Below are 56,427 nucleotides of genomic sequence, written 5' to 3' on the forward strand. Positions count from 1 at the left end.
CCCGCCGGCCTCGGCAGGCTTGCCGTCGGTCAGCAGGAACGTGAGCCCGCGCACGGCGGTGAGCCCGGCCAGCGTGGTCATGAACGACGGCAGCGTCAGGTACGCCGACATCCCGCCCATGAACGCGCCGAACGCCGCCCCGGCGACCACGCTGAGCAGGATCGCCGGCAGGACCGGCACGCCCGAGGTCATGAGCAGCGCGACCGTCATCCCGCCGAAGGCCGCCACGCTGCCCACGGACAGGTCGATGCCCGCCGTCAGCACCACCATGGTCATGCCGATGGCGACGATCCCGGTCAGCGACGACTGCTGCAGCAGGTTGGCGATGTTGCGGCCGGTGAGGAACTGCGGCGCCAGCAGCGAGGCGACCACGCACAGCCCGAGGAAGACCAGCAGCAGATTGGACTTGACGATCAGGTCGGCGCCGCGGCGCGAGCGCGTGCCGCGTTCCCCCGTGGCCGTGGTCACCGAGGATCCGATGGATGCGGTCATGGTGTCGCTCCTGTGATGACGGTGTGCGCGATGACGTTCTCGGCGCTGACCCGGGGATCGAAGCGCGCGACGTTGCGGCCCTCGTACAGGACCTGGATCCGGTCGGCGTTGGCGGTCAGCTCGTTGAGCTCGCTGCTGGCGAGCAGGACGGCCACGCCCTGGTCGGCCAGGTGGCGCACCTGGCGGTAGAGGTCGGCCTTGGCGCCCACGTCGAGCCCGCGCGTGGGCTCGTCAAGCAGCAGGACCCTGATCCCGCCGCGGGTGATCCACTTGGCCAGCACCACCTTCTGCTGGTTGCCGCCGGAGAGCTGGCCGACGAGCTGCCCCGGCCCCGCTGACCTGACGCCGAGGTCGGCCAGGGCGGGCGCGGTCAGGCGCCGCCCGAGCCGGCCGGGCAGCAGCCACGGCGCCTTGCCGAGCGCGCCGACGGCGGCGTTGCGGCTCACCGACAGGCCCAGCATCAGCCCCTGCTCCTTGCGGCTCTCCGGCACCAGCGCGAGCCCGGCCCGCACGGCCGCGGCCGGGCTGCCCACCTTGAGCGGACGGCCGTCCAGGCGGGCCGAGACCTGGGCCTTGACGTCGCCGAACAGCGCCCGCAGGAGCGTCGTGCGGCCGGCGCCGCCGAGCCCGGCGAGCCCGACGACCTCGCCCGGCCGCACCTCGATGCCGCGCACGTCGAGCAGGCCCGGTACGTGCACGCGTTCGACGCTCAGCAGCGGCTCGCCCTCGGGAGCGGGCCTGTCGGTGGCGCCCACGAGCTCCCCGGCCTCGCCGATCATGGCCGCGACGATCTCGTCCGCGCCGGTGACGGCCAGGTCGTAGACGCCGACCGCGCGGCCGTCACGCAGCACGGTCGCGCGGTCGCCGATCTCCATCACCTCGTCCATCCGGTGCGAGATGAAGATCACCGACCGTCCCTCCGCGACGAGGGACCTGATGACCTCGAACACGGCGAGCAACTCGCTCTCGCCGAGCGTGGCGGACGGCTCGTCCATGACGATCACCCGCGCGTCCGCGGTCAGGGCCTTGGCGATGGCCGTGAGCTGCTGGGACGCGATCGGCAGGTCCCTGACCCGCGCGGTCACCGGGAAGCGGGCGCCGACCCGGTCCAGCGCCCGGCGGGCCAGCCGCGCACGTTCCGCCCTGCGGACGAACGGGCCCCGCCTGGGCGTGCGGCCCAGCAGCAGGTTCTGCGCCACGGTGAGGTCCGGCAGCAGGTCCAGCTCCTGGTAGATCACCGCGACGCCGGCGGCCAGTCCCGCGTGCGGGGTGGCGGGCGTGTACGGCTCCCCGTCCAGCAGGATCGACCCCTCGTCCGGCCGGTACGAGCCCGACAGGATCTTCATCAGCGTGCTCTTGCCCGCCCCGTTCTCGCCCAGCAGGCAGTGCACCTCGCCGGGACGCACGCCCAGCTCGACGCCGTCCAGGGCGACGGTGCCGGGGAAACGTTTGACGATCCCGGTCATGCGCAGGCGTTCCGTGCTCATGCGGCCTCCAGGAGATGGCGGGCGTTGTGGTCGTCGGTGATCAGCACGTCGCACAGGCCACTGGAGACGACGGCCCGGCACACGGCGCGCTTGGCCGCGCCGCTGACCAGCGCGACGGAGGTGGTGGCCGAGCGCAGCACGTCCAGGGAGAGCCCGAGCGTGCGCCCGTCCAGGGCGGGATCGACGATCCTGCCCTCGGCGTCGATGAAGCGCCCCAGCACGTCGCCGACCGCGCCCGCCCCGGCCAGCCTGGCCAGGTGGGCGGCGTCGATCTGGCCCGAGTCCACCAGCACCGAGTCGCTGTCCATGCCGCCTGGGCTGAACAGGAACAGGTCGGCCCGGGCGGCCAGGGCCAGCACGTCGGCGATGGCCCGGTCGCTCTCCAGCACCGCGCGGGTGCTCTCCTGCTCCAGGATCGCCGGGGCGGCCAGCAGCGTCGCGGTGCCGCCGCCGTGGTGGGCCATCAGGCTGGCCATGCTGTGCGCGCTGGTGGGGTGGCGCGACCGGCTGAGCGCGCCGTTGATCTGCACCACGTTGACGCCGGTGGCCCAGCCGGGGGTCAGCCCGCCGGCCAGCCGGTCGAGTGTGCGGCCCCAGGAGACGCCGATCAGGCTCGGCGCGGGCCGCATCTCCATCAGGTGCTCGGCGCCCGCCGCGGCCACGCGGTCGCGCATCTGCTCGGCGTCGTCGCCGCCGACCGCGGCGACCACGACGGCGTCCCGCAGGCCGAAGCGCTCCCTGAGTGAACGTTCCAGCGTGCGGACGCGGGAGCGCGGGTGCAGCACCTCGATGCGGACGATGCCGACCTCGCGTGCCTCGGCCAGCATGCGTCCCACCTTCCAGCGGGTGAGGTGCAGCGCGGTGGCGATCTGCTCCTGGGTCTCGCCGGCCTCGTAGTAGCGGACGGCCACCTGGTAGAGCTGGTCGTCGTCGCTCATCCGGTCACCCTCCTGCGATCGTCGCGGCTCATGCGCCCGGCCTCCTCCCACTGAGGCGGTGGGAGATGCCGGTCGTGGCGGCGGTGGCGGCGCGGTAGTCGGCGTAGCCGTGCCGGTAGGCCGCCACGTTCCCGGCGACCGGCTCGACCGTGCGCACCTTGGGCGCGTAATGCGCCGCCGCCTCCGCCAGCGAGCCGTGCCGGCCCGAGCCGGCCGCGGCCAGCACCGAGCAGGCCCGCAGCGTGAGGTTGTCGCCGCTGACCAGGTGGACCGGCCTCCCGAGCACGTCGGCGGTGGTCTGCAGCCACAGCTCGTTGTGCTGGATGCCGCCCGACAGGAAGATCTCGTCCACCGCGATCCCGCCGTCGGTGAAGGAGTCGACGACCTGGCGGGTGCCGTACGCGACGCCTTCCACCGCCGCCCGGTAGACCTGCTCGGGCGTGCTGGCCAGGGTCAGGCCGAGCACCGCGCCGCGCAGGTGCGGGTCGCGCAGCGGCGTGCGGTTGCCCATGAAGTAGTCCAGGACGATCAGCCCGTGCTCCACCGGCGGCAGCTCCGCCGCCGCCTTGATCAGCCCGCCGATCTCCGCGCGCGGCCGGCCGATGAGCCCCTCGCCCGTCCACGCCAGGACGGAGCCCGCGCTCACCTGGCCGCCCTCGACGAGCCAGCGGCCCGTGCGCAGCGCGTCCGGGTACGGCCCCCACACGGTGGCGGGGAAGACCGGCTCGGCGACCTCCGTGACGAAGGCGTTGGACGTGCCGCACACGATCGACACCTGCCCTTCGTGCCCGCCGCCGACGGCCAGCAGCGACAGGTGCGCGTCGATCCCGCCGGACACGACGGTGGCCGGCCCCGTGATGCCGAGCTCCGCGCGGGCCCGCGCGCCCAACGGCCCCACAGGGTCGCCTACGGGCACGATCTCGTCGGGCAGCTTGGCGGCCAGGTCGCCGATGCCGAGCGCCTCGTACAGATCGTGCGGATGACCGGCGCCGCGCGGGTCGTAGTTGCTCTTGCAGACCGCGTTCATCCGCGAGCCCGCCCACCGCCCGGTGAGCCGCCAGACCATGTAGTCCACCGCCTCGACGATGTGGGCGGCGGCACGGTAGGTGGCGGGCTCGTGCCGTGCCAGCCACATGGCCTTGGGCACCAGCCACTCGACCGCGTCGCGGCCGCCGGAGTAGCGCAGGACCGGATGGTCGGTGCCGGCGGTGAGCTCGGACTCCTCACCGGCCCTGCCGTCCATCCAGAGCAGGGCCGGCCGCAGCGGGCGGCCGTCCCGGTCGAGCACGGCCACCGTCGAGGCCGTGGTCGCCACCGCGACCCCGTCGATCTCCGGGCCGCCGGCCTCGGCGAGCGCCTGCCTGACGGCGTGCGCGCCCGCCCGCCACCAGTCGTCCGGATCCTGCTCGGCCCAGCCGGGCCGGGGGAACCGGGTCGGGTACGAATCCGCGCCCGACCCCATGAGCGTGCCGTCGACGCCGTAGACCGCCGCGCGGGCGCCTTCGGTCCCCAGGTCGAGGGCGAGAAAGGCAGCCATCGTCACTCCTCGTTCGGCAGGAAGAGGACCTTGGAGCTGAAGATCGAGCGGTCGCCGAGGCTCGCGATCGTCTCGGGCAGCGCGTCCAGCCCCAGTTCGTGCGTGATCATGAACTTCCAGGCCAGGTCGCCCGAGGCCAGCGACCGCGCCGCCACCCGCCACTCGTCGCCGGGGAAGGGCGCGGAGAAGGAGTTCCAGGCCCCGTGCAGGGTGACCTCGCGGCGCAGGAACGAGCTGAACGTGGCCTTGGGCAGCACCACGGGCTCGTGCGGGATGCCGATGAACACGGCCTCGCCGTGCCTGGCGGCCAGCGCCACGGCCTGGTCGACGGTGGCGGGCACGCCCGCGGACTCGATGACCACGTCGTAGCCGTCACCGGCCGTCTCCGCCGCGGCCTGGGCGCTGGTCGCGGTGTGCGTGGCGCCCGCCTCCGTGGCCATGGCCGCCTTCTGCTCGTTCAGCTCGACGACCAGCACCTCAGCGGCCCCGGCGAGCCTGGCCCACTGCACGGCGAACAGCCCGATGGGGCCCGCGCCCACCACCGCGACCCGCTTGCCGCCGCGCATCTTCGTCCGCCACAGGGCGTGCAGCGCGATCGCGGCCGGGTCCAGCATGGCCGCCGCGCGCGGGTCGAGGTCCGCGGGCAGCACCATCAGGTTCTCGTCCGGGACGGTGACGTACTGCGCGTACGCCCCGTCCCGGCGGCTGCCGAAGTAGCCGTAGTTCTTGCACAGGCTGAAGTGGCCCTGGCTGCAGGGTTCGCAGGCGTGACAGGGGATCAGCGGGGGCACCGTGACCAGGTCGCCCTCGCGGACGCGGCCGGTGGCGGCCAGGTCCGCGCCGAGCCGTACGACGTGGCCGGAGAACTCGTGGCCGCAGATGATCGGGAAGTGGTACGCCCCCGCGTGCAGCATGCGGGGGACGTCCGAGCCGCAGACCCCGCAGGCCGCGACGCGGACGAGCGCCTCGCCGGGCCCCGGCTCCGGCACGGGCACCTGCTCGACCCTGATGTCGCCGGGGGCGTGGAGCACCGCGGCCTGCATGGTTTCCGACATCCTTGCGCCTTTCTTACTGGGTTGCCTGGCCTGGGTTGCCGGGCTTTGGTGGGTTGCCGGGCTTTACTTGGTCGCCTGGGCGAACTCGCCGGAGCCCGCGTACTCGGCCGCGTTGTCCGTGTCGATCAGCGCCGTGCCGGCATCGATGTTCGGCTCGGCCTGCTCGCCCTTCTGGACCTTGAGCACCGTCTCGACGGCCTTGGAGCCGAGGGAGATGGGGTCGTTGAGCGCGGTGGCCACGTACTGGCCCTGGGGGATCTGCTTGACCGCCTCCATGAGGCCGTCGACCCCGGCGACCAGGACCTTGTCCTTGCCGTTCTCCTTCAGCACCTGGAGCGCGCCGAGCGCCATGTCGTCGTTGTGCGCGTACACGGCGGCGACGTCGGGGTGGACCTGGAGCAGGTCCTGCATCGCGGTGACGGCCTTGGAGCGCACGTAGTCCGAGTACGGTCCCTCGACGATCTTGATCTTGGGGTTGCCCGCCACGGCCTCGTGGAAGCCGGCGCTGCGGTCCCGCGCGACCGCGCCGCCCGCGTCACCGCGGATCTCGATCACGGTGCCGCCCTTGTCGCCGAGCTGCTCGCTCAGCCGCTTGCCGACGAGCGCGCCCATCGCCTTGTTGTCCCGCCCGACGTGCGCGACCGCGCCTTCGGGCACCGGCCGATCCACGGTCACGACCGGGATGCCGGCCGCCTTGGCCGCGGCGATGCCGGGCTGGACGCCCTTGGGGTCGACCGGGTTGATCAGCAGGACGTCCACCTGGCGGGTGATGAGGTCCTGGATGTCGTTGTTCTGCTTGGTGACGTCGCCGCCCGAGTCGGCGAAATAGAGCGTTCCACCGGCCTTCTTGGCGGCGGCCTCGGCGCCCTCGCGCAGCTGTACGTAGAAGGGGGACTGCTGGGTCGCCTGGCTGAAGCCGATGGCGACGGGGCCGTCGTCCTTCTGCCCGGAGGCTCCGGTGGAGCTATCGGTTGAGCCACCGGGGGAGGTGGACACCGAGCACGCGGTCAAGGCGGTGACCAGGAGCAGGGCAGGGATTGAGAACGACCGGAATGCACTCATAGGGGCCTCCGTATGTGACGTAGGTAACGCACCGTAAGTCGGCTTTTAAACTGATCGCAACACTTGAGCCACATTTTGCTCATATGAGCACGGGTGCGAAGGTCGCTCTGGCCGGCGGTAAAAGCGGAGGCCCCGGAGGTCACCGGCGGCGTACGTTACTTCCGTACGCCTATTGGACGATCTTTGGAGATGAGTGATGTTCGCGGTGTCCCTGGGTGACGACGGCGCTGAGCTGCGCCCGCTCGAACCGTGGCAGGCCGGGGAGTTCCTGGCCCACATCGAGCGCGGGCGCGAGTTCATCGGCCGGCACGTCGGGCTGCCCGACCGGATCCAGGACCTGGAGTCGGCGCGGGACTTCCTGCGGGATTACGCGCTCAAGGCCGTGGACGACACCGCCCGCATCTACGGCATCTGGGCCGACGCCAAACTCGTCGGCGGAGTCATCTTCCGCACCATGGACGTCCCGCGGGGCAACGCGGAGGCGGGCTGCTGGCTGGAGCCGTCGGCGGCGGGCAAGGGGCTGGTGACCAGGGCCGTACGCGTGATCATCGACTGGGCCGTCGAGGAGCGCGGCATCCACCGCGTGGAGTGGATGGTCTCGGCGGCCAACGGGCCCAGCATCGCCGTGGCCCGGCGGCTCGGCATGACCAGGGACGGGGTGCTGCGCGAGAGCTATCCGCACCGGGGCGTACGGGCGGACGTGGAGATCTGGTCGGTCCTCGCGCCCGAGTGGCGGGCCCGCCGCTGACCCGCCGGACGGATTCGTGGGACAGGATTTCATCTCGGCGAAACCTACGGTGAGGTGACGCTGGGTAGAGTCCCCGCATCCTGGACAACGTTGACCCCTTCATCGGCACAGCGGCCACCGACTTGCCACGCGCCCGCGGTCTGGCCGCCACCTGGTGGTGGCCGAAACCGCAGGTGGGAAACACCCACCCCGGCGCCACGTCGCCGCTCGGCATGGTGTCGGCCTGCGCCTACTCGGGGGCCTACCCCACCGGCTACGGCCGCTACGCCAAGAACACCGAGGGCGTGCCCGAGGAGATGTACGAGCGGCTGCAGGCGTCCGGCTTCACCCACTTCCAGCAGTCCGGCACCGGCGCGATCCGCAAGTACTACAACTACGTCCGGGTCACCCCGATGGTGCAGGCACTCGACGTGCTCGGCCAGGCGTGGCCGCTGCGCGACGAGGTGGCCGAGGCGGGCTACTACGCGGCCACCCTGGACACCGGGATCCGCTGCGAGCTGACCGTCGGCGCCAAGGTGGCCGTCCATCGCTACACCTTCCCCGAGCACGGCAGCGCCCGCGTCGTCGTCGACCTGTCCTGCGGCGGCCTCGACATCGAACTCGGCCGCACCGTGCCGCTGCGGGCGCAGGTCGAGAGCGTGGGGCACGGCCGGGCCCAGGCCACGGTGGTGATGGAGGGCGTCCCGCTGTCGGTCTGCGTCGACGTCGACAGCCCGGGCTGGCGGCAGATGCTCTGGTACGACCGGCGCCTCATCGACGGCGGCACCCGCCTCGACTTCGACAGCATCCGGCACACCACCCTGCGGCCCTTCGGCCTGCTCTTCATGGGCCCGGCCACGGCGGGACAGACCATCGAGGTGCGGCTCGGATTCTCGCTGCGCGGGTGCGACCAGGCCCGGCGGAACCTGGAACGCGAGTGCGGGGCCGCCCAGCCCGCCTTCGACGCCGTACGCGGGCGTACCAGGGCACGCTGGGCCGACCACCTCGGCCGGGTCCAGGTCGAAGGCGGTACCCCGGCCCGGCGTACCGTGATGGCGACCGCGCTCTACCACGCGCTCGTCAAGCCGTGCATCGCCGACGACGAGAGCCCGTTCTGGCCGGCCTCGGGGCCGTTCGCGTTCGACGTCTGCACCATGTGGGACATCTACAAGACGCAGCTCCCCCTGCTCGCCGCCATCGTCCCCGGCCGGGCCGCCGACCTGCTCGAATCGCTGATCAGGGTGTGCGAGGAGGAGGGCAACTTCCCCATCGGCTACCGCATGGCCCGCGGCGCCGACCGGTTCTTCCGGCAGGCCAGCGCGCTCGTGCACACCGCGCTGGCCGACGCCCACGCGCTCGGCCGGGAGAGCTTCGACTGGAACTGGGCGCTCGTGCACATGGTCGGCGACCTGCGCCGGATGTACGGCGAGGACTTCTTCGAGCACGGGCTGGTGCACCCGATCACGCACACCCTCGACCTAGCCTACGCCTACCACTGCACGGCGCAGGTCGCCAGAGCGCTCAACGACCGCGGCCTGGCCGACGATCTGGAAGACCGCGCCCGCCGGTGGTCCAACGCCTTCGACCCCGGCACCGGGCTGCTGCGCGACTCGGAGTTCTACGAGGGCGGCAAGTGGAACTACTCCTTCCGGCTGCTGCACGACATGGCGGCGCGGATCGCCCTGGCCGGCGGCGACGAGGCGTTCGCCGGCAAGCTCGACCGCTTCTTCGGGTTCGGCGCCCCGCCGGTGCGGCAGCCGGGCCGGCGCCCCCTTCCCGCGGAGATGCTGGCCGGCTACGCGCTCAACCGGTTCGAGGGGCTGAACAACGAGCCCGACATGGAGGCGCCGTGGGCCTACCACTACGCGGGCCGGCCCGAGCGCACGGCCCAGGTGGTGCAGGCGGCGCTGACCTGGCAGTTCGGCACCGGGCCCGGCGGGCTGCCGGGCAACGACGACTCGGGCGGCCTGAGCTCCTGGTACGTCTGGGCGTCACTGGGGCTCTTCCCCGTCGCCGGGCAGAACCTGTTCCTCGTCAACGCGCCCGCGTTCGACCGGGCCGTGCTCAGGGCCGGTGACAACGAGTTCGTCATCGAGACCAGCGGGCACCGCGAGACGCCGATCGGCGCCGACGGCCTCGACCGCGACCCGCCGGCGCAGTACGTCCAGGCGGCGACGCTCAACGGCGAGCCCCTGCACGCGACCCACCTGAGCGCCACCACGCTGCATCGCGGCGGCCGGCTGCACCTGCGGCTGGGGCCGGAGCCGTCGGCGTGGGGGCGCGACGTCCGCCCGCCCTCCCTCTCCCATCCGCCCGCGACACCGGAGGAAACGCGATGACCCACCCCCCTCGCCGTCTCGTCATCGTGGTCAGGGCCGATCCGGTCATCTGCGGCCACTCCGGCGAGGCGCGCAATCTCGCCGAGGTGGCCCTTACCCGCGGGTTCACCGACGTACGACTGCTGACCTGGCCGATTCCCGCGCTCCAGGCGGCCGGGTTACCGCTCAAGCCGCTGGACCGGCTGCTGCCGTACAGCGCCGGGATCACCGTCGAGCGGCCGGACGCGGTCGGCGACTACCGGGTTCCCGACGGACGCCACCAGGCCGGGCTCACCGGCCGGCTCGTCGAGCTGCTCGCCGAGCCGGTGCCCACGGTCTGCCTGTCCATGTACCTCGCGCCGCACACCGCGGTCGTCGTGGACGCGGTGGCGGCGGCACGCGCGGCCGGGTTCGCGCCCGACGTGCGGACCGTGGCCAAGGCGGTCGGCTCCGACGTGACGAACGTGATCCGGTCATGCCTGCGGGAGGGCCGGTTCGGGGCGGCGACCGTGCTGTTCACCACGTTCCTGGCCAACGACGAGGTCGTCGCCGTCTCCGAATACACCCGGCAGGAGATCATCGCCTCCGCCGAGCAGGTGGACGCCCGATGCGGCACCACGTTCGCCGAGCAGTGCCGGCGCCGCGTCAGCGTCAGCTACCCGCCGATCGACTCCTCCGCCTTCCTCGGCCTGGACGACCCCGCGCGGCTGGACGGCGCGCTCGAACGACGCGGCCTCTCACGTGACGGATACGTGCTCTTCCTGTCCCGGGTGACCCGGGCCAAGGGTGTCCACGACCTGATCGCCGCCTTCACGAGGACGCGCTGCCGGTCGCGGGTCAAGCTCGTCGTCGCCGGCACCGGGCCCGATCTGGAGCAGGTACGCGCGATGGCCGCGGGCGACGAGCGGGTGGTCTTCATGACCGACGTCGACGACCAGGAGAAGGCGCTGCTCATGCGCGGCTGCGCGGCCTACGTCCTGCCGACCAAGCCCGTGCCCGAGTTCGTGGAGACGTTCGGGATCGCGCTGGCCGAGAAGATGCTGGCCGGCGGCGGGCCGATCATCACCACCATGACGGGCGGAACCCTAGAGGCGGTCGGCGACACCGCCGTCATCGTCGCGCCCGAGGACGTCACCGGCCTGGCCGCGGCCCTCGACCGGGTGGTCCTGGACATGTCCCCGGCCGAGCGGGACGACCTCGAACGGCGCGCCCGTGCCCGCGCGATGCGCTTCGACCGGGCGGCGGTCTTCGACGACCTGTTCCCGCGGCCGCAACCCGCCGTCGAAGTCGCCTGAGCCGCGTCCGTCGAGCCGGTGGCCGGACGGTCGCCGTCGCCCGTCTGGTCATGCGCCGGGCGGCTCGGTGTGGTGGGGGAGGCGCAGTGCGGCTTCGGCTCGGGAGAGCGCGCCGACGGCGTGCGGGAAGTCGGTGAGACGGGCGGCCAGCGACTCCAGCATCGACCGCAGCAGGGCGGGGGAGACGCCACGCGCCTCGTGCGTGTCGGCCATCCAGCGCACGAAGGACGAGAGGATCTCGGGGTCCTCGACGTACAGGGCGGCCCGCAGGAAGTCGACGATGTGGGCGACCTCCTCGGCGGTCTGCTCGAACCACCGCCCGCCCTGCCCGGGCGTCGGCCGGTGCTCCGCCGGCTGCTCAGCTCGTGGTTCGGTCTGCTGCGCGGCTTGCTGTTCCGTTCGCGGTCCTGCCTGCTGCGCGGCCTGCTGTTCCGTTCGCGGTTCGGTCTGCTGCTCGTTCCTGGACGCGGTCTCGGGGAGTCGCCGGGTCAGGTCGTCCAGGACGGCTCGCACCAGGTCGGGGGCGGATCGGGTCACGTGGCTGTACTCGCGGCCGTCCAGGTGCGGCAGGTCGTCCTGGACGGTACGGCCGCGGAGGGGCAGCGGCCCTGCGGCCAGGAGGTCGGCCGCGGCCCGCGCGTCGGGCGCCCAGGCGTCGGCCCCGAGCAGGCGGGCGTAGCAGCCGTCCGCCCCGAACGCGGGACCCCCGGCCAGCACCGGCATGCCCGCCGCCCGGCACGCGGTGATCGCCATGTGCGCGGCGGGCAGCCGGACGGCCAGCGAGCTGGACAGGGCCACCACGTCGGGGTTCGTCCGGTGCAGGTGCGCGACCAACTGCGGTGTGGACACCTGCGCGCCCAGGTAGTCCACGTCCCATCCCCGGGTCCGCAGCACCTCGGTCAGCAGCCGGGCGGGGAACGCGTGCCACTCACCGTCGATGCACGCCACCGCCACCCGCCCCAACCCCGCCGCCTGGTCGGCGATGCGTTCGGTGGTGCGGTCGGCGAGGGCGGTGAGCACGCGTTCGTTGACGGCGGTCGTGGTGTGCTCCTGGGCCACCGTGATCCGGTTGGCCGCCCATTCGTGGCCGACGCGCGACTGCACCGCCGCGACGATGTCCAGCAGCAACGTCTCCATGGGGACGCCGGCGTCGAGGGCGGCCATCGCCACACCGGTGGCGGCGTACTCGTCGCCGGCCGTCGCCGCCGCCCACAACGCCTCGGCCCGCTCCTCGATGTCGTCCTTCACCACGTTCCTCCGGTCGGCGTCCCCTGCGCTGACGTGTTCTGCGTTGACCTCTTCTGGGGCGGCCCGTTGCCTGGGGCGTCGCGGGGAGCGGTGATGGCGACGACGGCCATGTCGTCGTGCTCGCCACCGCCGACCCACTGCGAGGCCAGCATCTGGACGCGTTCCGCCAGCGCCTCCGGCGGCATGCCCGCGCACATGCGCAACCGCTCGCACAGTCGTTCCTCGCCGAAGAACTCCTGGCCGAGCGGGCCGCCCCTGGCCTCGATGATGCCGTCGCTGTAGAGCAGGCACGTCTCTCCCGGCTCCAGCACGACGGGCGTGGTGACGCAGGAGACCTCCTCGATCGCGCCGATCAGCGTGCCCTCGGCGGGGACCGTCTCGACGCGGCCGTCGTTCCTGATGATCAGTGGTGGCGGGTGTCCGGCGCTGGTCACCCGCAGCGCGACCCGCCGACCGTGCCGCTCGAACGAGACCAGTACGAGGGTGACGTAACGGGTCGGATCACCATCGTTGACCAGCACGCTGTTCAGCCGTTCCAGCACGGACCGGTGATCGTCGGCCAGGGGCAGCAGCGCGCGCAGGGTGTTGCGGATGCGGCCGGTGAGCACGGCGGCCTCCAGCCCCTTGCCGGCCACGTCCCCGAGGACCACCAGCGACTCGCCTCCCGTGCCGGTGACGGCGTGCACGTCGTAGAAGTCGCCCCCGACCCGCTCGGCCGGTCCCGCCGGCCGGTAGAGCGCCGCCAGCTCCACCCCCTGCAGCCGTGGCGTCGGCGGTGGCAGCAACTCGGCCATGAGGACCTCGGTGATGGTCACCTGCTCGGTGTAGAGGCGGGCGGCCGAGATCGCCGACCCGGCCAGTGCGGTGAACAGCCGCACGAACGCCTGCTCACCGGCCGCGAACCCGGCCGGGCGTCCGTGGCGCAGCAGCACCAGCGCGCCCACGGGCAGCCCGTGGCCGGGCAGCGTGGTCACCGCCACGGACCCCTCGCCGGGCAGGGCGGTCACCGCTTCGGCCCCCTGCTCGCCGGGCCGGTGGGGGAGCAGCCAGGCGGGCAGCTCGGCCGGGTCGATCCAGTGGACGGACTCCGGCGGAAGGGACTGCAGGGCCTCCGCGAGCCCCGGCGCCGTCCGCGGGTCGGCGCTCACGCTCTCGCGCCGCACGCCGCGGTCCGGCTCGTACCAGGTGAGCAGCTGTTTACGGCCGGACAGCGGCAGCACGACCAACGCGGCGTCGGCCAGGTACCGGACGGCCAGCCGGGCGACGGAGTCCAGGCAACGATCGAGGTTCAGCGACGGCAGCAGCTCGTTCGCGGCCTCCACCATGCACGCGCCCCACTCCCGCTCGGCCGGTCGCGCCGCGACCTCCGGCCGCTGCTCGGTGACGTCCACGAGCCACCAGACGACGTGGTCGCCGTCGGAGTGGACGGGGTGGGCCTGGAAGGTGCGCCCGCCGATCTCGCCCTCGACCGCGCGCGGCCCGTCGTGGGGCCCGTCGTGGGACCCGCCGTGGGCGCGGGTGAGCCAGTCGGGTGCGGTCCGTGGCATCCGCTCACCGTCCGTCGTGCCGGTGAGCAGCAGCCGGGCAGCCTCGTTCGCCTGCGCGACGACACCCGTGGCGTCGATCGTCAGCATGGGGTACGGCGAGTCCTCCCACATCATCCGGCCCCTGCTCTGCCCCCGACAAACCTGGGTAGTCGCCACATTACAGGCGGTTAGCCATTGCTTGTCTCTCCGTTGTGCATCTTCGCCGTCCCTTTCCCGGCTGCGGGTACCCGCCGTGCTCGTGGCGGCCGGGCCGCCTGTGCGCATACTTCCGGCATACCGCCGCCGGATACGGTCTCCCAGCAGGTGATCGGCACAGGGCGCGCCGATCTCGGGAGGATGGGATGGCGGCTCTTCTCTGAGGGGGAGGGGAGCCGCCATCACAGCCCGAGTCGCCGCAACCGGGCAGAGCGCCGTGATCGGGCAGGGCGCCGCAACCCAGGGCGCCGCTGCCCGGCAGAGCGTCGTTTACCGGACGCTGCGGTACTCGGCGGTCGCCGTGTCACCGCCGGTGCGACGGAGGCCGGCCTTCTCCAGTACGCGGACCGAGGCGGGGTTGGTCAGCTCGACCGTGGCCCGCACGACGGAGACCTCCGGCGCGGTCAGGGCGAACTCGACCAGCGCCTGGGTGGCCTCCGACGCGTAGCCGAGGCCGCGCCGCGAGGGCACGACCCCGTACCCGAGCTCCACGACACCGTCGCTCGGCGGCCAGAACAGGCCGATGGAGCCGATCACCAGCCCGCTCTCGCGTTCGACGATCTGACGGTGGCCGTACGCGCCGACCAGATCGGACTGCCCGTGGATGACGCCCGCGATCACACGGTCGCCCTCGGCGGGGAAGTCGTCCGCCCAAATGGCGGAGCGGCTGCCGTCCAGGACGGCGGTGAGGTCACCGGCGGGCCATGGACGCAGCACGAGGCGGTCGGTGGTCAGATCCGCACCGGTTATGAAAAAAGTGGACACGTGACACTCCTGGTCGTTGTCGAATGACGACCGGGACGCTGCCGGCGAGCCGCTTCTCAGACTCGCGCGACCCGGTCAAGGGCATGCCGACGAAGCTCTCGGCGAGCCATATTCATCAACCTCCCCTGCCGACGCGGTCACGTGCCGGGGCAGCCTATCGCACGGGCGGCGTCCGCCCGGATTCTGGAGGGCCGGCTCACGGAGGGCCGGCTCACGGAGGGCCGGATTCTGGAGGGCCGGATTCTGGAGGGGCGGTGCGGTTCAGTTCGGCGAGGGTGATGAGGCCGTCGTCGAGCGCGCGGCCGACCAGCTCACTCTTGGTACGGGCACTCCGCCCCACATCGGCGTACTTCACCCGGACGCGGGTGATGTAGGTGTCCACGGTCTTGACAGTGATGTTGAGCTTGGCGGCGACGAGCTCCTTGGACGAGGACACGAACCACGCCCGCAGCACCTCGGTCTCCCGCTGCGACAGGCGCGGCCGGTCGGGGGAGTCGTCGGTGATGAGCGCCCCTGACAGCGACGGCGCCGTGTACGACTCGCTCCGCGCGGCGGCCCGGATCGCGGGCACCAGGTGCTCGGGGCCCTCGCGCTTGGTCAGGTAGGCGAGCGCGCCCAGGTCGATGCACTTGATCGCGGTCGCGTCGTCGGTGTGCTGGGAGTAGACGATCACCCGCCGGCCGCTGTCGACCAGCCTGCGCAGCTCGCCGAAGTCGGGCCGGTGCGGCACCAGCTCCAGATCGAAGATCACCACGTCGGCGTCGGCCCCCGGGCCGGTCCAGACGTCGGCCAGGCGGTCGCGCGCGTCGACGAGCTCGATCGGCGGCACCGCCTGCGCACACCAGAACCGGACCCCGGCGGCGATGGCCGCGTGATCGTCGACGATGACCGCGGTGATCGTCCCGTCGTTCACAGGGGTCGGAGACTGTGCCGCGCGACCGGTCCCCCCGTCGGTTCCATGCTCGGTTGCCATCGGACCTCCAGCCATACGATGTCGTCGTTGTGCAACGCCTCGACGAGGACGCCTGGAGTCGCCGGGCCGGGCAGCTCCACCTCGCCGCTGTCCGCGACGACGCTGACCGACACCAGCTCCGGGCCGGCCACCACGGTGACCCGCGCGTGGGAGACGGCGGTGGCGAGCACGGTGAGCACCGCCTCGGTCAGATCGCGACGGACGGCCACGGGCAGCGGCGGGCACTGCCCGCGTGCTTCCAGCTCCACCACCACGCCCTTGCGGTCGGCCACGTCGGCGCAGTGGCGCAGCTCGTGCATGAGGGGTTCGGCGACGGCGTCGGTCTCGGCGAACAGCCGCCGCATCCTGGCCGCCTCGATCGCGCAGCGCCGCTGGACCGCCGCGTCCTCGGGGCGGAGCGAGCCGTCGGCCAGCCCTTCCAGCAGCGGGATCGCGGACGTGGACAGTTCGGCGAGCCGCTGCCGCCTGCGCCGGTGGGATTCGGCCGCGACGGCCTCGGCGACGCGTACCCGCTCGGCCTCCTGCTGGGAGGCCGCGGCCGCCGCGCTGAGGCCGTGCAGGGCGGCGGCCGACACGGCGACGCACAGCGGAAAGCCGATCACGGTCACCGAGCCGGTCGCGAACCGGGCCAGCGCACCCCGGCTGGGGCCGTCGAGCAGGAGCAGGTGCAGCAGCGCGAGGAACTCGTGGGCGGCCAGGAAGGCCCCGGCGATCCGCAGCGGACGGTCGAGCAGCACGACCAGGCCCACCCAGTTGGCGGCGCCGAAGATCCAGTCCACGCCCGTCGCGGTGCGATCGTCCGGCTGCGTCGCGTACGACAGCGCCGACGCGGCGAGCACCAGGGCGACGGCGGCCCGGCGCGTCCGGCCCCACGGGCGCCGCCGGACCAGGAGCAGGATCTCGCCCGCGAGCGGCACGCCCAGCATCGCGAGCGCGGCCCACTGGGTGAACGCGGGCTCGTAGGAGTCCAGGTGGCGCAGCAGGTTGGACAGACCGAGTCCGAACACGATCGCCACGGCCACGGTCGCGGTGGCGATCCGCAGGCCGTGGCCGAGCTGGTTCCTGGTCTGCTCCTCGGTGGCGTCAGTCATGCCGCGCCTGCCATTCCAGCCGGACCAGGGTGCCTTCGCCGGGAGCGGAGACGATGTCCGCCGAGCCGCCGACGCGGGTCATCCGGCCGCGTACGGACTCCCTGACGCCGTGCCGGGTGAGCGGCACGTCCCGCACGCGGAACCCCTTTCCCTCGTCGGCGATGTCGAGCCGCAGCCGCTCGCCGTCGCCGCTCAGCCGTACGGTCGCCCGGCTCGTGCCCGAGTGGCGGCGGACGTTGGCGAGGGCCTCCCGCGCCGCGCCGGCGACGGCCGCGGCGACGCCGGGCGGGAGCGGCAGCCGCGCGGGCGCCTCGAACTCCACGCTCAGCCGCACCACCTCCAGGTCAGCGCGTAGCATCCCGACCAGATCCATGAGCTCGCCGGCGACCGCCTCCCCGGAGGCCGGGCCGGAGCCTCTGGAGGTCGGGCCGGAGTGCCCGGGGGTGAGCGTCTCGCCGGGAGGCGGGTCGGCGGGGCCGGGGTGCGTGGGGGCCCAGGCGCTGCCCGTACGCAGGCTGTCCAGGTCACGGCGGGCCTGCGGGGCGAGCCAGCCGGCGTCCGAGCGCACCTGCCCGATGCCGACCATCAGCAGGGTCGTCGCCGCCGTGTCGTGCAGGGAGTTGGCGAGCTCGCGTTCCTCGGCGCGGACGGCCGCGGCGACCAGCGACCGAGCGCGGGCCCGCGCGGCCTCGTCCGCCATCCGGTCGGCCCGTGCGGCGGCGCGCCGGACCAGCGTCCAGACCGCCCTGGACAGCCCTGCCGCGGGCACCGCCCACATCGTCCCCGTGACCAGGGTCGGGTCGGGATCCTCCGTCGCCGCCGAGGCGGCGGCCAGGACGGCCACCGCTCCGCCGCCGGCCACGAGCGCCGCCACGCCGCCCACCAGCGGCGTGGTGTGCCACTGGCACGTCACGCAGAAGAAGGTGACCAGCAGCCGCAGCCAGCCGGTGTTGGTGTCCGCGACGGCGTCCGTCCAGAAGACTCCGCCGAACAGCCCGAGCTGCACCAGGACGTCGAGCGCCACCGGCAGGCTGCCCCGCCCCGCGCGCAGCCACCACGCGTAGCCGCACGTCCAGACGAACGCGACGGCGACCATGACCCCGGTGGCCGCGAAGTGCTCGGGCGGCGCACGAAACAGGGCGATCCCGCAGATCGGGACGAGCGTCGCCAGCCGCACGGCGGCCGCGTACCGGCGGCCGAAGCGCGTCAGCAGCCGCGCCGCCTCCTCCGCCACCTCGTCCTCCGCCCGATCGCCGTCCCCCGCAGGAACGCAGCCTAGCCAAATCAAGATCTCCCGAAGCCGGACGAACGCCACATTCGTCGCAGAGGCCTTCCCGAGTGACCAGGTCACGATTCGGTGGAATCGATCCCGATCATCACGCTTAACTGCTTGCCTTTGCCGGTGAGCGAACCCGAGCTGTGGCTGTCGGTGCTGGGCCCTGTACGCGCCCGCCGGAACGGGGCCGAGGTCGATCTCGGCTCGCCCCAGCAGCGGCTGGTCCTGGCGGCGCTGCTGCTGGCCCGTGGCCGGGTGGTCGGCCACGACCTGCTGCTCGACGCCGTCTGGGGCGACCGGCGTCCGCGCACCGCCCTCAGCACCCTGCGTACCTACGTCTCCCGCCTGCGCGCCGCACTCGGCGCCGACGCGATCGTCTCCGCCGGGCACGGGTACGCCCTCGACTCCGCCACGTCCGACCTGGCAGCGATGGAGCGGCTGGCGCAGGAGGGCAGGTACGGCGAGGCCCTCGCGCTCTGGCAGGGCGAGCCGCTGGCCGGCCTGGAGGGCGCCTACGCCCAGGCGCAGCGGGCCCACCTGGCCGAGCGGCGGCTCACCCTGCTGGAGCGCAGGATCTGCGAGGACGTCGAGCAGGGCAGGCACGCCGAGGCCGTGGCCGAGCTGACCCCGCTCTGCGCCGAACACCCCACCAGGGAACGGCTGGCCGGCCTGCTGATGCTGGCGTTGTACCGCTCGGGCAGGCAGGCGGAGGCGATCGGGGTGTTCACCGACACCCGCGAGCTGCTGGCCGGGGAGCTCGGCCTCGACCCGTCCGCCGACCTGGTACGGCTGCACCAGCGGATCATCACCGCGGATCCGGAGCTCGGGGCCGGGCCCCAGGACGACAGGGCGCCCGCCACGCCGGTGCCGCGCCAGTTGCCCGCCGACACCGCGGACTTCACCGGCAGGCAGGCGCACATCGAGCAGGTGACCAGGACCCTGCTCGCGGCCGACGGGTCCGCGCTCGTCGTCGCGGCCGTGGCGGGCGCGGGCGGCATGGGCAAGACCGCCCTGGCCGTGCACGTCGCGCACGGGCTGGCCGACGCCTACCCCGACGGCCGGCTCTTCATGGACCTCCAGGGCGCCGGGCCGCGTCCGCTGGCGCCCGAGGCCGTGCTGGGGGCATTCCTGCGCGCGCTGGGCGTGGACTCCGCGTCGCTGCCCGACGACCCCGGCGAGCGGGCCGCGCTCTACCGCTCGACCCTCGCCGAGCGGCGGGTGCTGGTGGTGCTGGACAACGCGGCGAGCACGGCCCAGGTGCGCCCGCTGCTTCCCGGCGCGGCGGGCTGCGCGGTGCTGGTGACCAGCAGGGCCAGGCTGACCGGTCTGTCCGGCGCCCACCACGTCGATCTGGAGGTCATGCCTCCAGACGAGGCGATGGAGCTGCTGGTCAAGGTGGTCGGCGAGCCCAGGGTGGCGGCGGAGCGCGAGGCCGCGTACGACCTCATGCGGGCCTGCGGGCACCTGCCGCTGGCGATCAGGATCGTGGCCTCCCGGCTCGCGGCGCGGCCCGGATGGAGCCTGGCCAGGATGCGCGACAGGATGGCCGACGAACGCCGCCGGCTGGCCGAGCTGCGGGTGGACGACCTGGCCGTGGAGGCCACGTTCGCGCTCGGCTACGACCAGCTCGACGAGGCGCACGCGTCCGCGTTCCGGCTGCTGGCCGCGCCGAACGGGCCCGACCTGCCGGTGGCGGTGGCCGCGGCCGTGCTCGACATGGACGAGGCGGAGGCCGAGGAGCTCTGCGAGGCCCTGGTGAACGTGAGCCTGCTGGAGTCGCCCGCCCCCGGCCGCTATCGTCACCACGACCTGCTCAAGATCTTCGCCCGCTGCCGGCTGGACGAGGAGTCGCGGCGGGTGGCGATGGACCGGATGCTCGGCTACTTCCTCACCAACATGGCGGAGATCTTCGGGATGATGTACCCCGGCGCGCCGCTGCTCGACACGGTCAGGGTGACCGGCAAGGGCCCGGCGTTCGCGGACCTGGAGGCGGGTCTCGAATGGGGGACGGCCGAGGAGTACGGCATGCTCTGCTGCCTCAACCAGATCGCCGAGACGCCGGGATCGGCCCTGTACGACGCCGTCTCGCTGATCGACATGATGACCGACGTCTTCGACTTCGAGTCCGACACGACCGTCTACGAGCGGGTCGTGGGCCGGACCATCGAGGCGGCGTCCGCCCGTGGTGACCTGGCCGCCGAGGTGTACGCCCGGCGCAAGCGCGGCGAGATCCTGCACGCCCGCAGGGCGATCGAGGCGGCGGTCGAGGAGGGCATGGCCGTACGCGTGGCCGGCCGGGCCGGCGGGCTGGCCCTGCACCACGCCTACGCGGTCAACCTGCTGGCCATGATCGCGCACGAGCGGCGGGAGTACGACGAGGCGGCCGCGATGTACCACGAGTCGATCGAGGTCTGGCGCTCGCTCGGCCACCGCTCGGAAGAGGCCGTCGTGCTCGGCAACCTGGCGCTCGTGCTCAGTGAGGCAGGCTCACACGAGGAGGCGGTCGAGGTCGCGGAGACGGCTGTCGGCATCTCGCGTGACCTGGGGGAGGGCCGGCCGCATCCGCAGATCGTCTACCAGTACGGCGTGGCACTCGGCGCGGCCGGCCGCCACGACGACGCGCTCGACCGCTTCGAGGAGTGCCTGGCGGAGTTCCGCCGGCTCAAGCAGCACACCTGGGTGGGGCTGGCGCTGCGCCGGATCGCGGAGATCCACCTCCGCGCGGGCCTGCCTGACAGCGCTGTCGAACGCGCGGAGGAGGCCCTGGCCATGCTGTCGGAGGTGGCTCAGGTGTGGGCCAGGGGTCGGGTGCTCGCCCTGCTCGGCCGGGCGCTGATCGAGCTGGGCCGGGCCGCGAGGGGCCGGGCCTGCCTGTCGGAGGCGCTGGAGATCCTGGAGCGGCAGCGCCTCCCCGACGCGCACGACGTACGCGCCCTGCTGGCCGAACTCCCGCCCTCGGGCGCCTGATCCTCAGAGATCTTCAGGGATCTTCAGGCGCCCGATCCTCGGGCGGCTGATCCTAGGATTCGGCCGCCCGGCTGCCGCTCAGGTGGCTACTCTTCCTTCTCGGCCAGCGCGCCGCAGGTGAAGCCCTTCTCCCGCTCCGGGTCGAGCTGGATGTCGGACAGGTTGGTCGTCTCGATGGGACGGCGCATGGTCTCCAGCTTGTCGCAGTCGAAGAAGACGTACGTGCCCTCGCTCTCGCCCAGCAGCATCATCCAGCGGCCGTCGTAGAGCGGCTTGTCGTCCTCCGCGTTCTTGATCACCGTCCACTGGTCCTGGAAGCCGACGTAGCTGAGCAGTTCGGGAGCCTGGCCGGTCTCCTGCACCTCGACCGCGCCCTGCACCATCGCGAGGATCAGCAGGAAGCCCAGCCCGAGACCGGTCAGGGCGCCGACGAGCACCTTCGTGGCGGCCCGCCCGACCGGCTTCCTGCGCATCAGCCGGAACGGCACCACGAACGTGACCACGCCGAGCCCGACCGCGATGATCACCATGACGGCGAGGTCGAGGTTGCCGAAGAGGTTGAACAGACCCCAGTAGGTCGCGCCGCACCACAAGGCGGCGATCAGCGCGGCGATCCACGGCCGCCGCCGGATCCCGGTGATCATCTTGCTGAACAGGCCCAGGGTCACCTTGTCGATGAGCCAGCAGAGCCCGACGACGAGGCCGATCGTGGGCAGCAGGATCAACAGCATCAGGATCAGGGTGCCCATCAGCCGGCCCAGGAGCACGGACTGGTCGATGCCCGCCTGCTGAGGGGTGATGCCGAAGATGCCGTACATCTGCTCGACCCCGAGGTAGAGCACCGCGTAGAGCGTCACGCCGATGGGGACGATGACCGAGCTGATGCTCTCCAGCACTCCGAGAACGCTGCTGCTGCCCTCTTCCCCGGCGGAGGTGTCGGGCGCGGGAGGCTGGGGTATATCGGTGCGGTCATGGACCGCGACCTGGTGATGGGACATGGCGCTCGAAGATAGACCTTTCACATATACGACTTGTTGACGAAAGGTAAACGGGTGGACACCTTAGCGCCCACCCGTTGGTTCGCTGTGCGCCGGGGCCCTACGCGCCGGCGCGGTGCACGGCGATCTCGGTCAGGGTTGGGCTGTAGACCTCCGACGGCAGCAGGCCGGTGAGCGCCACCCGCAGCTTCGCGGTGGTGACGTCACCGAAACCGGTCACCGACCGGTCGTGGCCGACGCCGTCCGAGCCGCTCGCGAAGGTGACCCAGGCGCCGCTCGCGGCGTCCCAGCGTTGCAGGTCGAAGGTGCGCACGCGCGGGTTGGTGCCCGAGTCGGTGTACTCGTCGAGATACACCTCGTCGAACGTCGTGTCCGCGCCGAAGTCGACGTCCAGCGTGATCGGGTACGCCGCGTCGTCGGCTGCCGCCCAGCGGGTCGCCGGGTCGCCGTCGGTCAGGTTCGCGGCCACTAGGGTGCCGTTCGCGCCGGGATGGGTCGAGCTCGCGGTGACCGGCTTGCCGAGGGCCAGGTTGGCGCGGCCGCCCTGCTCGTCCTCGATGGGGTGCTCGTCCACCGGGTTGCGCACCTTCTTGCCGATCCGGCTCTCCGCCATGCCGATGTCGGGCGCGTCCCCGTAGTAGATGTGGGTGCCGAGGAAGTCCTCGGTGCCGAGGTGGGGGTTGTAGCGGCCGGCGTCGATGAGCGGCGAGTCCTTGCGCAGCTTGAAGTGGGCCGCCGCCGTGCGGATGCGGTCGACGCCCGCCCCGGTCACGTACTTCGCCGGGTCGCCGGCGAACTTCGGATCGGTGCGCACGCCCGCCTGGTCGGCCGGCTCCTGGGTGGAGTGGGTGCCGCCGGCCTCGTAGAAGGCGTTGTTGGAGAACACCGCCTGGCGCAGGGCGCCGGTGCGGCGGTACCACGGCGTGGCCTCCGCCTTGGAGGTGTTGTAGAAGATGTTGTTCAGGAAGTAGACCTTGCTCAGGAACGTCTCGTCGTGGACGTAGTCGAGGTCGGCGCCGTCGTAGACGAAGGTGTTGTTCGTGAAGTACGTCGGCGAGTAGTTCGTCGAGAGCATGTTCTTCACGAGCACGCCGTTGTCGTTGACGCTCAGGTTGTAGCGGGCGACCGAGTTGGAGCTGTTGCCCATGTAGGCCATCCAGCCCGCCGCGTTGTCGTGCGAGTAGTTGAACTGGTAGGTGACGTTGAAGTTGGTGTACTCCAGGTCCCACGGGGTGCCGTCGTACTCGTTGTCGGGGCCGCCGTACACCTCGTTGAACTGCATCACCGAGTCGGCGCCTGCCCACAGGTAGAGCCCGCACGAGACCGCGTCGTAGCGCTTCAGGAACCCGTTGACCTCGTTGTACTCGGCCGTCATGTTCTTGCTGTTGGCGAACTGGAACGCGCCCTGGCCGATGCTCTCGGCGTAGTTGTGGCTGATGGAGACGTCCCGGCTGTAGAGGTCGCGGGTGCGCACCCAGAGCTGCTCCCAGCCCTCGTGGAACTTGCCGGCCTCGTCGTACTCGCCGGCGTCCCTGCCGTCGGCGGCGAACCAGTTGAACGCGAACTGCACGGCGTGCAGCTCGACGTTCTCGAACGTGTTGTCCTCGATCTTGACGTCCTTGAAGTGGTGGCCGCCGGTGCCGTACTCCTTGTAGCTCTTGGCGCCGAAGACCTGGAAGTTGACGCCGCCGTAGTGGATCTTCTGCCAGGTGCTGGGGCCGTCGAGGTCGTGGACGTACACGTCGGTGACGCGGAAGTGGTCCATGACGCTGTCCGCGCCGGCCGGGAGCAGGTCGGCGTTGATGGAGACCGCGATGCCGTCCCTGACGTACGTGCCGGTGGTGATGTTCGTGGCGAAGTCGTCGTCGTTGGACAGCTCGACGTGGTCGATCTCGAAGTACTGCTGGTTGCGCAGCACGATGGCGCCGGTCAGGCCGACCGTCTCCGGGTTCTTCGTGCCGTCCGCCTTGAACGGGTTCGGCACCTTGCCGTTCGCCGCGATGTACGGGCGGCGGGCGCGCGGGTCGCCGTACGCCGAGATGGTGATCGGCTTGCCGGCGCTGCCGGAGCCCTTGGGCCACAGCTGCTCGTCGTGCCATTCCTCGCCGGCCTTGAGCAGGATGCGGTCGCCGGGCCGGAACGTGGTCGCGTTCGCCTGGGCAAGGGTGCGCCAGGCGGTCTTGCGCGAGGTGCCGGGCGCCTCGTCGCGGCCGTTCGTGGCGTCGATGTAGTAGTCCGTGCCGCCGGTCCTGTTCGGGGTGTTGCCGGGCAGGGCGCGCTCGGTGGCGGGGGAGGGGCGGCCAGGGGCCTGCGCTGCCGACGCGGCCACGGGGGCGAGCGAGCCCGCGACGAGCGTGGCGAGCAGGGCGGTCAGGCCCGCGCGCAGCGCCCGCGCCACAGGCCGGCGGCGCGCCGGCTCGGGGGGTGCGGTACCGACAGTTTTCACTGTTGCACATCCTCTGCGTTGATGGCGTCCACCGCCGCCGCGTCGATCTCGGCCTCGCCGGCGTCGACACGGTCGCGGATGAACTGGTCGAACTTCTCCTCGACGAGCGACTGCCTGATCCGCCGGGCGTATTCGGCGAACGCCGCGTCCTCGTCGACGGTCTTGTCGTCGAGCTCGTAGTAGGTGATGTGGCCGGCGCCGGGGACCGGGGCGGAGATCTGGCCCTTCTCAAGGGAGCCGAGCACCGCCATGAGGTCCTGGTCGTGCACGGCCGAGCCGCCGCCGCGCTGGGTGGCGGTCGTGAGCTCGGCGCCGGGCTCGCGCTTCGCGAGCCGCGCCAGGCCGTCGGCGGCGGCCACCCGCCGCCGCAGCCCTTCCGCGTAGTCGCCGGACGCGCCCTTCGGCACGGGGACCACGAGCTTGGCGTACGTGTACGTGGTCGCGTTGGCGCTCCACGCGTCCCTGTCCTGCTCGAACGCCTTGCGGACGTCGGCGTCCGTGACGTGCAGCGGGCCGTCCTGGCCGGCGCTGAGCCGCTGCTTCAGTGCCGTGGTCAGCTCGGTGAGCCGGTGGGAGTAGAACTCCTCGGGGGAGAACTCGGCCAGGCCGTACACGACCTCGCCCTTGGCGATGGCGGCCGCGCGGCGCTCGTTCTCGGCGGCCAGTTCGTCCAGGAAGCCCGCGTGGTCGGCGGACGCGGGCAGGCCCTGCTCCCTGGCCAGGGCGAGCACCGTCCTGTCGTGCTCGATCTGGTCGAGCGCGCGGGCGGCGAGGCGCTGCAGCGCGGTGCGGTCGCCGGCCTGCGCGTTCCAGTCGGTGGGGGTCTTGAGGTGGTACGTGTTGCGTAACTCGTTCTGCACCCGGGGGGCGAGCATGCGCATGTGGAAGAGCAGCTCGTCGCGGGTCACCGGCTGACCGGCGACGGCGGCGACCCGGTCGGTGCGCTGGCCGAGCACGACCGCGCCGGTGACCAGCAGGGCGACCAGCGCGGCCAGCGCGCCCGCCACCACCAGGACCCGCCGCGACGGGCGGCGGCCCGATGAGTGGTGGAGTTGCTCGCTCCGGTGCGCGCGGCTCTTCGTCGCTGTGGTCTTCATCAGGCGGCCGTCTCTATCGCGGCGACCCGGGCGATGACAGGAGTGTCCCTGGTGCGGGTGATCTCGACCTGGACGGCGTCCACCTCCGCCGGAGGGAAGGTCAGGATGCGCTGGTAGCCCACCGCATTCGCCTCGGCCAGCGTCGTCCATCGGCCGCCGGCGCGACCTCGTACGAGCACGTGCTCGACGCGCTGCCCCTCCGCGATGTGCTCGCCCACGACGACCGCCTCGACCGGCCGGGGCCGGTCGAAGGCCAGCGTGAGTCCGGGGCGCGGGTCGGCGCCGTCCGGCCGCCACGGCGTCCGCGCCTGGCCTGGCCAGGCGGTCGCGGCGTCGCCGGGAGCACCGGACGTCACCGTCACGGAGGCCTCGATCCGCCGGGCGCGGAAGTCCTCGATCCGCCGTCCCAGCTCCGTCAGCACCGCCACGTCGGCCTCGCGCACCAGCCCGTCGCGGGCCGGGGGGACGTTGAGCAGGAAGGTCGCGTTGCCGCCGACCGAACGCAGGTAGATCTCGAACAGCTCGCCGGCGGAGCGGACCTGACCGTCCTCGGCGGGATGGTGGAACCAGCCGGGCCGGATCGAGGTGTTCACCTCGGCCGGATACCAGACCAGGTCGTCCTCGTGCCCCGCCAGGGCGGCCCGGCTGCCCAGGTCGCGCTCGTCGCTGCGGACGAGCCGGGCGAACGTGCCGTCGTCCGCCTGCTGCGAGCGGTCCGCGATCCGTTCGGCGTCCTGCAACGCGCGCGGGACCACGCTCCACTCGTCGGGGCGGGTGGCGCCGGCCTCGTTGCCGCACCAGCGTACGTCCGGGCCGCACACGTTGATGACCGCGTCCGGCTGCAGGTCGCGGACCACCGCGTAGTAGCGCTCCCAGTCGTAGACCTGCCGCTTGCCGTTCGGGCCCTCGCCGTTCGCGCCGTCCAGCCACACCGTGAACACCGGCCCGTAGCGGGTCAGCAGCTCGGTGAGCTGGGCGACGTAGAAGTCGTCGTACGCGCTCCCGGCCCCGTACGACGCCTCGGTGCGGTCCCACGGCGACAGGTAGACGCCGAACTTCAGCCCGTGCCGCCGCGCCGCCCGCGCGACCTCGTCCACCACGTCGCCCCGGCCGCCCCGCCACGGCGACGACGCCACCGTGTACGTCGTGACGTCGCTCGGCCACAGGCAGAACCCGTCGTGGTGCTTGCAGGTCAGGATCACCCCGGTCATCCCGGCCGCCTTGAGCGCCCTGACCCACTGGTCGGCGTCCAGACCGGAGGGGTCGAAGCCGGCCGGGTCGTCGTGACCCTCGCCCCACTCCCTGTCGGTCATCGTGTTCATGCCGAAGTGGATGAACCCGTAGAACTCCATCTCCTGCCAGGCGAGCTGGCGGGCGCTCGGCCGCACCGTGGCCAGCTTCGGGGCCAGCTTCGGGGCCGGCTTCGGGGCCGGCTTCGGGGCCGGCTTCGGGGCCGGTGTCACCGGAACCGCCGGTTGTAGGAGGCCAGCACGCCCAGCAGCACCGCCAGCGCGACGAGCATGATCGCCAGGCTGCCCCATCCGACGGTGCTGCGGGCGACGACGACCGCCGCCACACAGACGGCCGCGATGATCGTCCGGGTGGTGATGAGCAGCACGCCGCGCGTCGAATCCTTCATGAATGTCTCCTTCTAGCCCTTCACGCCGCCGGCGGCCATGCCCTCGATGAGCCGGCGCTGGATGAGCGCGTACAGGATGAGGACGGGGACGATGACGATGACCATGCCGGCGTACAGGCGCCCGTAGTCGGCCGCCGCCTTCTGCGCGGTCATCAGGTTGAGCAGCCCGACCTGCAGGGTCTTGCCCTCGCCCGGCAGCAGGGTGAGCGCGATGATGAAGTCGTTCCAGTAGGCCAGGAAGTTGAACAGGATCACGGTCGTGAGCGCCGGCCGCGCCATCGGCAGCATGACCCTGGTCATGACCTGGAAGCGCGAGGCCCCGTCCAGGGCCGCCGCCTCCTCGTAGTCGGCGGGGATCGAGCGGAAGTACGCGGTCAGCAGGTAGATGCTGAACGGGATCGACGTGGCCGCGTACACGAGCGACAGGACCCCGGGGTTGTCGATGAAGAAGCCGCCGGGCAGGAGGTCCACGAGCGCGCGGTCCCAGTCGACGAGCATGAGGAAGATCGGAACCACGATGTAGTTGACGTTGACGAACAACCCCGCCAGCAGCGCGACCTCGACCAGGCTCCGGCCGCGGAACTCGTAGCGGGCGATGACGTACGCGGCCGGCACCGACACCGCCACGACGAACACCAGCCCGAGCACGGTGACCAGCAGCGAGGTGAAGAAGTACTGGCCCATGCGGGCGCCCACGAACGCGTCGACGTAGTTCTGCAGGTGCAGGCCCTCGGGCAGCGCCCACGGGCTGCCGTAGAACTCGCCCTTGCGCTTGACCGAGGCGAACAGCACCCAGGCGACCGGCACCGCGATGGCCAGCGCGATCGCCGTGACGAGGACGTAGGTGAGCGCGCGGCCCGTCCTGGCCTTGGTGAAAGTGGTCATGTGTCCTCTAGAACTGAAGGGGCTCGCGCCGCGTCGCGCGGCTCACCAGCAGCGACACGAGGAACGAGAAGGCGAAGATGACGACGCCGATGGCCATGCCGTAGCCGTACGACGAGTTCGTGTACGCCTGCTTGTACATGTAGCTCAGCAGCACCTCGGAGGAGCCGTCAGGCCCGCCGCCGGTCATCGCGCGGACGAGGACGAAGCTGAGGTTGACCGCGCTCATCACGAAGAACGTCAGCGTCGTGCGCAGGTTCTGCCAGATGAGCGGCAGCGTGATGGCGAAGAACTGGCGGCCGGCCGAGGCGCCGTCGAGCGCGGACGCCTCGTAGACCTCCTCGGGGATGCTCGCCATGCCGGACATGTAGAGCACCATGTAGTAGCCGAGCGACTGCCAGACCATGGCGATGGCCAGCGACCAGAGCACGATGTCCTGGTCGCCGAGCCAGACCTGCCGCAGGCCGTCCAGCGACAGCAGCCGCAGGGTGCCGTTGATCAGGCCGTTCTCCTGGTCGAAGAGGGCGGAGAAGATCGCCGCGATCACGACCACGGACAGCACGCTCGGGACGTAGAGGACGAACCGGTAGAAAGTCCGGCCCCGCAGCCGCTGCCGCGTCATGATCGCCGCCAGGAACAGGCCCAGGCCCATCGTCACGACGGTCACGACGACCAGGAGCGCCACGGTGTTCTGGAACGCCCGCACGAACTGGGTGTCGTCGAGCAGGCGGACGAAGTTGTCGAGCCCCACGAAGCGCATGTCCGGGGAGAAGCCGCTCCACGTGTAGAACGACATCCGGAACACGTTCACGGTCGGGACGATCATGAACAGCACGAACAGCACGAGCGCGGGCAGGAGGCAGGCGAGCACGAACAGGCCGCTGCCCCGCCTGCGAACTGCGGGACCGGCCACCTCAGTTACCCGCCTGGCGCAGCTTCTCGCTGGCGTCGTTCAGCGCGGCCTGCCACTGCTCCTGCGTCTTGTCGCCGCTGATGATGCTGTTGGCGGTGTCGAAGAGCGTGCCCTTGATGTCGACGCCCTCGACGGGCGCGGTGCCGGCGAAGCCGCCGACGAGCGCGGAGACCGAGGGGTCCTCGTAGACCTTGTAGAACTCGGCGTTCTCCCCGGACAGGCTGCTCACGATGCCGTCGATCGGCTGGATCGCGTTCGACTTCGCGAAGATCGCGGCCGCCGCGTCGGAGTAGAGGTAGGCGACGAACTCCTTCGCCGCGTCCTTGTTCTTGGCCGCGGCGGGCACCCAGACCGACTCGACCGAGGTGGTGATGTAGCGCTTGCCGCCCTCGGTGACCGCCGGCAGCGGCGTCAGGCCCCAGGCGAAGCCGTCGGCGCGCGGGGCGTCGGCCATCTCGCCGACGATCCAGGTGCCGTTCGGCATGAACAGGGCCTTGTCGTCCAGGATGGACTGCTGGTTCTTGGTGAAGTCCTGCTCGTTGGCGTAGCCGACCGTGGTCGGCGCGGCGTACTTCAGCAGCCGGGTGGTGAGGTCGAGCACCTGCTTGGCCTGCGGCGTCTGCCACACGCCCTGCTTGTACGTCATGACGTCGGTGTAGAACTGCTCCCCGCCGACGTCGGCCAGCAGCGCGAAGAAGTAGGAGTCGAGGTAGCCCGCGGTCGGGTAGGTGAACAGCGAGATCTTGTCCTTCTTGGCCGTCTCGCCGAGCGCGAACATCTCGTCCCAGGTGGCCGGGACCTTCCAGCCCTTCTTCTCGAACAGGCCCTTGTTGTAGAACAGGCCGGTCGGCGCGTAGTACATCGGCATCGTGTACGTCTTGCCGTCGCCGTACGGGTTGGTGTTGAGGTTGCCCACGATGCCGTCGATCAGCTTGTCGCCGACGGTCTTGTCCTCGCCCGGCACCTTCGCCTGGAGCACGGGCGTGAGGTCTTCGAGCGCCTTGTCCTTGATCAGGGTCTCGGTGAGCGCGGCCTTGCGGCCCTGGCCCAGCACCACCACGTCGGGGAAGCGCCCGGCCTTCATGTTCGGCGAGATCTCGTCCTCGATGCTCTTCGAGATCTGCAGCTGCACGTCCACGTTCGGGTGGGCGCTCTCGTAGGCCTGGATGACCTGGGTGTACATGTCGCGGCCGTAGCCGCCTTCGAGGGCGGCGACGTTGAGGGTCGTCTTGCCGTCCGAGCCGCCGGTGTTCGAGCCGTTCCCTCCGGCCGCGCAGCCGGTGAGCAGTCCGAGCGTCGCGACCGCGGCGGTCGCGAGGACGAGTGATCTCCTCATGGTTCTGGGATCCTTCCGTGGGCACTCAGCCCACCTGACTGGGGGCGGAGGAACGAGTCCGGAGCCGGACGTTGTTACAGTGGCATCGATAACATGAATGGCGCAAGTGGCACTTCGCGAAGTGCCGCTCACCCGGGGTTCAGTGGGCGCGTGGCGGCGCCGTGGAAGCGCGTACCGAGAGTGTGGCGGTGACCAGGGATTCCTCCGACTCCGCGCCGTCCTCGCGCAGCAACAGGGCGACGGCCGCCTCGCCGGAACGGTAGAAGTCCTGCCGCACGGTGGTCAGCGGCGGCGAGCAGTAGGCGGCCAGCTCGATGTCGTCCACGCTGACGATGGAGACGTCCTCCGGCACGCTCCTGCCGCGCTCGCGCAGGGCGCGGATCACGCCGAAGGCCATCTCGTCGCTGGCGGCGAAGACGGCGGTCACGTCGGGGATCATCGCCAGCACCTGCCCCTGCCGGTAGCCGGAGTCGGGCGACCAGTCGCCCTCCAGCGGGGGCGGCGCCGTGACGCCGGCCGCGGCCAGGCACTCCTGCCAGCCCTGGCGCCGTTGGCGGGCCTCGATCCACTCGTCGGGGCCCGCGACGTGCCACACCTGGCGGTGGCCCAGGTCGAGCAGGTGCTGGGTGGCCAGGCGGCCCGCCTCCTTCTGGTCGATCCCGAGCACCCTGGCGCTGGCCGTACGTGAGCCGTCGAGCGTGACCGTGGGGATGTCGCGGGTGATGTCCTCCATCTTCTGCGTCACGGAGATGAGCGGCACGGCGATGACGATGCCGTCGACGCCCTGGTCGGCCAGCTTGGACAGGGAGCGCTCCATCAGGCCGGTGTCGAGCCTGGCGATGGTCGCGATGCTCACCGCGTAGCCCGCCTCGCCCGCGGCCGCCTCGACGCCGGCGGTGACCGCCGAGCGCGAGTAGTAGCCGCCGGACTGCAGCAGCACGAGCCCGATCGTGTGGCTGCGGCCCGAGGACAGCACCCTCGCGGCGTTGTTGAAGCGGTAGCCCAGCTGCTCCACGGCGGCCAGCACGCGTTTCCTGGTCTCCGGGTTGACGTTGGGGGAATCGCGCAGGGCGCGCGAGACCGTCTGCGCCGACACCCCGGCGGTCCTGGCCACGTCAGCCATGCTGGGCTGCCTCGTCGGCCGCTCGGTGGCTTTGGTCACGGCGCTCCTCTCTCGCGGCTTCATCAGGGGGATCCTACCGCGCTTGTTACATATGGCATCGATAACATAGGGTCTCCCCTCGTGATCGAGCTCCCTGCGACGCCAAACCCCACGACCTCCGCGGCACCTACGACCTCCGCGGCACCTACGGCCTCTGCGGCGTTCACGGCGTCCGAGGCGTCTGCCGGAACAGCGACGAGCGTGCTCACCTGGTCCGGAGGCCGCCTGCGCCGGCACGGCGTGCCCCATCGCATCCTGTCCGGAGGGTTGCACTACTTCCGCGTCCACCCCGAGCTCTGGCGGGACCGCATCCGCCGCCTGGCCGACCTCGGGCTCAACACGATCGACACCTACGTCGCGTGGAACTTCCACCAGCCCCGCGAGGACGAGGCGCCCCGCTTCGACGGCTGGCGTGACGTCGAGCGGTTCATCCGCCTGGTGGGGGAGGAGGGGCTCGACGTCGTCGTGCGGCCGGGGCCGTACATCTGCGCCGAATGGTCGAACGGCGGCCTGCCGAGCTGGCTCACCGCCCGCGACGTCGCCCTGCGCAGCTCCGACCCCGCGTTCACCGCCGCCGTCGGCCGCTGGTTCGACGAGCTGATCCCGCGCCTGGCCGCGCTCCAGGCCGGCGCGGGCGGGCCCATCGTGGCGGTGCAGGTCGAGAACGAGTTCGGCAGCTACGGCGATGACCAGGCGTACCTGCGCTGGAACCGCGGGGCACTGACCTCGCGCGGCATCGGGGAGCTGCTGTTCACCGCCGACGGCCCCACCGAGCTGATGCTGGACGGCGGCACCCTGCCCGGCACCCTGGCCGCCGTCACCCTGGGCTCCAAACCCGCCGCCGCCCGGCGGCTGCAGGCGGCGCGGCGGCCGGATGAGCCGTTCGTCGTCGCCGAGTTCTGGAACGGCTGGTTCGACCACTGGGGCGAACAGCATCACGTGCGCGGCGTGGACAGCGCCGTGCGCACGCTCGAAGGGATCACCGCCGACGGCGGCAGCGTGAGCGTCTACATGGCCCACGGCGGCACCAACTTCGGGCTCTGGGCCGGCGCCAACGAGCACGAGGGCCGGCTGCAGCCCACCGTGACCAGCTACGACTCCGACGCGCCGGTGGCCGAGGACGGCAGCCTCACGCCCAAGTTCCACGCCATGCGCGCGGCTCTCGGCGCCCGGGGGCCGCTGCGGGTGCCCGAACGGCTGCCGGTGCTGCGGCCGGCGCGGGTGCCGCTCGTCCGCCGCGCCGGACTGCTGCCCGGACTGCGCGCCGTGCCCGCGCCCGCCACGGTCGAGCCGCGACCGGCCTCGTTCGAACGGCTCGGGCTCGACGCCGGAATGGTCCTGCACACCGCGCACCCGCGCGTCCCCGAAGGTGAGCACCGGCTCACGCTCACCGACGTACGCGACCGGGCCATGGTCTTCTGCGACGGCACGGTCCTGGGCGTGGCCGGTCCCGGCCTGCCTGAGCTGTCCGTACGCGGGAGCGGGGCCGTCGTACGGCTGGAGATCCTGGCCGAGAGCCTTGGCCGGGTGAACTACGGGCCCGGCCTCGGCCGGCACAAGGGGCTGCTCGGGCCGGTGCTCATCGACCGGCGGATCGTGCAGGGCTGGGAGAGCAGGCCGATCGCCCTCCAGGAGTGGACCACCACCGACCTCGCCACCGCGACCTCAGCCGGCGATTCTGCGGCTGCCGGGGGATTCGCAGGCGCCGCGCCGGTCGGCGCCGGGTTCGCCGAGGCGATCGTGCGCGTCGGGACGCCCGCCGACACCTTCCTCGCCCTGCCGGGATCGGGTCGCGGGCTGGTCTGGGTCAACGGGTTCCTGCTCGGCCGCTACTGGGACATCGGCCCCCAGGTCACGCTGTACTGCCCCGCGCCGCTGCTGCGCGAGGGGGACAACGTCGTGACCGTGCTGGAACTCGAACGTTGCGGCGACGTTCTCGAACTGCGCGACCGGCCGGAGCTCGGGCCGCCGGAGGAGTACGTCGAGGAGTTCGACTGAGTCCACGACTGTCTGCCCGCCCGCCGCCGGCCGCCCGCCGTTCGCCCGCTGTCCGCCCCCGCCTGCCGTCCATCCGCCGTCCGGTGCCGTCCACCTCGACCAGCGCCCGGCCGGTGAAATTCGGTGGACATCGTGCACCCGGATGACCATGGTGAGCGGATGCGACAGCAGGAGATCTGGAACGACGACGTCGCCAGGGGCTACGACACGCCGGGCACCGGAATGTTCGCGCCCGAGGTGCTGGGCCCCGCCGTGGACCGCCTGGCCGAGCTCGCGGAAGGCGGGCGAGCGCTGGAGTTCGCCATCGGCACGGGACGGGTGGCCGTGCCACTGGCCGAGCGCGGCGTGCCCGTCACCGGCGTCGAGCTGGCGCCCGCGATGATCGCGCAACTGCGGACCAAGGTGAGCGAAGCCGTCATCCCGGTGGTCGAGGGCGACATGGCGACCGTCGTGGCGCCGGGCGACTACACGCTCGTCTACCTCGTCTACAACACGATCTCCAACCTGCTCACCCAGGCCGAGCAGGTCGAGTGCTTCCGCAACGCCGCCCGTCACCTCGCGCCGGGCGGACGCTTCGTGATCGAGCTCTGGGTGCCCGACCTGCGCAAGCTGCCCCCTGGCCAGCGGGCGGTCGTGTTCGCGTCCGAGCCGGGGTACATCGGCCTCGACACCGTCGACGTGCTGCGCCAGCACGTCGTCTCCCACCACTTCAGGTTCGACGACAGCGGGCGGGCCGAGCTGTTCCGCAGCCCTCACCGCTACATCTGGCCGGCCGAGCTCGACCTCATGGCCCAGCTGGCGGGGTTCGAGCTGGAGAGCAGGCACGCCGACTGGACCGGCGCCGAGTTCACCGCCGAGTCACGCTCCCACGTCTCCGTCTACCGCCTGCCCACTGCCTGAGCCTCGGGGAGGGCGCCGAGCAGGTCGAGTACGGCGGCGACCGCCGGCGTCACGGTGCGGACCAGCGCGTACGTGGTCCGGGTGATCTCGACCGTGGAGATCGGCCGGAGCACCACGCCGTCGGGCACGCCGACCACGGACGCGACCAGTTCGGGCACCAGCCCGACGCCCAGGCCCTCGCGCACCATACGCAGGACGAGCGCGTAGTCGTCGGCGGTGTGGATGACGTCCGGATGGAAGCCCGCCATGGCACAGGCCCGCCCGAGCAGCACATGGTCGGTGGTGCCCCGAGAGCCCGCGATCCACGGATCACCGCGCAACGTGCCCAGATCCACCGCGCCCAGGTCCGCTGCGGCCGGATGAGTTGCGGGGAGGGCGAGCAGGATCGGCTCGGCGCCCACGAACCAGCGGGAGATCCCCGGCGGCAGGTCCTCGGGGATCAGGTTGTAGGTGAAGGAGATCCCGAGGTCGCAGGCGCCACGACGGAGTGCCTCGACGGTCTCTCGGGGTTCGAGCTCGGCCAGGATGACCCGCAGGCCCGGATGGCGGGTCCTGGCCACGGCCATCGCGGGGAGCAGGCGGTGCACGGCGGCCGTGGCGAAACACGCCACCCGGACGGGTCCGCGCGGGGTCGTGGCCGAGCGGAGATCCTCCTCCGCGGCGTCCAGGGCGTTGAGGACGATGTGCGCGTGCCGTACGAGACGCCGTCCTTCCGCCGTGAGCCGGACCCGGCGCCCGGAACGCTCGAACAGCGGCACCCCGGCCTCGCGTTCGAGCGTGGCCAGTTGCTGGGAGACGGCCGAGGAGGTCATGCCGCAGACCTCGCCCACGGCCGTCATCGTGCCGTGCTCGGCGAACTCGCGCAGCAGGCGGAGTCTGGTGGGATCCAACATCAAGCGATCCTTATAGATCAGCTCACGATTACTAAGTGGACGTTGCCGATTCGACCACGCGAGACTGTCGCCGCACCACCCGAAATCAGCACCGGGATCACCACCGGAGATCGAGGCGAGGAGAACCGTGATGCGAACTGTCGTCGAGGTGCCCCAGTGGCAGGGCTCGCTCTCGCCCACGGCGCCGAGGCTGGTCGAAGGCGCCGCCCGGCTGGCGGCGATGGTCCCGGCCGACGCGCACGTCCGGGTGGAGACGGGCGCCACCCTGGCCGAGACCGCCGCGAGGGTCCGGCGCGCGCTGCCCGCCGACGGCTTCACCATCACGGTCGGCGGCGACTGCGGCGTCGAGCTGGAGCCGGTCGCCGCCGCGCTGCGCCGGTACGGCGACCGGCTGCACGTCGTGTGGTTCGACGCCCACGGCGACCTGAACTCGCCGGAGTCCTCCCCGTCGGGGGCCTTCCACGGCATGATCGTCCGTACGCTGCTGGGGGAGGGCCCGCTGGACCTGGTTCCCTCGCCCGCGCTGCGCCCCGATCAGCTCGCCCTCGTCGGGACGCGGGTGCTGGACCCGGCCGAGGCCGACTACATCCGGCTGGCCGACATCGGCGGCCTGGCCGATGTCGCCGACGACGCTCTCGTCTACGTCCACGTCGATCTCGACGTCCTCGACGGCTTCGCCTCCGTCGGCTATCCCGAACCCGACGGCCTGAGCCCCGAGGCCCTGATCGCGGCCGTCGCCGACCTGGCCGCCCGGCACGAGATCGTCGGGCTCGGCATCACCGAGTACGCCCCCTCGGACCCCGCCGACGAGGACCTGCTCAAGTGGATGGTGCCCGAGCTGGCCCGGCTGTGCGCGGGCTCGCGGGCCCGGCAGATCGAGCGGCGCGCCGTCGCGGCCTGGCCCGCCGGGCACGCGGAGGAACGTGACGGCTGGCTCCTGCGCCACACGCCCGGCGTCCACCGCAAGCGCTCCAACTCGGCGCTCCCGCTCGTGAACGCGTCCCCGTCCCTCGCCGCGGTGGAGACCTTCTACGCCGACCGCTGCCTGCCCGCGATCGTCCAGGTCAGCCCGGCCGAGCAGCACACGGAGCTGGACGCGGCCCTGGCCGCCCGCGGATACGCCAAGACCGGCGAGACACTCGTCATGACCGCGGACGCGGAGACCGTCCTCACCGCCGCCACGAAGAACGGGGACAGCGGGGTCGAGCGGGTCTTCGATCGGGATCGCTGGGCCGCGTTGTTCGAGGCCGTGACCAGTGACGCCGGCAGCATGCCGGTCATCGGGCGGATCGAGCCCGAGACGGTGCTGCTGGTCGCCGGCAACGGGGCCGGTCTGGGGCTGGCGGTCATGGACGACGGCTGGACGGGCGTGTTCTGCATGGCCACCCATCCAGGCCGCCGGCGCGAGGGCGTGGCCAGGGCCGTTATGGCGGAGCTGGCCCGGTGGTCGCAGGAGCGGGGCGCGCCCTGCCTCTATCTTCAGGTCGAGGAGGACAACCACCCGGCCCGCGCGCTCTACGAAGGGCTCGGCTTCACGACGTCGCACCGCTACCATTACCGCCGCGAGCACCCTCGCGAGTAGAGCCGCGACTACGGGCGCGACTTCTGGCACGAGTACGGGCGCGGGGCTGACGGAGACGGCGGCCGGAACGGCCTTTGAATTGCCCTTCAACACGGTGATGCCATGCTGGACCCGTACAGACGCGGACGCCTTTGGGCAAGTGCCTTTCATGCCCGAACGCCGCGGCGCACTCGTGCCTTTTTACCGCGAAGGCACCCCCGAGAGGTGCATGATCTGCTGAAGGTGGCTACAGTACGTGCAACCGTGACGTAAATTGGAGCACCCTTATGGCGAAGCGTATTGTTGAGTCCTTTCTCGATGACATCGACGGCAGTGATGCCGAAGGGACCACGAGGTTCTCTCTCGACGGCACCAACTACGAGATCGACCTGTCCGGATCCAACCGGGAGAAGCTGGAGCGGGCCCTGGCCCCCTTCATCACCAAGGCGCGTGCCGTCCGCGCCGACAGGGGCACGCGCGGCCGTCGTGCGGGCGCCGTCTCCTCCAGGGCCGTCAGCAGGGAGAAGTCGACCGAGATCAGGCGGTGGGCCAAGGCGCAGGGGCTGCCGGTGAGCGAGCGCGGCCGGATCGCCTCCACCGTCGTGGAGCAGTACGAGGCGGCCCACTGAACGAGCGTCCGGGGTCCCGCCCCGCACGCCGCGTTCAACCGGCCGCCCCGATTCGGCCGCGTTGACGCGGCCGGGACCCCGCCCGCGAGTCACGAGTTTCGGCTGACTTCCTTTCTTCGCCATTAGCCGCGGGCCTCGGCGACACCTTGCCGGGAGCCCCTAACGCCATTCGGCGTCCCCTTAACTACGCGGTTAATCGCGAATTGGCGGATGGCCGGCGTTCATCCGGGAGATCGCGGGCCGAACCATCGGGAGATCGAGCGGAACCACCGGGAGATCGCCGGCGGAAGCGTCCGATAGATCGCGACCTGAACGCCGTGCCTTCACCCGCCGCCGGCCCCGCCGGGCGCTTCTCTCACCCCCGCACGGTGGTGACGCGCAGCCGCGGATCCGCCTTGATCTCGGCCTCGGTGAAACGTTCCGTCACCCACCCGCCGCGCGCGAACAGGGCCGTCTGGTCGGCGTGGTACGGCGAGGACGGGTTCGCGGACAGCGAGTAGGTGAGGATCGTGCGCGTCCTCGGACCGTCGGGGGTGAGCTCGACGGCCATCATGAAGCTGGAGCCGGTGTCCACGTCCGGATAGCGCCCGCCGGTGAGCCTGCCGCGCATGCGTACCCGGTCGAAGCAGCCCTCGGCTTCGGTGCAGCCGGGGATCGGGTTCGCGCCGTAACGCTGGGCCTGGCGCGGGGTGAGGGTGAGCGGCATGCCGCCGTCCTCGAACGCCTTGACCGCCTCGGCCAGGGCCTGCCGCACCTCGGGGGCGTCCCGCTTGAGCCCGCGCGGCGTGGTGAGCGGATGATCGGGATCGAACGGCACCCGCCACCAGCGCCAGCTGGGTTCACCCGGCTTCGTCGGGCGCTCCATCCCGGTGTAGAACTCGCGCCACAGGATCGCCCCTTCGCCGTCCAGGGTGGCGCGCCCGTCCCAGGCCGTCAGCGTCCGGCAGGCCGCGCGCACGTCGACCCGCTCGCCGGCGGCCGTGCTCATCACGGGATGGGCCCGGCACAGCGCCGCCAGGTCCTGACGCAGCAGCTCGAACGTGTAGTTGCGCTTCGAGCGGACGGTGGCGCTCAGGGTGTCCAGGGTGAAGCCGCGCGGGCCGAGCCCGTCGGAGCCCGACAGCCGCCGGGCGATCATGTCGAGGCTCACCCGGGGCCGCGGCTCGACGTCGGTGCGGACCTTGCCCCACACCTCGTCGTAACCGGTCAGCGGCGCCTCCGGGTTCGTCATCCACGGGGTGTTGTTGCTGTTGGCGACGTAGTCGGCCCTGGTCAGCCGGGGCTGGCTGCCCGGCCCGAAGATGCCGGGCACGACGGCGTCGCCGTCCTTGCCCCACAGGCACGCCGACCTGGAACCGTCCAGCACGTACGCCTCCAGCGACGGGTCGGGCGACGGCACGGTGCAGCGGCGTGCCATGGCGTCGGTCACGTGGGGGACGACCGAGGCGTCGGCGAACGTGGTCGTGCCGGCGGCGTCGGTGGCCAGCGTGTAGACGAACGGCAGCCCCTGGTAGGTGTCCTGGGCGGCACGCAGTTCCTTGAGGTCGCGCGCCTTGGCCATCGCCAGCCACGTGTCCGCCGAGCGCAGGTTGGCGGCGTTGACGTCGGCCAGCGCGTAGGCGTACTCGTCGCTCTGCCCGGCGGCCAGCACCGGGCCGTAACGGGAGGTGGGGAGGGTACGGGTGACGATGCCGCCGTCGTTCAGCCGCACCTCGACCTCCTGACGCCCCATCGGCTCGGTCTTTCCGTCCACCAGGTAGCCGCCGCGCCCGCCGGCCAGCTTCAGCCGGTAGACGCTGAAGCGGTGGGCGTGGGAGACGGTGTGCGCCCAGGCGATGTTCGCGTTGTGGCCGATCTGGACGACCGGGGTGCCGTACAGGCTGGCGCCCGCTACGTCGAGCACGCCGGGGATGGTGAGCTGCACCTGGTAGAAGCGGCGGATGCCGTTCCATGGGAAGTGCGGGTCAGCCAGCAGCATGCCGTGGCCGTCCCTGGTGGCCTGGCGGCCGAGCGCCCAGGCGTTGCTGCCGGGGGCCGGGCCGTCCCGCTCGGCCTCGCCGTCTCCGGCGACGGCCTCCTTGAGGCCGGAGCCGCCCGCCAGGCGGTTGAGGTCGAGGAGGTTGTACCAGACGTCGGTGGCGGTGACGGGACGCACCCACGCCTGGCCCCGGCAGGTGGGGTCGGGCAGGTTCGCCAGGCCGGTGTCCTGCAGGTACTTGTTGTAGCCGGCGGCGTAACCGGCCACGAGCCGGCGCATCTCGTCGGTGGGGCCGACCGGCGCGGGCCTGGCCAGCAGCCTCGGTACGACGCCCGAGTCGGCGACGCTCTTGAAGTAGATGTCGCTGGTGAGGTTCGCGACCGGGCGGACCGGGTCGTCCGACTCCGCCTCGGGGCCGAAGAACTGCGAGCGTTCGCCGCGCAGCGTCGTCACCCACGAGGCCAGGACACACAGGTTGTCCTGGGCGAACGCGTAGCCGTAGCCGAAGCCGAGCCCGCCGTGGTCCTTGGCGGAGATGTGCGGGATGCCGTACTCGGTGCGCCGGATCTCGGCCGCGTAGCTCCCGTCGGCCGGCCGGTCCTGCTCCGCCGAGGCGGGCCGGCCCTGGTCCGCGGTTGCGGGCCCGTCCGGGGCCGCGGCGGCCGCCGTGCCCGGCACCGTCACCGTGACAGTCGTGATTAAGGCCAGGGCCGCCACCGCGGCCGGCCAGGGTCTGAGCTTCATGGGGGTTCTCCTATTCGAAACGCGCGTTGTCGGGCGCGGTCATGTGCCGCAGCAACGGCAGCACCATGAGGATGACCAGCAACGACGCGGCCAGTCCCGCGCCGGCGGTGGCGAAGTAGACGGGGCCGGGCAGCGCCGGCGAGGCGCTCTTCATCGCGAGCCCGTCGATCAGCGGGCCCGCCACGCCGAAACCGGCCGCAGCGGCCACGGCGGCGGCCAGGACCAGCGGCAGCGCCGACTCCAGCAGCACCACCGAGGCCAGGGTGCGGGCAGGCGTGCCCGCCAGCCGCAGCAGGGTGAACGGCTGCCTGCGCTCCATCAGCCCGCCGCCCACCGCCACGACGAGACTGCACCCGCCGGTCAGCAGGGTCAGCGCGACCATGCCCAGTGCGATGTTCTCGACCTGGGTGAACAGGGTCGCCCTGGTCTGGGCGACCTCGGCGAAGGTCATCGGCGCGTCGGCGCCGTACCGCGCCAGCAACGTCCGCACCCGCTCCAAGGTCGCCGCCCCGTCCGCCTCGGTACGCCCCGCGCCCGCTCCTGCGCTGCTCTCGTCGGCGCTGTTCGTGGCGTCGAGGCGGACCAGGACCGCCGCGAGGCTGAGGCCGGTGGTGGTGGAGACGGGCCGGCTGGAGGGGCCGGAGAGGGGCAGGATCCGGTCGACGGTGAGGGGATTGTCCAGCCCCATCACCCGCTCGAAGTTGCCCATGACGGCCCGCGCGCCCGCCGGGCACGTCCCGAGCACGGGAATGCGGGCCAGCTCCGCGCACTCGACGGCCGTCGTCGGCGGCGGCCCATCAGGGCTGATCACGTGGTTCTCGGCCGGCTCCGCCAGCGCGTAGACGGGCAGCACGCCGACCCCCGGGTACGAACGCAGGCGGTCGAGCAGCTCGGCCCCCTCGCGCGGCGGCAGCCCGCCGAGGCCCAGCGGGGCACGCAGCACGCCGGTCAGCGCGCCGCCGGCCACGGCCTGCTGCCCGGAGACGACGGCCGGGACGATGCCCGAGATCGCCGTGCCCAGGAACACCGCCAGCACGAGCCCGCTCACCGAGCGGAAGGCGCCCCGGGGATCGGCCGCCAGCCGCTGTGAGGCGAGCAGCGTGGCCGCGCCCCCGGTCACGCGGGCCGCGAGCCGCGCGGCCAGCATCGTCAGCCACGGCCCGGCCAGCACCAGCCCGACCATGACCAGGGCGAGCGCCGCCCCGGCCACCCCTTCATCGAGCTTGTGGCCCTCGCCACGGAACACCGGCCCGGCGAACAGCCCGAGCCCGGCCAGCAGCGGGATCACCCGCCAGACCCGAGGCGGCCGGGGCGCGGCCTTCTTGACGGTGCCGAGCGGCGAGACCCGTACCCGGCGCAGCGACCACAGGGCGCTGCACCCGGCCAGGAGGGGCACACAGACGAGCACGGCCGCGTACTGCCAGGGCGCGGGGGCCACCAGGTCGAGGAAGAAGCGGGCGCCGGTGATGCGTACGTCCGCCACGGCCGGGCGTACCAGCGGGAACAGCGCGACGCCGAGCAGCGCGCCCAGGAACGCGCCGATCGCCGCGTCCACCGCGGCGATCACGCTGATCTGGCGGGACGTGGCGCCGACGAGCCGGATCGCGGCGAAGCGCGCCTCGCGGCGGGCGGCGGACAGCCGGGTGGCGGCGCCGACGAGCACGAGCAGCGGCACGAACAACCCGATGGCCGCGACGGCGAACCCGAACCGGTAGATGTCGCCGAAATCGTCGTAGCCGGTGCCGGTCTCCACCGTGTCCACCTGCCGTGTCCCTGCGAGGGCGGCGACCTCCAGCGGCTTGCGTCCCACCACGACGGTCAGCTCGTCGGGGCCGGACAGGGCGGCCCGGCCGACGGTGCCCCCGAGCGTGCCGGGGAAGCGGTCGCCCAACTGCTCGGGCGGCACCGAGGCCAGCAGCCTGGCCAGGGCGGGGGAGGCGTAGTACTGGCCGGGGGCGGGCATGCGCGCCAGGCCGGGCACGACCGGCGCGCGCGGGCCGAGCGCGGCGGCGTCCAGGCGCTTGATGCTCTGACCGGCGTAGTAGTCCTCGCGGTAATTCCACAGCGCGCCGTCGGCGGTGGCGTCGAGGGCCCAGCCGCTGGGCGCGGTGCCGGTGGTGCACTCCCAGCAGGGGCGGGCGGAGGTGGCTTGGAAGGCGTTGAAGAGCGAGAGCGTGACCAGCAGCACGGTGACGCCGGCCGCCACCCCCGCCCCGATCAGCGCGAGTCTGGCCACCGCCTCCCCGCCGCCGCGCAGCGACAGGCGCAGGCCCAGAGCGATCATCGTACGGCCTGGTCGGCGAAGGGGTTGGTGACCCGCCCGTCGCGGACGATGACCTCGCGGTCGGCGAAGGCGGCCACGCGGGCGTCGTGGGTCACCACGATCACCGTCGTGCCCTCCTCGCGGGCCAGGCCGACCAGCAGCTCCATGACGTGCTCGCCGGTGAGCGAGTCGAGCGCGCCGGTCGGCTCGTCGGCGAACAGCACCCGGGGCCCGAGCACCAGCGCGCGGGCGATGGCCACCCGCTGCGCCTGGCCGCCGGACAACTGCCCGGTACGCCGGCCGCCCAGCTCCGCCAGCCCCAGCCGCTCCAGCCAGCCGGCCGCCCGCGCGTAGGCCTCCTTGCGCCTGACCCGGCCGAGCAGCAGCGGCAGGGCGACGTTGTCGGCCACGGTCAGCTCCGGCACCAGCTGCCCGAACTGGAAGACGAACCCGAACGCGGTGCGCCGCAGCTTGGTGCGCCCGGCGTCGCTCATCGTGTCCAGGCGCCTCTCGCCGAACCACACCTCGCCGCTGTCGGGGGTGAAGATCCCGGCCAGGCAGTGCAGCAGCGTCGACTTGCCCGAGCCGCTCGGCCCCATGACGGCCAGGATCTCCCCGGCCTCCACGGCCAGGTCGGCCTCGCGCAGCGCCGGGGTGTTCCCGTACGAGCGGCTGAGCTTGCGCGCTTCGATGATCATGACTCGCGCACCATGGCGGCCAGCGCCCCGAGCCGCGCCTGGGTGACGTCGATCCAGCGCAGGTCGGCCTCCAGGTGGAACATGCCGTGGTCGGCGAGCAGCGCGTCGGTCAGCGAGCCGGTGCGCTTGATCTGGGTGAACTCCCGCATGCGCCGCAGGTGCGTGGCCCGCTGCAGGTCGAGGTAGGCCGCCGCGTCGCGCCCGAGCATGAGCGCCAGCACGACCTTCGTGAACAGCACCGTCTGCAGGTAGGGCTCGGCCGCGACCGGCTCCGACAGCCACTCCTCGACCTCCCGCCGGCCGACGGGGGTGATCGCGTAGCGCTTGCGGTCGGGCCCGTCGCCCGGCTCGCTCAGGCCCGCCGTGACCTTGCCGTCCCTGGCCAGCCGGCCGAGCGTGGAGTACACCTGCCCGAACGGCAGCGCCTTGCCCTGGCCGAAGTAGGTGTCGTAGTCGCGCTTGAGGTCGTAACCGTGGCTGGGCTCCCGCTCCAGCAGGCCGAGCAGCGCAAGGGGAACGCTCATGGGCCGGGACTATACACCAGGGTTATACACCCCGTGTATACATACGATCGGGAGCGGTCACGAGGCGAAGTCGATCCGCATGACCACCCGCCGCGCCGTCGGATGAGTGATCTCCGCGAACCCGGCCTCCTCGAACACCTGCCGCGCCCCCACGTGCAGCTCGCCCCAGGCGATCTCCTTGCCGGCCCGGGTGATCATCGGGTACGCCTCCAGCGCCCGCGCGCCGCGTTCGCGGGCGAAGCCGACCGTGGCCCGCGCGAGGAGATAGGTGAGCCCGCGCCCCCGGTAGGCCCTGCGGACCACGAGGCAGGTCACCGCCCACACGCCGTCGTCGTCGCGGTCCTCGCTCCGGCCGGCCCACGGGATGCGGGAGTTGCGCAGCTTCACGTACGCCGTGCGCGGCTCGACCGCCACCCAGCCCGCGGGCTCCCCGTCCACGTAGGCCACCAGGCCGCTGGTCACCGGCGCGTCCGGGTCGTCGCAGGCGGTCTGGGCGCGCGACATCGCGACCCGCTCCTCCAGCGTGGTGTCCCGCCAGAACCAGCCGGCCACCTTGAACCGCTGGCAGCGGCAGCGGCGGGCGTCGTTGGCGTCGAAGATCGCGTCCAGGTCCTCCCAGGACGCCTCGTTCGCGGGGACGACGGTGAGCCGCCCGGCCTCGATCGGACCCCGGTCGCGTGTCATGAGGTGCTCGGTCATCCCCGCATGTTAGGAGCCATTCCGGACGTTCTGCGTCCGGTATGCCGGCCTCGGGCGGGGGCGTCCCTGTGTAGGCTGGCGGCGAGGAGGGATCAAGACCGGCCATGGACGAGTCCACCCACCGCATCGAGTACGAGACCATGCTGCTCGGGCGGCATCGCTACCTGTCCGCGCCACGTCTTCACCCCGACGGCGGACATCTCGACCGCAGCGCGTACATCGTGCTCAGCCGCCTGGAGCTCGACGGCCCGATGTCGATCGGCCAGCTCAGCGAGGCGTTCCGGCTCGACCCCTCGACGCTCAACCGGCAGACCTCCGCGATGATGCGGGCCGGGCTGGTCGAGCGCATCCCCGACCCGGAGGGCGGCATCGCGCGCAAGTTCCGCGTCACCGAGGAGGGCGAGCACCGCCTCAGGGCCGAGCGCCTGCAGAACATCCAGGGGCTGGAGAAGGTGCTGGAGGGCTGGAGCGAGGAGGACGCCGCGGCCTTCGCGGGCTATCTGCGCCGCTTCAACTCCGACATCGAACGGCTCGAAGGCCGCACCTGGCCCCGTCCCGCTCGCTGATCATTCATGGGGAGTAGATCAGGCGGGTGGCGGGCCCTGGGCTGAAAGGCGCTCCATCCCGGCGTTGAACCGCCGGAGATAGGCGGCGAAGGCGGCCGTGTCCTCCTCGCTCCAGCCCGCGAGGACGCGTTCCAGCCCACGCACGTTCCGGCCCCGCTCCTCGTCCAGGCGGCGCCGCCCCTCCTCGGTGAGGCGGAACTTGCGCGCGATGCCGCCCTCGGGGTCGGGGATGCGTTCCACCAGCCCGGCACAGAGCATGGCCGCGCTCTGCCGGTGGACGGTCGACGAGGCCACCCCGAACGCCTCGCTGAGCTGCCCGATCGACATCGGGCCCGCGAGTTCGAGGCGGCTGAGCAGGATGTACGCGCTGCGGTCCAGGCGCCGGTCGTCGCCGCGGGCGCTGGGCTGCCTCATGTCGCGGTGCCGCCACAGCAGCATGGCCTCGTACTCGAGCGCGCGCACGGACTGGTTCACGAGCTGTCTCTTTCGTCTTCCCCGAGATGTGATGTGCATCATGCACAAGTTGTGCATGGAGCATAGCGTGTGTATGGTGCATTCGGCATAAACGGGCAAGAGGGGGATGAATGGTGCACTCTGCGCCTGCCGTGCGCTCCGGCGGCGGGATCGTCAGCGTGCTCGCGGTGGCCGGCATCGTGGGGGCGCTCATGCAGACCCTGGTAGTGCCCCTCGTCGGCGAGTTGCCCCGGCTGCTGAACGCCAGCGCCGCCGACACCTCCTGGGTGCTCACCGCGACGCTGCTGGTGGGCGCGGTCGCCACCCCCGTCGTCGGCAAACTCGGCGACCTGTACGGCAAGCGCCGCATGATGCTCGTCTGCTCGATCCCCCTCATGGCCGGCTCCGCCGTGTGCGCGCTGTCCGCCTCCCTGATCCCGATGATCGCCGGCCGTGGCATGCAGGGGCTGGGTGTGGGCATGATCCCGCTCGGGGTGAGCGCGCTGCGCGACCTGCTGCCGCCCCAGCGGATCGGCCCCGCCATCGCGCTGATGAGCTCCTCGATGGGCATCGGCGGCGCGCTCGGCCTGCCCATCTCCGCCGCCGTCGCCGAGTACGCCGACTGGCGGATGCTGTTCTGGGGCTCGGCCGCCCTCAGCGTGCTGGTCGCCGTACTGATCTGGACACTCGTGCCGGCCACGCCCGCCACCGCCAGGGGCCGCCTCGACGTCGCCGGCGCCATCGGGCTCGGCGCGGCGCTCGTCTGCCTGCTGCTCGGCGTGTCCAAGGGCGCCGACTGGGGCTGGACCAGCGGCACCACGCTCGGCCTGCTCGGCGCCGCCGTGGTCGTCCTGCTGCTGTGGGGGCTGTTCGAGCTGCGCGTCCGTGACCCGCTGGTGGACCTGCGGGTGACCGCCCGGCCTCAGGTGCTCTTCACCAACCTGGCCTCCGTCCTCATCGGTTTCTCCATGTACGCGCAGTCGCTGGTCGTCATGCAGATCCTGCAACTGCCCGTGGCCACCGGGTACGGACTCGGCCAGTCGATGCTGGCCGCCGGGCTGTGGCTGGCTCCCGCCGGGCTGATGATGATGGCCGTCTCCTCGCTCGGCGCCCGCCTGTCGGCCGCCCGCGGGCCCAGGACCAGCCTGTTCGCCGGGGCGCTGGTCATCGCGGCCGGGTACGGGGCCTCGCTGGGGCTGATGGACTGGGCCTGGGGGCTGATGATCGCCAGCTGCGTGGCCAACATGGGGGTCGGGCTCGCGTACGGTGCCATGCCGGCGCTGATCATGGGGGCCGTGCCCCAGACCGAGACAGCCTCGGCCAACAGCTTCAACACGCTCATGCGCTCCATCGGCACCTCGGTCTCCGCCGCCGTGGTGGGGGTCGTGCTGGCTCAGATGACGACGACGCTGGGCGGGCACGACCTGCCGTCGGAGGCGGGGTTCCGTACGGCGCTGCTGATCGGCTGCGGCGTCGCCGTGGCGGCGGCCTTGGTCACCCTGACCCTCCCCAAGGCTCGCACCACCGCCGCCCCCGCCCCCGCCTCCGCCACCCCGCAACCTCCCGCCGCGGGGCCGGTCCCAGAGCCGATCACTGGGCCTTTCGCCGGTGCCGGCGCTGGTGCGAATGCCGATGCGATTGCCGATGCCGGTGCAGGTTCCGATGCCGATGCGGGTGCGGACGCCGGTGTCAGGAGCTCGCATCCCGCCCCTGCCGCCGACCTGCACGGGGAGCCGGTGCGACGCTCGTCCGCCGAGGTGACCCAGCCGTTCGCCCGGGTGTCTCGGCCCATGTCGATCGTGCACGAGGAGCTGGGGCCTTGGGGGGACGCGTTCCGGTCGCGGGAGGAGCGGGCCGTCCCGGAGGAGGCCGGCCGGCCGGGTCCGTCGCCCGCGTACCAGCCGCAGGATCGGGCGACGGCGGACGAGCTGGCCGAACTGCGCTGGCTGCGCAGGGAGAACGCCGAGCTGCGCCGGGTGAACCTGGAGCTGCGCGGCGACTGCGCGGCCGTACGGGACGAGAACGCCGAGATCCGCGCGGAGAACACGCAGTTGCGCCGGGAGCTGGACGTGCTCATGGAGAGCGTGTCCGCCTGGGTGAAGAACCTGGCCGACCGCTGATGAAGCGGCCGGGCCGATAGCTCAGGGGTCTCGGTCCTGCCCGGAGGAGGGCGGCCGGGCTCAGGCCGTGGGTCAGCGGTGCCGGTCGAGGCCGGTGGCGAGTTCGGCGATGGCCTCGTCGATCTGCCGGCCCAGCACGGCCATCGACGGCGTCAGCTCAGGGCCGGGCCCCGGCAGCAGCCACTGATCCAGGACGACCCGGAGCGCCGACAGCACCGCCGCCGCGCACACCGCCGGATAGACGGGGCCGTCCCCGGGGCTCTGGCCTTGAGGGAGGCCGAGGCGGTCGGCTATCGCGGTGGCGAGAGCCTGTTCTTGGGTGGCGAGCACGGCCAGTTTCTGCGGCACCAGCGACGGCGCCTTCCTGATCAGCCGCATCGCCTCGATGTAGTCGCGGCCGGCCGCGTCGCTGCGGTTCATGACGGTGAGCACCGCCTCGCGGAACGCCTGGAGCACCGACTCGGTGAGCGGCCGGGCCCGGAACTCGGCGATGAGCGCCTCCGCCCCGGACGACAGCGAGGCCACCACCGCCTCCTCCTTGCTGGAGAAGTAGTTGAAGAAGGTGCGCAGCGCGATGTCGGCCTCGTAGGCGATCTGCTCGACCGTGACGTTCTCGACGCCGTGCCGCAACGACAGGCGGAGCGCGGCTTCGCGCAACGCGGCCCGCGTGGCCTGTTTCTTACGCTCACGGCGCCCGACGACCGGCTCAGCGGTCGCGGTCGGCGCAGGATGGCTCACCCGTTCTCCTCTCCCGTCGCGGTCGGCCGGTCCCTCATTATGGGGCTTCGGCCGACCACGCCAGGACGGCTCCGGGTGACCGCTACGGGTGGGCCCGCCTCGGTGGGGTGATCAGGCGATGAGCCCGTACTCGATGGCCGTGGCGGCGGTGGCCGCGACCTGGGTGATCACCAGGGCGACCAGTGCGACGGCGAGCAGGATGACGAACCTGACGGCAGCGCGCATGGGAGCTCCCCCTTCTGATGGGTTCGCCCCCGATGATGCGATCCCGGCCCACCCCCGTCCAGACCTCACGCCTTGATCGTGGTGCCCTGCGCGGAGACGAGGTGCCAGAGGCCGGGAGAGGAGGCGGCGTACACATGGGTGTACCGGCTCGCGGCGCTGAACGGGGTGCCGTCGGGGTTGGTGAAGTTCATCCCGGTACGCCCGACGACGATCCCCACGTCCCCGACCACCCGCACGATCGCCTCACCGGGGAACGACTCGATCCTCGGGAACTCCAGAGCCCCGGACGCGAGCAGGCCGATGACCGTCTCCTTGTCGGCGACGGCGCCGTCCTCGACACTCACGAGGAGGAAGTCGTCCGACAGCAGCTCCTTCAGCCGGCCGGCGTCACCGCTCGTCAGAGCGTTGAAGAAGCTCTGGTCGTGGTCGAGGAGGATGTCGCGGAGAGTGTTGTGCGGCGTGCCCTCGGAAGTGCCGCCGGAAGTGTCGTGGTCGGGGGTCATGGGCGTCCGTTCGTCGAGGCCGGGAGACCGAGGGTAGACGTTGACGCCGGTGTCAAGGTCAAGCGGGTGGTGTCCTGGGGGCGAGTGCGACGCAGCAGCCGTCGGGTCTGGGCGCGAGGGTGGTGTCGAGCGTGGTGGCGCCGAGACCGTCGAGGAGGCCGGAGACGAAGGCGTGGTTGATGGCGCAGACGAGGTCGGGGTCGTCGGCCGCCATCGGGTGGAACGGGCAGTTGCGCAGGGTCATCCGGGTGGGGGCGTCGCGGGACGGTTCGAAGCCGTGGCGTTCGAGCAGGTCGGCGACGTAGGTGAGGGCCCGTTCCGGGCCGAGCCGCCCTGGCCTGAGCCGGTCGCGGTCGGCCGCGCCCAGTGACCGCCCGTGGGAGGCGGCCGAGCGCAGCGCAGCGTCGGTGCCGCTCTCGCCGGGGGCTTGGTGACGTACGGCCCGCAGCAGGATGCCGGCCAGCAGGCCGTGCTCGCGCGGCGGGATGCTGATCTGCAGGCTCGTCTCGGCCGGTGCGTACACCTTGGGCGTACGGCCCGCACGGCGCAGGCCGGCCGGGCGGGCGTAGGAGACGGAGAGCAGGCCGACGGCGACGAGCTTGTCGAGGTGGAAGGCGGCGAGCTTGCGCGAGATGCCCGCGCCGCGCGCCGCCTCGTCGCGGGTCACGGGGGCAGGCGAGCGGCGGACGTGGTCGTAGAGGCGGCGTCGCAGGTCGTCGCCGAGCACCGCGACGGCTTCGAGCGCTGAGCTCATGCGATGAGAGTAACACCCAGGACAGTGGGTCAAATGGTGAGGACAGCCTCATCTAGCTGCGTGGCCATAGACCGCAGGCCGAATAAAGCCAAAACTTGTTGGCAAATAGGAGGTGGGCCGTGACGAGTCCACTGCATCGCGCCAAGCGCCCGGCGACCGCTCTCGCCGGCCCGTACGGGCACCCGTTCCATCCGATCCTGGTCACCGTGCCCATCGGCGCCTGGGTGACGAGCCTGGTCTTCGACCTCGCCTCGTACGTCGTGCCCGACCCTGCCTTCCTGGTCAGGGGCTCGCTCTGGCTGATCGCGACCGGTGTGCTCGGGGCGCTGGGGGCGGCCCTGCTCGGGTTCCTCGACTTCCTCGGCATCGAACGGGGGACCGCCGCGTACCGCACGGGGATCGTGCACATGTGCCTCAACCTGACGGTCACCGCCGCATACGGCCTGGCCTGGGCCTGGCGCGCCGCCGGCGGCGCCACAGCCGAGCCGGTCGCCGCCGGGCAGGTGGTCCTGTCGGCCGTCAGCCTGGCCGCACTGACGGTTTCGGGCTACCTGGGAGGCAAGCTCGCCTACCGCTACGGCGTCCGCGTCGCCGACGAGAAGACGCAGGCCGACGGTTTCCACACCTGATCCGTGCCTGGTCCGGACTCGATCCGCACCTGGCCTGCACCCCCATCCGCACCCGATCCGTACCTGATCCGAGAAGGAGGATCATGGACATCGCCGCACTCATCACCTGGATCGTCACCGCGCTCGGCGGCTTCGCCTTGCTGGGCATCTGGATCTCCCGGGGCGGCCTGCGCCGCGAGGAGGGCGCCGGCACCCGGCTGCCCACCCCGGTGGTCTTCGGGCATCTGCTGCTCGCCGCCGCCGGGCTGGTCGCCTGGATCCTCTACCTGGCGACCCGCTCGACCGGCCTCGCCTGGACGGCACTGATCATCCTGGTGCCGGTGGCCCTGCTCGGCTTCGTCATGCTGGCCCGCTGGATCCCGATCTACCGCGCCCCCGCCCCGGAGACCGCGGCCCCCACGACCGCCGCCTCCGAGATCACTGCCCCTGGGACCGTCCCCGGTGCCTCCGGAGCCGTCGCGCCGGCCGAGCGGCACTTCCCCGTCGCGGTCGTCGTCGGGCACGGGCTGCTGGCCGTCATCACGCTCGTGCTCGTCCTGCTCACCGTCCTCGCCTGAGGCCGCCGGTACGGTCGTGGGTCATGGAGATCTGGATCAACCCCGCCTGTTCGAAGTGCCGCTCCGCCCTGTCCGTCCTGGACGCCGAGGCTGCCGACTACACCGTGCGGCACTACCTGGAGGACCCGCCGGACGAGGCGGAGCTGCGCGAGGTCCTGGCCCGGCTCGGCCTCGAACCGTGGGACATCACCAGGACCGGTGAGGCACGGGCGGCCGAGCTGGGTCTGGACGCCTGGCCGCGCGACGCCGCCCACCGCGAGCGGTGGATCGAGGCGCTGGCGAAGGATCCGATCCTGATCCAGCGCCCGATCATCACCGCCGACGACGGATCGGCGGTGGTCGCCCGCTCCGAGGAGGCGGTACGCCGTGCGCTCGGAACCGATGGCTGACGTGGGGTGACGGCGGTCGACAGGACCGGCGACGGCCAGTGACGGCCAGTGACGGGCGGCGACGGGCGGCGACGGGCGGCGACGAGACGGCGTTCGGCGTGGCACCGGCCAGGGCGGGAGCACGTTCGTCACAATGGGGATCACTGCGATCACGGTGTGCGAGGAGGGCGGATGCGGTCCATCACGAGCGTGGCGGCGGCGCTCGCCCTCGCCGCCTCGCCGGCCGCCGTCCCCCTGAGCGCCCCACCGGCCGCCGCCACCGCCGCCACCACTCCCACCACCACTGCCGCCACTGCCGCCGCCACTGCCGCCACCGACGACAACGACAACGACGACGAGCCGAAGTGGCGCAAGCTCACGTCCTTCCGCATCTCACCCGAGGCACCGCACCAGAACGACGTCCTCAGGGTCCTCCTGCACTGCCCCGTCGAGGCGAACCACGCGATCCTCGGCTCCACCGCGTTCATGCTGAAAGGCTCATGGCGCCGCTACCGCGAGGTGGGCGTGGGCCTGACGAGCCGGGGCTTCGGCCGGCGGGCCGTGATCATCTCCCGCTACGCGCCCCCGGGCGACCATGTGGTGCGGATGAAGTGCGTCAAGGTGACCATCCACAAGCCGAGCGGCCTGCGGAAGGTCAAGGTGCTCAGCCGGGACGCGCTGCCGCTCACGGTGCGCCATTTCCACATCGGGCAGTACTTCTGACCGGCTACCAGAATTGTCGGCAGTGCTCCGGGCTTCAGCCCGGGGGTGAAGCCGACCGTCCCGCGTAGCAGGGTAAGAGCGGCCGATTCGCCACCGGGCGGACCGGCGTCCACCCGCTCAGACGGGTCGGTTCTGCTGTTCGATGTACTGGCGCAGGGCACTGGTCGGCGCGCCTCCCACCGAGCCGGCGAAGGAGGATCTGGGCCACAGCTTGTTCGCCCGGTAGTAGTGGGCGGCCAGTTCGGGGAATTCCTGTCGCATCGGCCGCGAGGAGACACCTTTGTGGCTGTTGACCAGCTTTCGACAGAGCGATCTTGGGGGGAAGTCGATCAGCGGGTGGACGTGGTTGTTCTCGCCGTTGAACTCGGCCAGGCCGGTTTCCCAGGCCGGTTTCGAAGTCGGCGCAGACGGCCCGCATGATCTCTTCCAGGCGGGTCAGGTGCGCGTCGGTGAACACCTGATGCCGGAAATTTGGTCTCGAAAACCAAATGAGCGTGGAGCAGGAAAACGCAGTGTCTGCCGGTTCTGATATCGCTGTCCCGGCCATAGCCCAACTGTATGGTGATCGGGTGCAGTTGCGGTACGCCTAGGATCGACCCGACCCCCGCCCAGCGGATCGCGCTGGGCCGGGCGTTCGGGTGCGCCCGGACGGTGTTCAACGACGCACTGCGCATGCGCAACGACGCCCATGAGAACGGGTTCCCGTTCGTGAGTGACGCCGAGCTGTCGCGCCAGGTCATCACCGAGGCGAAGAAACGCCCCGATCGGGCGTGGCTGGGCGAGGTGCCAGCCGTGGTGTTGCAGCAGGCGCTCGCCGACTGCACGACGGCGTTCCGGAACTTCTTCGCATCGGTGTCGGGCAGGCGCAGGGGCCCGAAGCTCGCCCCGCCCCGGTTCCGGTCCCGCAAGGACAACCGGCAGGCGATCCGGTTCACCAAGAATGCCCGGTTCAAGGTGAGCCAGAACGGGAAACTCGTCCTGCCGAAGATCGGCGAGGTCGCGGTGCGCTGGTCACGGGACCTGCCTGCCGACCCGTCCTCGGTCACGGTCATCAAGGACGCGGCGGGCCGGTATTTCGCCAGCTTCGTGGTCGAGGTCACCGCGCAACGGCTGCCCGGCATCGAAGCCGAGACCGGGATCGACCTCGGGCTCGGGCACTTCGCCGTCCTGCCGGACGGAACGAAGATCGACTCTCCGCGTTTCCTGCGCCGGGCGGAGAAACGGCTGAAGAAAGCTCAACGTGTCCTGTCCCGGAAAGAGAAGGGCAGCAAGAACCGCGACAAGGCCCGGCACAAGGTCGCCCGCGCGCACGCACGGGTCGCCGACGCCCGCCGCGAATTCCACCACCAGCTCTCGACGCAGATCATCCGCGAGAACCAAGCGGTGTTCGTGGAGGACCTGGCGGTGGGCGGACTGGCGCGCACGAGGCTGGCCAAGAGTGTGCACGATGCCGGCTGGTCGGCGTTCGTGAACATGCTGGAGTACAAAGCGAAACTGTACGACAGGACATTCGCCAAGGTCAGCCGATGGTTTCCTTCCTCCAAGCTGTGTTCAGCGTGTGGAAACGTAACCGAGGCGATGCCTCTGCAAGTCCGGGAATGGACCTGCGCGTGTGGCGCGGTTCACGACCGCGACATCAACGCTGCGATCAATATCCTGGCCGCCGGACGGGCGGACAGGCTCAACGCCTGTGGAGGGCCGGTCAGACCATCCTTCGGGATGGCACAGCCCCGCGAAGCAGGAAGCCACGGCAGTGCCGCCGCGTGAACGGGGCGGCACGGGCCAGAATCTTCGGGTTTCAGCCCGGAGAGCTCGTCAACAGTCGTGCACCGTGCCGGGCAGGCAGATACGCCTGCCCGTATGGATGCTGTGCCGTCGGCCGCTCATCGCGCTTCACTCCGAGCCCCGGCTCCTCGCCAGGATGCAGGTGGCCGTCGGTAGCCTTGACGTCCTTCAACGCGGTGTCCACCGCCGCGATGGCGGCCATGGTCACAGGGCCGCGCCGCCAGTTCGTGCCCCAGTAGCGGAACTCGGCCAGCGGCAGCGTGGAGGGCGTCGTAGCTGCGGGCCTGGACGGACGACTGCTCCCTGACGAACGACCCCCTGCCGGGGGCCACCTCGATCAGGTGCTGGGCCTCCAGCCGCCGCAGCACCTCGCGCACCACGTTGCGGCTGGCGCCGAACTGCACGGCGAGCTCGCGCTCCGACGGGAGCTTGGCGCCCGGCGCGATGTCGCCCGAGCGGATGTCGTGCTCCAGCTGGCGCGCGATGCGCTCGGTCAGCAGGCCCCGGTAGGACGGTGACTGCTCGTGGCCCATCGGCGCTGGCGGGTCGGTGGGCATGCGAAGAGAATACAGCAGCGCCAAGAGGGCCAATTCGGGCATTGATCAGTAAGATCACCCTGTTTCGATGATCCGGCGATCGGGAGCCCCGATGAGCGACTCCGGCGGCTTCGGCCCCCTCACGGCGGACGAGCGCGAGGTCATCGGCCCCTATCGGATCGCGGGCCGGATGGGCGCCGGCGGCATGGGCGTGGTCTACGCGGGCATCGCGCCCGACGGCGCCAGGGTCGCGGTCAAGGTGATCCATCCCGGGCTGGCCGCCGACCCCGACTTCCACGCCCGCTTCGTGCGCGAGGTCGACATGCTGTCCCGCGTACGGGGCCGGTGCACGGTCTCGGTGCTCGCCGCCGACACCGCCGCGATGCCGCCGTGGCTGGCCACCGAGTACGTCCCAGGCCCGACCCTGAACGCTTTCGTCCGTGGTGACGGGCCGCTGGCGTACGAGCGGCTGACCGACTTAGGCGTGGACATCGCCGAGGCGCTGACCGACATCCACCGGGCCGGCGTCGTGCACCGCGACCTGAAGCCCGGCAACGTGATCCTGTCCGCGTCCGGCGCGAAGGTGCTCGACTTCGGCATCGCGCGGGCCCTCGACGAGAGCGGGCTCACCGGCACCGGCGGCCTGATCGGCACGCCGGGGTGGATCAGCCCCGAGCAGTACCGGGGCGAGCAGGCCGACGCCGCCGCCGACGTCTTCGCGTGGGGCGCGCTGATGACGTACGCGGCGACGGGACAGCCGCCGTTCGGCACCGGACCGCCCGAGGTGCTGGCCTACCGCGTCATGAGCGCCGACCCCGACGTGTCCGGGGTGCCCGCTCCCCTGCGCGCCCTGGTGCGCGCCGCCCTGGCCAAGGACCGCGCGGCCCGGCCCGCCGCGCACGAGGTTCTCGCCAGGATGGCCGCGATCAGGGCGGGCGCGGCCGACCCGGCCGGGGGCGGGAAACGGGTGACGGTGCCGCTGTGGCCGGTGGCGGCGGCCGCCACCGCGGTCGTCGTGGCGGGCGTGGTGATCGCGGTGAGCTCGTCCGGGGTGCTGGGCGCGCTCGTGTCGCCGGGCAGGTCCTCTGGCAGCGCCGACGCCGCCGAGCAGACCTCCGAGAGCTCCGGCGACACGCCGTCCGACATGCCGTCCGACATGCCGTCCGACACGCTGTCCGACACCCCGGAACGGACGCCCGACGACACCCCCGAGCCGACCCCCGAGCCAACCCCGGAGAAGAGCCAGAAAAAGCGCGCCGCGAAGACTCCCGAGGAGAGCGAGACCCCGAGCCCGAGCCGAGCCCGCCGGCCCTCCATCCCGTGCGCGACCTCGTCCGCCGTGCTGAGCTACCTGAAGCGGCTGAACCAGGGCAGCCTGCCCGACGACGCCCGCGTCACCGGCATGAGGTGCTCGGGCCGGTGGGTGGCCGCCCGGATCGACTCGCCGAGCGTCGGCGGCGTGAAACTGATCGCGACCCAGGACGCCGGCGGCTTCACCGGCGGCGAGTACGGCAGCAACGTCTGCTCGGTGACCGACCAGCCGTCCCTGCTCAGGAGCGCGCCCGCGACCATCCGTGACTGGTTGTGCCCCAACGGCTTCAGCTGACCGCGCCCCTCACCGGGTGGGCGCGTAGCCGTAGAGGGACGGCGCCGCCATGCCGTCCTGCGGGCTGATCGTCACCGTGCCGTCGGACACGTGCAGGTACGTCATCCGGAAGAAGGGCACGAACCAGCCGTCCTCGACCAGATGCCGGTTGAGCGCTTCGAGGTCGGCCTCAGCCGGCTTGTCCCTGAGCTTCGGCAGCAGCCGCCGCACCGTGGCGTCGGTGTAGCCGGCCGGGTTGAGCCGCCCAGGCAGCACCAGGTCGCGCAGCACGGCCCAGTCGTCGGACGACTGGCGCAGCGTCATGACCAGCCCCGGGTACGCCTGCTCCAGCAGGATCCGCCGCAGGGTCGAGCCGTGGTCGAGCGGCTCCCACACCACCTCCACGCCGACCGCGCCCAGGTCGTTCCTGAGCAAGGAGGCCAGCGCGGGGCTCACCACGGCCGGGTCGCGCGGCAGCCGGAGCGTGAACCCGTTCGCCAGCCCGGCCTCGGCCAGCAGCTCGCGCGCCCTGGCTCGGTTGAGCGCGTAGTA

At 71.9% G+C, this 56,427-nt stretch carries 48 protein-coding genes and 2 pseudogenes (2 of these 50 running past the window's edge); 16 read left to right on the forward strand and 34 right to left on the reverse strand.

Annotated elements, in window-relative coordinates; genetic code table 11:
- The 6 genes from AB0C28_RS18160 to AB0C28_RS18185 form a co-directional block, all read right to left on the reverse strand.
- Positions 1 to 492, reverse strand: the beginning of a protein-coding gene (locus AB0C28_RS18160; RefSeq protein ID WP_357855615.1) for an ABC transporter permease. Its footprint begins 513 nt before the window's first position; the window shows 492 of its 1,005 coding nt (coding positions 1–492); the start codon lies at positions 490 to 492; its stop codon lies beyond the left edge, outside the window.
- Positions 489 to 1,979 (reverse strand): sugar ABC transporter ATP-binding protein, encoded by a 1,491-nt coding sequence (locus AB0C28_RS18165; RefSeq protein ID WP_358075779.1) that lies wholly within the window; start codon positions 1,977 to 1,979, stop codon positions 489 to 491. The genes AB0C28_RS18160 and AB0C28_RS18165 overlap by 4 nt, the downstream gene beginning before the upstream one ends.
- A complete protein-coding gene (locus AB0C28_RS18170; protein ID WP_357855621.1) occupies positions 1,976 to 2,917 on the reverse strand; it encodes a sugar-binding transcriptional regulator in 942 nt (313 codons plus the stop codon). The genes AB0C28_RS18165 and AB0C28_RS18170 overlap by 4 nt, the downstream gene beginning before the upstream one ends.
- A 28-nt stretch (positions 2,918 to 2,945) precedes the next feature.
- Entirely contained in the window at positions 2,946 to 4,454 is a 1,509-nt protein-coding gene (locus AB0C28_RS18175) for an FGGY-family carbohydrate kinase (protein ID WP_358075781.1), read from the reverse strand.
- Between the two features lie 2 nt (positions 4,455 to 4,456).
- On the reverse strand, positions 4,457 to 5,509 hold the full coding sequence (locus AB0C28_RS18180) for a galactitol-1-phosphate 5-dehydrogenase (protein WP_357855627.1): 1,053 nt from the start codon (positions 5,507 to 5,509) through the stop codon (positions 4,457 to 4,459).
- A gap of 63 nt (positions 5,510 to 5,572) precedes the next feature.
- The gene (locus tag AB0C28_RS18185; RefSeq protein ID WP_358075784.1) at positions 5,573 to 6,571 is read right to left on the reverse strand and encodes a substrate-binding domain-containing protein; all 999 of its coding nucleotides are present in this window, start codon (positions 6,569 to 6,571) and stop codon (positions 5,573 to 5,575) included.
- Positions 6,572 to 6,767: 196 nt separating this feature from the next.
- On the opposite strand from AB0C28_RS18185, the gene AB0C28_RS18190 reads away from it, so the two are divergent.
- The 3 genes from AB0C28_RS18190 (at position 6,768) to AB0C28_RS18200 (ending at position 10,911) form a co-directional block, all read left to right on the forward strand.
- Positions 6,768 to 7,319, forward strand: coding sequence for a GNAT family protein (locus AB0C28_RS18190; RefSeq protein WP_357855633.1), 552 nt, complete (start codon positions 6,768 to 6,770; stop codon positions 7,317 to 7,319).
- Positions 7,320 to 7,420: 101 nt separating this feature from the next.
- Complete coding sequence (locus tag AB0C28_RS18195) at positions 7,421 to 9,637, forward strand: glycoside hydrolase domain-containing protein (protein ID WP_357856372.1); 2,217 nt, start codon at positions 7,421 to 7,423, stop codon at positions 9,635 to 9,637.
- A complete protein-coding gene (locus AB0C28_RS18200; RefSeq protein ID WP_357855636.1) occupies positions 9,634 to 10,911 on the forward strand; it encodes a glycosyltransferase in 1,278 nt (425 codons plus the stop codon). The genes AB0C28_RS18195 and AB0C28_RS18200 overlap by 4 nt, the downstream gene beginning before the upstream one ends.
- Before the next feature lie 48 nt (positions 10,912 to 10,959).
- On the opposite strand, the gene AB0C28_RS18205 is transcribed toward AB0C28_RS18200, so the two are convergent.
- From AB0C28_RS18205 to AB0C28_RS18230, 6 genes are all read right to left on the reverse strand, one after another.
- Positions 10,960 to 12,159, reverse strand: coding sequence for a cobalamin B12-binding domain-containing protein (locus tag AB0C28_RS18205; protein ID WP_358075787.1), 1,200 nt, complete (start codon positions 12,157 to 12,159; stop codon positions 10,960 to 10,962).
- Complete coding sequence (locus tag AB0C28_RS18210) at positions 12,156 to 13,820, reverse strand: SpoIIE family protein phosphatase (RefSeq protein WP_358075790.1); 1,665 nt, start codon at positions 13,818 to 13,820, stop codon at positions 12,156 to 12,158. Before AB0C28_RS18210 ends, AB0C28_RS18205 begins: the two co-directional genes overlap by 4 nt.
- Before the next feature lie 351 nt (positions 13,821 to 14,171).
- Positions 14,172 to 14,666 carry a GNAT family N-acetyltransferase gene (locus AB0C28_RS18215; RefSeq protein WP_358075793.1) on the reverse strand — a complete coding sequence of 165 codons (495 nt, stop codon included), beginning with the start codon at positions 14,664 to 14,666 and terminating at the stop codon, positions 14,172 to 14,174.
- Positions 14,667 to 14,877: 211 nt separating this feature from the next.
- The gene (locus tag AB0C28_RS18220) at positions 14,878 to 15,579 is read right to left on the reverse strand and encodes a response regulator transcription factor (RefSeq protein ID WP_358075796.1); all 702 of its coding nucleotides are present in this window, start codon (positions 15,577 to 15,579) and stop codon (positions 14,878 to 14,880) included.
- Entirely contained in the window at positions 15,576 to 16,730 is a 1,155-nt protein-coding gene (locus AB0C28_RS18225) for a hypothetical protein (RefSeq protein WP_357855650.1), read from the reverse strand. The genes AB0C28_RS18220 and AB0C28_RS18225 overlap by 4 nt, the downstream gene beginning before the upstream one ends.
- A complete protein-coding gene (locus AB0C28_RS18230) occupies positions 16,723 to 17,964 on the reverse strand; it encodes an ATP-binding protein (protein ID WP_358075799.1) in 1,242 nt (413 codons plus the stop codon). The genes AB0C28_RS18225 and AB0C28_RS18230 overlap by 8 nt, the downstream gene beginning before the upstream one ends.
- Before the next feature lie 168 nt (positions 17,965 to 18,132).
- Here AB0C28_RS18230 and AB0C28_RS18235 point away from each other — a divergent pair, with 168 nt between their 5' ends.
- A complete protein-coding gene (locus tag AB0C28_RS18235) occupies positions 18,133 to 20,973 on the forward strand; it encodes a BTAD domain-containing putative transcriptional regulator (RefSeq protein ID WP_358075802.1) in 2,841 nt (946 codons plus the stop codon).
- 86 nt (positions 20,974 to 21,059) lie between these two features.
- Here AB0C28_RS18235 and AB0C28_RS18240 read toward each other — a convergent pair whose 3' ends face one another.
- The 9 genes from AB0C28_RS18240 to AB0C28_RS18280 all read right to left on the reverse strand — a co-directional run bounded on the left by AB0C28_RS18240 (position 21,060) and on the right by AB0C28_RS18280 (position 31,470).
- Positions 21,060 to 21,971 (reverse strand): hypothetical protein, encoded by a 912-nt coding sequence (locus tag AB0C28_RS18240; protein ID WP_357855658.1) that lies wholly within the window; start codon positions 21,969 to 21,971, stop codon positions 21,060 to 21,062.
- A gap of 100 nt (positions 21,972 to 22,071) precedes the next feature.
- Positions 22,072 to 24,417, reverse strand: coding sequence for a discoidin domain-containing protein (locus AB0C28_RS18245; protein WP_357855661.1), 2,346 nt, complete (start codon positions 24,415 to 24,417; stop codon positions 22,072 to 22,074).
- Positions 24,414 to 25,514, reverse strand: coding sequence for a hypothetical protein (locus tag AB0C28_RS18250; RefSeq protein ID WP_358075805.1), 1,101 nt, complete (start codon positions 25,512 to 25,514; stop codon positions 24,414 to 24,416). The genes AB0C28_RS18245 and AB0C28_RS18250 overlap by 4 nt, the downstream gene beginning before the upstream one ends.
- The gene (locus AB0C28_RS18255) at positions 25,514 to 26,977 is read right to left on the reverse strand and encodes an alpha-L-fucosidase (RefSeq protein WP_358075809.1); all 1,464 of its coding nucleotides are present in this window, start codon (positions 26,975 to 26,977) and stop codon (positions 25,514 to 25,516) included. Before AB0C28_RS18255 ends, AB0C28_RS18250 begins: the two co-directional genes overlap by 1 nt.
- Positions 26,974 to 27,153 carry a hypothetical protein gene (locus AB0C28_RS18260; RefSeq protein ID WP_358075811.1) on the reverse strand — a complete coding sequence of 60 codons (180 nt, stop codon included), beginning with the start codon at positions 27,151 to 27,153 and terminating at the stop codon, positions 26,974 to 26,976. Before AB0C28_RS18260 ends, AB0C28_RS18255 begins: the two co-directional genes overlap by 4 nt.
- Positions 27,154 to 27,165: 12 nt before the next feature.
- Positions 27,166 to 28,038 carry a carbohydrate ABC transporter permease gene (locus AB0C28_RS18265; RefSeq protein ID WP_346105839.1) on the reverse strand — a complete coding sequence of 291 codons (873 nt, stop codon included), beginning with the start codon at positions 28,036 to 28,038 and terminating at the stop codon, positions 27,166 to 27,168.
- Between the two features lie 7 nt (positions 28,039 to 28,045).
- Positions 28,046 to 28,948 carry a sugar ABC transporter permease gene (locus AB0C28_RS18270; protein ID WP_357855673.1) on the reverse strand — a complete coding sequence of 301 codons (903 nt, stop codon included), beginning with the start codon at positions 28,946 to 28,948 and terminating at the stop codon, positions 28,046 to 28,048.
- A 1-nt stretch (position 28,949) separates the two neighbouring features.
- The gene (locus tag AB0C28_RS18275; RefSeq protein ID WP_357855676.1) at positions 28,950 to 30,284 is read right to left on the reverse strand and encodes a carbohydrate ABC transporter substrate-binding protein; all 1,335 of its coding nucleotides are present in this window, start codon (positions 30,282 to 30,284) and stop codon (positions 28,950 to 28,952) included.
- A gap of 139 nt (positions 30,285 to 30,423) precedes the next feature.
- Entirely contained in the window at positions 30,424 to 31,470 is a 1,047-nt protein-coding gene (locus AB0C28_RS18280) for a LacI family DNA-binding transcriptional regulator (RefSeq protein ID WP_357855679.1), read from the reverse strand.
- A gap of 177 nt (positions 31,471 to 31,647) precedes the next feature.
- Between AB0C28_RS18280 and AB0C28_RS18285 the strand changes: the two genes are divergently transcribed.
- Together AB0C28_RS18285 and AB0C28_RS18290 are read left to right on the forward strand one after the other, a co-directional pair.
- Positions 31,648 to 33,444, forward strand: a complete 1,797-nt coding sequence (locus AB0C28_RS18285) for a glycoside hydrolase family 35 protein (protein WP_358075814.1) — start codon at positions 31,648 to 31,650, stop codon at positions 33,442 to 33,444.
- Between the two features lie 159 nt (positions 33,445 to 33,603).
- The gene (locus AB0C28_RS18290; protein WP_358075817.1) at positions 33,604 to 34,344 is read left to right on the forward strand and encodes a class I SAM-dependent methyltransferase; all 741 of its coding nucleotides are present in this window, start codon (positions 33,604 to 33,606) and stop codon (positions 34,342 to 34,344) included.
- Here the strand turns inward: AB0C28_RS18290 and AB0C28_RS18295 are convergent.
- A complete protein-coding gene (locus AB0C28_RS18295; protein WP_357855687.1) occupies positions 34,323 to 35,237 on the reverse strand; it encodes a LysR family transcriptional regulator in 915 nt (304 codons plus the stop codon). The two genes, AB0C28_RS18290 and AB0C28_RS18295, sit on opposite strands and share 22 nt — an antisense overlap.
- 130 nt (positions 35,238 to 35,367) lie before the next feature.
- On the opposite strand from AB0C28_RS18295, the gene AB0C28_RS18300 reads away from it, so the two are divergent.
- Both AB0C28_RS18300 and AB0C28_RS18305 read left to right on the forward strand, forming a co-directional pair.
- A complete protein-coding gene (locus AB0C28_RS18300) occupies positions 35,368 to 36,819 on the forward strand; it encodes a GNAT family N-acetyltransferase (RefSeq protein WP_358075820.1) in 1,452 nt (483 codons plus the stop codon).
- A gap of 266 nt (positions 36,820 to 37,085) precedes the next feature.
- The gene (locus AB0C28_RS18305; RefSeq protein WP_357855693.1) at positions 37,086 to 37,427 is read left to right on the forward strand and encodes an Lsr2 family protein; all 342 of its coding nucleotides are present in this window, start codon (positions 37,086 to 37,088) and stop codon (positions 37,425 to 37,427) included.
- 355 nt (positions 37,428 to 37,782) lie between these two features.
- On the opposite strand, the gene AB0C28_RS18310 is transcribed toward AB0C28_RS18305, so the two are convergent.
- The 5 genes from AB0C28_RS18310 to AB0C28_RS18330 are packed head-to-tail and all read right to left on the reverse strand — an operon-like array spanning position 37,783 to position 44,333.
- Positions 37,783 to 40,149: a penicillin acylase family protein gene (locus AB0C28_RS18310; RefSeq protein ID WP_358075823.1), complete on the reverse strand. Its 2,367-nt coding sequence runs from the start codon at positions 40,147 to 40,149 to the stop codon at positions 37,783 to 37,785.
- Between the two features lie 10 nt (positions 40,150 to 40,159).
- Positions 40,160 to 42,433, reverse strand: coding sequence for an FtsX-like permease family protein (locus AB0C28_RS18315; protein ID WP_358075826.1), 2,274 nt, complete (start codon positions 42,431 to 42,433; stop codon positions 40,160 to 40,162).
- A complete protein-coding gene (locus tag AB0C28_RS18320) occupies positions 42,430 to 43,110 on the reverse strand; it encodes an ABC transporter ATP-binding protein (RefSeq protein WP_358075829.1) in 681 nt (226 codons plus the stop codon). Before AB0C28_RS18320 ends, AB0C28_RS18315 begins: the two co-directional genes overlap by 4 nt.
- Positions 43,107 to 43,634 (reverse strand): PadR family transcriptional regulator, encoded by a 528-nt coding sequence (locus AB0C28_RS18325; protein WP_346105821.1) that lies wholly within the window; start codon positions 43,632 to 43,634, stop codon positions 43,107 to 43,109. Before AB0C28_RS18325 ends, AB0C28_RS18320 begins: the two co-directional genes overlap by 4 nt.
- A 57-nt stretch (positions 43,635 to 43,691) precedes the next feature.
- Positions 43,692 to 44,333, reverse strand: a complete 642-nt coding sequence (locus AB0C28_RS18330; protein ID WP_358075832.1) for a GNAT family N-acetyltransferase — start codon at positions 44,331 to 44,333, stop codon at positions 43,692 to 43,694.
- A gap of 104 nt (positions 44,334 to 44,437) precedes the next feature.
- Between AB0C28_RS18330 and AB0C28_RS18335 the strand changes: the two genes are divergently transcribed.
- The gene (locus tag AB0C28_RS18335) at positions 44,438 to 44,899 is read left to right on the forward strand and encodes a MarR family transcriptional regulator (RefSeq protein ID WP_357855709.1); all 462 of its coding nucleotides are present in this window, start codon (positions 44,438 to 44,440) and stop codon (positions 44,897 to 44,899) included.
- Between the two features lie 18 nt (positions 44,900 to 44,917).
- Here AB0C28_RS18335 and AB0C28_RS18340 read toward each other — a convergent pair whose 3' ends face one another.
- Positions 44,918 to 45,373: a MarR family transcriptional regulator gene (locus tag AB0C28_RS18340; RefSeq protein WP_358075835.1), complete on the reverse strand. Its 456-nt coding sequence runs from the start codon at positions 45,371 to 45,373 to the stop codon at positions 44,918 to 44,920.
- Between the two features lie 110 nt (positions 45,374 to 45,483).
- On the opposite strand from AB0C28_RS18340, the gene AB0C28_RS18345 reads away from it, so the two are divergent.
- Positions 45,484 to 47,472 (forward strand): MFS transporter, encoded by a 1,989-nt coding sequence (locus AB0C28_RS18345; protein WP_358075838.1) that lies wholly within the window; start codon positions 45,484 to 45,486, stop codon positions 47,470 to 47,472.
- Positions 47,473 to 47,544: 72 nt separating this feature from the next.
- Here the strand turns inward: AB0C28_RS18345 and AB0C28_RS18350 are convergent, their stop codons facing one another.
- The 3 genes from AB0C28_RS18350 to AB0C28_RS18360 all read right to left on the reverse strand — a co-directional run bounded on the left by AB0C28_RS18350 (position 47,545) and on the right by AB0C28_RS18360 (position 49,692).
- Positions 47,545 to 48,210 carry a TetR/AcrR family transcriptional regulator gene (locus AB0C28_RS18350; protein ID WP_358075841.1) on the reverse strand — a complete coding sequence of 222 codons (666 nt, stop codon included), beginning with the start codon at positions 48,208 to 48,210 and terminating at the stop codon, positions 47,545 to 47,547.
- A 290-nt stretch (positions 48,211 to 48,500) separates the two neighbouring features.
- The gene (locus AB0C28_RS18355; protein WP_357855721.1) at positions 48,501 to 48,938 is read right to left on the reverse strand and encodes a nuclear transport factor 2 family protein; all 438 of its coding nucleotides are present in this window, start codon (positions 48,936 to 48,938) and stop codon (positions 48,501 to 48,503) included.
- 58 nt (positions 48,939 to 48,996) lie between these two features.
- Positions 48,997 to 49,692 (reverse strand): helix-turn-helix domain-containing protein, encoded by a 696-nt coding sequence (locus AB0C28_RS18360; RefSeq protein ID WP_358075844.1) that lies wholly within the window; start codon positions 49,690 to 49,692, stop codon positions 48,997 to 48,999.
- A gap of 119 nt (positions 49,693 to 49,811) precedes the next feature.
- Between AB0C28_RS18360 and AB0C28_RS18365 the strand changes: the two genes are divergently transcribed.
- From AB0C28_RS18365 to AB0C28_RS18380, 4 genes are all read left to right on the forward strand, one after another.
- On the forward strand, positions 49,812 to 50,321 hold the full coding sequence (locus AB0C28_RS18365) for a DUF2231 domain-containing protein (protein WP_358075847.1): 510 nt from the start codon (positions 49,812 to 49,814) through the stop codon (positions 50,319 to 50,321).
- 83 nt (positions 50,322 to 50,404) lie between these two features.
- Complete coding sequence (locus AB0C28_RS18370) at positions 50,405 to 50,878, forward strand: hypothetical protein (protein WP_358075850.1); 474 nt, start codon at positions 50,405 to 50,407, stop codon at positions 50,876 to 50,878.
- A 23-nt stretch (positions 50,879 to 50,901) separates the two neighbouring features.
- Positions 50,902 to 51,267: an arsenate reductase family protein gene (locus tag AB0C28_RS18375; RefSeq protein WP_357855731.1), complete on the forward strand. Its 366-nt coding sequence runs from the start codon at positions 50,902 to 50,904 to the stop codon at positions 51,265 to 51,267.
- A gap of 171 nt (positions 51,268 to 51,438) precedes the next feature.
- Positions 51,439 to 51,969 (forward strand): hypothetical protein, encoded by a 531-nt coding sequence (locus tag AB0C28_RS18380; RefSeq protein WP_358075852.1) that lies wholly within the window; start codon positions 51,439 to 51,441, stop codon positions 51,967 to 51,969.
- 117 nt (positions 51,970 to 52,086) lie between these two features.
- Here the strand turns inward: AB0C28_RS18380 and tnpA are convergent.
- A pseudogene (tnpA, locus tag AB0C28_RS18385) lies at positions 52,087 to 52,523 on the reverse strand (IS200/IS605 family transposase).
- Positions 52,524 to 52,527: 4 nt separating this feature from the next.
- Here tnpA and AB0C28_RS18390 point away from each other — a divergent pair.
- Positions 52,528 to 53,736: a transposase gene (locus tag AB0C28_RS18390; protein ID WP_358075855.1), complete on the forward strand. Its 1,209-nt coding sequence runs from the start codon at positions 52,528 to 52,530 to the stop codon at positions 53,734 to 53,736.
- Between the two features lie 335 nt (positions 53,737 to 54,071).
- Here AB0C28_RS18390 and AB0C28_RS18395 read toward each other — a convergent pair.
- Positions 54,072 to 54,353 (reverse strand): annotated as a pseudogene (locus AB0C28_RS18395) (winged helix-turn-helix domain-containing protein); the annotation flags it as partial.
- 49 nt (positions 54,354 to 54,402) lie between these two features.
- Here AB0C28_RS18395 and AB0C28_RS18400 point away from each other — a divergent pair.
- On the forward strand, positions 54,403 to 55,896 hold the full coding sequence (locus AB0C28_RS18400) for a serine/threonine-protein kinase (protein ID WP_358075858.1): 1,494 nt from the start codon (positions 54,403 to 54,405) through the stop codon (positions 55,894 to 55,896).
- A 9-nt stretch (positions 55,897 to 55,905) separates the two neighbouring features.
- Here AB0C28_RS18400 and AB0C28_RS18405 read toward each other — a convergent pair whose 3' ends face one another.
- Positions 55,906 to 56,427 carry the 3' portion of an ABC transporter substrate-binding protein gene (locus AB0C28_RS18405; protein ID WP_358075861.1) on the reverse strand. The gene runs 993 nt beyond the window's last position, so the window shows 522 of its 1,515 coding nt (coding positions 994–1,515); its start codon lies beyond the right edge, outside the window; it ends in the stop codon at positions 55,906 to 55,908.

It is taken from the genome of Nonomuraea sp. NPDC048892 (assembly GCF_040649735.1).
Taxonomy (GTDB): Bacteria; Actinomycetota; Actinomycetes; order Streptosporangiales; family Streptosporangiaceae; genus Nonomuraea; species Nonomuraea maheshkhaliensis.

What these genes read in the sequence shown, in the direction of transcription:
- AB0C28_RS18330 (WP_358075832.1), bottom strand. Translation starts at nt 44,333, where the DNA reads ATGACCGAGCACCTCATGACACGCGACCGGGGTCCGATCGAGGCCGGG.
- AB0C28_RS18335 (WP_357855709.1), top strand. Translation starts at nt 44,438, where the DNA reads ATGGACGAGTCCACCCACCGCATCGAGTACGAGACCATGCTGCTCGGG.
- AB0C28_RS18400 (WP_358075858.1), top strand. Translation starts at nt 54,403, where the DNA reads ATGAGCGACTCCGGCGGCTTCGGCCCCCTCACGGCGGACGAGCGCGAG.
- AB0C28_RS18180 (WP_357855627.1), bottom strand. Translation starts at nt 5,509, where the DNA reads ATGTCGGAAACCATGCAGGCCGCGGTGCTCCACGCCCCCGGCGACATC.
- AB0C28_RS18295 (WP_357855687.1), bottom strand. Translation starts at nt 35,237, where the DNA reads ATGTTGGATCCCACCAGACTCCGCCTGCTGCGCGAGTTCGCCGAGCAC.
- AB0C28_RS18265 (WP_346105839.1), bottom strand. Translation starts at nt 28,038, where the DNA reads ATGACCACTTTCACCAAGGCCAGGACGGGCCGCGCGCTCACCTACGTC.
- AB0C28_RS18275 (WP_357855676.1), bottom strand. Translation starts at nt 30,284, where the DNA reads ATGAGGAGATCACTCGTCCTCGCGACCGCCGCGGTCGCGACGCTCGGA.
- AB0C28_RS18225 (WP_357855650.1), bottom strand. Translation starts at nt 16,730, where the DNA reads ATGACTGACGCCACCGAGGAGCAGACCAGGAACCAGCTCGGCCACGGC.
- AB0C28_RS18375 (WP_357855731.1), top strand. Translation starts at nt 50,902, where the DNA reads ATGGAGATCTGGATCAACCCCGCCTGTTCGAAGTGCCGCTCCGCCCTG.
- AB0C28_RS18310 (WP_358075823.1), bottom strand. Translation starts at nt 40,149, where the DNA reads ATGAAGCTCAGACCCTGGCCGGCCGCGGTGGCGGCCCTGGCCTTAATC.
- AB0C28_RS18360 (WP_358075844.1), bottom strand. Translation starts at nt 49,692, where the DNA reads ATGAGCTCAGCGCTCGAAGCCGTCGCGGTGCTCGGCGACGACCTGCGA.
- AB0C28_RS18185 (WP_358075784.1), bottom strand. Translation starts at nt 6,571, where the DNA reads ATGAGTGCATTCCGGTCGTTCTCAATCCCTGCCCTGCTCCTGGTCACC.
- AB0C28_RS18325 (WP_346105821.1), bottom strand. Translation starts at nt 43,634, where the DNA reads ATGAGCGTTCCCCTTGCGCTGCTCGGCCTGCTGGAGCGGGAGCCCAGC.
- AB0C28_RS18320 (WP_358075829.1), bottom strand. Translation starts at nt 43,110, where the DNA reads ATGATCATCGAAGCGCGCAAGCTCAGCCGCTCGTACGGGAACACCCCG.
- AB0C28_RS18250 (WP_358075805.1), bottom strand. Translation starts at nt 25,514, where the DNA reads ATGAAGACCACAGCGACGAAGAGCCGCGCGCACCGGAGCGAGCAACTC.
- AB0C28_RS18175 (WP_358075781.1), bottom strand. Translation starts at nt 4,454, where the DNA reads ATGGCTGCCTTTCTCGCCCTCGACCTGGGGACCGAAGGCGCCCGCGCG.
- AB0C28_RS18190 (WP_357855633.1), top strand. Translation starts at nt 6,768, where the DNA reads ATGTTCGCGGTGTCCCTGGGTGACGACGGCGCTGAGCTGCGCCCGCTC.
- AB0C28_RS18200 (WP_357855636.1), top strand. Translation starts at nt 9,634, where the DNA reads ATGACCCACCCCCCTCGCCGTCTCGTCATCGTGGTCAGGGCCGATCCG.
- AB0C28_RS18170 (WP_357855621.1), bottom strand. Translation starts at nt 2,917, where the DNA reads ATGAGCGACGACGACCAGCTCTACCAGGTGGCCGTCCGCTACTACGAG.
- AB0C28_RS18300 (WP_358075820.1), top strand. Translation starts at nt 35,368, where the DNA reads ATGCGAACTGTCGTCGAGGTGCCCCAGTGGCAGGGCTCGCTCTCGCCC.
- AB0C28_RS18305 (WP_357855693.1), top strand. Translation starts at nt 37,086, where the DNA reads ATGGCGAAGCGTATTGTTGAGTCCTTTCTCGATGACATCGACGGCAGT.
- AB0C28_RS18280 (WP_357855679.1), bottom strand. Translation starts at nt 31,470, where the DNA reads ATGAAGCCGCGAGAGAGGAGCGCCGTGACCAAAGCCACCGAGCGGCCG.
- AB0C28_RS18210 (WP_358075790.1), bottom strand. Translation starts at nt 13,820, where the DNA reads ATGATGTGGGAGGACTCGCCGTACCCCATGCTGACGATCGACGCCACG.
- AB0C28_RS18380 (WP_358075852.1), top strand. Translation starts at nt 51,439, where the DNA reads ATGCGGTCCATCACGAGCGTGGCGGCGGCGCTCGCCCTCGCCGCCTCG.
- AB0C28_RS18240 (WP_357855658.1), bottom strand. Translation starts at nt 21,971, where the DNA reads ATGTCCCATCACCAGGTCGCGGTCCATGACCGCACCGATATACCCCAG.
- AB0C28_RS18355 (WP_357855721.1), bottom strand. Translation starts at nt 48,938, where the DNA reads ATGACCCCCGACCACGACACTTCCGGCGGCACTTCCGAGGGCACGCCG.
- AB0C28_RS18370 (WP_358075850.1), top strand. Translation starts at nt 50,405, where the DNA reads ATGGACATCGCCGCACTCATCACCTGGATCGTCACCGCGCTCGGCGGC.
- AB0C28_RS18165 (WP_358075779.1), bottom strand. Translation starts at nt 1,979, where the DNA reads ATGAGCACGGAACGCCTGCGCATGACCGGGATCGTCAAACGTTTCCCC.
- AB0C28_RS18315 (WP_358075826.1), bottom strand. Translation starts at nt 42,433, where the DNA reads ATGATCGCTCTGGGCCTGCGCCTGTCGCTGCGCGGCGGCGGGGAGGCG.
- AB0C28_RS18260 (WP_358075811.1), bottom strand. Translation starts at nt 27,153, where the DNA reads ATGAAGGATTCGACGCGCGGCGTGCTGCTCATCACCACCCGGACGATC.
- AB0C28_RS18390 (WP_358075855.1), top strand. Translation starts at nt 52,528, where the DNA reads ATGGTGATCGGGTGCAGTTGCGGTACGCCTAGGATCGACCCGACCCCC.
- AB0C28_RS18345 (WP_358075838.1), top strand. Translation starts at nt 45,484, where the DNA reads ATGGTGCACTCTGCGCCTGCCGTGCGCTCCGGCGGCGGGATCGTCAGC.
- AB0C28_RS18290 (WP_358075817.1), top strand. Translation starts at nt 33,604, where the DNA reads ATGCGACAGCAGGAGATCTGGAACGACGACGTCGCCAGGGGCTACGAC.